Consider the following 57,076-nt stretch of genomic DNA (forward strand, 5'->3'; position numbering starts at 1 on the left):
TATCGAAGACGTCGACTTCGCGTCCCGCCGCGGCCTTGACCGGCGCAACACCCTGCAACTGGCGCAAGGCGCCTGGCTGAAAGCCCATGAGAACTTCATCATCACCGGCCTGACCGGGACTGGTAAAACCTGGCTGGCGTGCGCCTTCGGACGCCAGGCGGCCAGGCTCGATCATTCCGTCCTTTATTTGCGTATGCCGCGCCTGTTCGAAGACCTCGCCATGGCCCGTCTCGATGGTCGCTTCCCGCGCCTCATCGATAAGCTTGCACGTGTCCAGTTGCTCATCCTCGACGACTGGGGCACCCACACCCTCAATGACCAGCAGCGCCTTGATCTCCTCGAAATCTTCGAAGAGCGCTATAGGCGCAAATCGACCTTGATTACCGCCCAGCTGCCCGTTGCCCAATGGCACGACAGGATCGGCGAGCCAACCATCGCAGACGCTATCCTCGACCGGATCATCCACAACTCCCACCGCATCGCTCTCGAAGGCGACAGCATGCGAAGGAAAAAAGCCGCGCGCCCCTTGACCGACGTCGAAAACAGCGAAACGAATACCAACTGACTTCAACAACCAGGCAACCAAAAGCCAGCGCCGCCACGCTGTCCGCGATTTAGCGAAACTGCTGTCCGTCAGTTAGCGAAACCACTGTCCCGTTTTTGCGAAATACGCAGTGAACGATCCTTGGGAAGCAAAGCACTGGCTCGCTGAAGCTGTTCTCAACCCAGGTGACGATCAAGCAGCGCACGAGTTCATGATACAAACTGCAAGCCCGGCTTTGAAGGGCGAGAGTAAGCTGTTGTGTTTCACACGCGACGCGCCGGAGGCAGCAATCAATCCAGATGTGCCAAATGATTTTGATTTTGGAACGATCTGGTACCGAGGTTTCTGTAGGCCGCGAATGTGGGCTCAGTATGCAAGCACCAAGGGCGTGAACGACGGAATCTGCCTCGTGTTTGACTCCGCACTCCTGGAGACCGCGCTCGCCAAACACTTGTCGGGATCAGCACCAGCCGCGATCTTTAGAAAAGGCGACATCAGCTACCGAAACCGCGTTAGGTATCCCTCGCCCGAGTTCACCTTTGATTATCATCGCATCAAATCGCTTGGACTAAAGACCGCGATTTCGGAACATCTGGAAGTGCACTGGCGATCTCTGTTCTTCACCAAGGCAACCGATTGGCGCGACGAGCGTGAGTTCAGATTCTTCGTTGCAAACGTCTCGACCGACTACATTACTTTCCCTTTCAAGAACGCGCTTAAAGCTTTAGTGGTCGGCCCCGATTTTGCGGAGCACCAAGTCGCTCACCTCATAGAACTTTGCGAACGATCATTTGGTATTCGACCATCACAGTTGTTTTGGCAAAACGGATATCCGCAGCCCTACCCGCAAATTCTGCCGCCTGGCTTCAAGAGCCATGTGGACGTGTCACGGCTCCGAATAAATCCCCTGTCAGATGACGCGATGAAAGGCGGCTATACACATGACGTCGAATTCTGACAGAAGCGCGATGATGCGGTGGTGGGCGGACGAGTTCGACTGGCTGAGGGAGCCTGTCGTGTCACCAAAATGAGCGCCTGAGGAAAAGCGCGTTCAAGGTGGGGTTGCTCCCCTAAGTCGCACGCCCATTAGTTCGACATGTTGGAGTCAAGGAGCGCAAGGAGTGAGCGCACCGCTACTAGCCGCCGACGTCCGATCGTTGTCGTGACGACACGCCCAGCTCCTATCAACTCGTAAAGCTTCGTGCGTCCCGAGCCGGTCACTTCGCATGCATCGTCAATCGTGCAGGTAAGCCGCTGGGCGAATGGCATCGTGCTCGGTTCTGCGGCTTTCGGAGCGGATAGACTGACTTGTGACTGTTGTCCGCTGGTTTTCTCACGTCGATTGTATCTCACATAGCCCTCCTATTCGCACAAAGCTTGATACGAGAGTTGGCTGCGCGAGGAGCAACGTCAATGCGCGCGTCCGAGGGCGCTGGCGGACGATAGCGCACGTCAGCGACGGTTTGAGTATTTCTGGATAGCCAAGTGCGATGAGGAAATTTTTCGCGAATGCGCCATCCACAGTGCGAACATCGTGCCGAGGTAGTCTGCTGATGTCGCCAGCAAATTCCCCAAGCGTCCGCCGCTGTTCACCGGCGTCTTATTCAACCATTATTCAACGAATGCGGCTGACGGTTACCTAAGTGCCTGAATTTGCTGGCGCTCCCTAGGGGAATCGAACCCCTGTTTCAGCCTTGAGAGGGCCGCGTCCTAACCGCTAGACGAAGGGAGCGTTGAGAGGCAAGGCAATAGCCTTGAAATCCGGCCGCCGCAAGATGCCTTGTGCATTGCGGCGGGGATTTTGTCACGCATGCTTTACGAACGCCCCCGGGGGCATCCGGCGCCATACCGCTGGATTCCGGTTCATCGCCGCGCGATGCCCTCAGGTGCGCAATCGCGCACCGGGGACGACGTTGCCGGGTGCAATGCCGCGCGTGCCTGTGCCCGGGCGCATCGCACCTGCACGCTACAGCGGCACCGCCCTCGCGATTGCATGATGGCCACCCTGAGATGTCATGTCGTCGTCGTGCACGGCCCTGCTTTCGCCAAATGGCAATGCAAAACACTTGGCTGTGAAGTCACCCGGCGTCCGTCTCTGCTAACATCGCAGCCCTTCACCATGCTGCGCCCCGCACGGCGCCGGACAAGCGAGAGGAGTGCTTGGAACAAAGCGCAAGCGCTTGACGGCCTTGGCGCACGGCAGATTTGGCTCACGAATATCTTGGCACAACAAACATCAGCGCGGTCGCAGGCCATGGAAGACGTTCCGCACCTCGCGCCGCACAGGTCAATAGCTTAAGCAGAGCGAGGACAGACCATGATCAAACTAAAAATCAACGGCCAGGAACAGAATTGGGACGGCGACCCGGATCTTTCGCTGCTCTGGTATCTCCGTGACGAAGCAGGCCTCACGGGTACCAAGTTCGGCTGCGGCCAGGCGCTATGCGGTGCCTGCACCGTGATCGTCGACAAGGAGGCGGTCCGCGCCTGCATCACCTCGGTGTCCGACGTCGTCGGCCGCGAGGTCACCACCATCGAGGGGCTGCATCCGACCGGCGACCATCCGGTGCAGAAGGCCTGGCGCCAGGTCAACGTGCCGCAGTGCGGCTACTGCCAGGCCGGCCAGATCATGCAGGCCGCGGCGCTGCTGGACCAGAACCCGAAGCCAAGCCACGACCAGATCCGCGAAGCCATGGCGGGCAATATCTGCCGCTGCGGCTGCTACCAGCGGATCGAGAATGCCGTCCATCTCGCATCGACGGGGGTGTGACATGAATATCCGCACCAACCCCAGCAAGCTTCGCGGCTTCGAGAAGCACGTGAAGGTCGAGAACGTTTCGCGCCGCAGCATCCTCAAGGGGCTCGGCATCGCCGGCTCTTTCGTGCTCGCCGCCCCCGTGATGACGCGCCAGGCGTTCGCCTATGAGACCGGCGCCGGCAAGATGCCGCACGGCGTCGTGGTCGACCCGCGCGTGTTCGTCGCGATCGCCCCCGACGGCATCGTCACCATCCTGGCGCACCGCTCCGAGATGGGCACCGGCGTGCGCACCAGCCTGCCCTTGATCGTCGCCGAGGAAATGGAGGCCGACTGGTCGCGCGTCCATGTCCAGCAGGCACATGGCGACGAGGTCAAGTTCGGCAACCAGGACACCGACGGCTCCCGCAGCACGCGGCACTATCTGATTCCGATGCGCCAGATCGGCGCCTCGGCGCGCTCGATGCTGGAAGCCGCCGCCGCCAAGAAATGGGGCGTGCCGGTCACCGAAGTGAAGGCGCAGAACCACGAGGTGGTGCACAGCGCGAGCGGCCGCAAGGCCGGCTTCGGCGAACTCGCGGCGGATGCCGCGAAAGAGTCGGTGCCGAGCGTCGAGGGCCTCAAGCTGAAGGACCCCAAGGACTTCCGCTATCTCGGCAAAGGCCAGGTCTCGATCGTCGACCTGCACGACATCACCACCGGCAAGGCGAATTACGGCGCCGATGTCCGCCTGCCCGGCCTGAAATACGCCGTCATCGCGCGTCCGCCGGTCACCGGCGGCAAGCTCAAGTCGTTCGACGACAGCGCGGCCAAGAAGGTGCCGGGCGTCGAGAAGGTGATGGAGGTGAAGGGCTGGCCGTGGCCGTCCAAGTTCCAGCCGCTCGGCGGCGTGGCCGTGATCGCGCGCAACACGGGCGCCGCGATCAAGGGCCGCGACGCGCTGAAGATCGTCTGGGACGACGGCGCCAACGCCAAGTACGACTCCGTCACCTATCGCGCGTCCCTCGAAGAGGCCGCGCGAAAACCCGGCCTCGTGGTGCGCAAGGAAGGCGACGCCGATGCGGCCCTGAAGACCGCCGATAAGGTGATCACGGGCGAATATTATTTGCCGCATCTCGCCCATGTCAGCATGGAGCCGCCGGTCGCGGTGGCCGACGTCAAGGGCGACAAGGCCACGATCTGGGCGCCGGTGCAGAGCCCCGGCGGCACCCGAGAGGATGTCGCCAAGACGCTCGGCATTCCCGAGGACAATGTCACCGTCAACGTGACGCTGCTCGGCGGCGGCTTCGGCCGCAAGTCGAAATGCGACTTCGCGCTCGAGGCGGCATTGCTGTCGAAGGAGCTCGGCGCGCCGGTCAAGGTGCAGTGGACCCGTGAGGACGACGTCCATCACGACTTCCTGCATACCGTCTCGGTGGAACGGATCGAGGCCGGTCTCGACAAGAGCGGCAAGGTGATTGCGTGGCGGCACCGCAGCGTGGCGCCGACCATCGCCTCGACCTTCGCCGCCGGCGCCAATCACGAAGCGCCGTTCGAGCTCGGCATGGGCCTGATCGACAACCCGTTCGAGATCGCCAACCTGCAGTGCGAGAATCCGGAAGCGGCCGCGTTCACGCGGATCGGCTGGTTCCGCTCGGTCTCCAACATCCCGCGCGCCTTCGCGGTGCAATCCATGGTCGGGGAAATCGCGCATGCGACGGGCCGCGACCAGAAGGAGATGCTGCTGGAGCTGATCGGAAGCCCGCGGATCGTCAACCTGTCCTCGGTGAAGGATCCCTGGAACTACGGCGAGCCCTATGACAGCTACCCGATCGACACCGCGCGCTTGCGCAAGGTGGTCGAGCTGGTCGCCGAGAAGGGCGAGTGGGGCCGCAAGGTGCCGAAGGGCCACGGCCTCGGCATCGCGGTGCACCGCTCGTTCGTCAGCTACATCGCGACCATCGTCGAGGTGGCGGTCGACGACAAGGGCAAGTTCTCGGTGCCGCGGGTCGACACCGCGATCGATTGCGGCACTTACGTCAATCCGGAACGAATCCACTCGCAGATCGAAGGCGCTGCGATCATGGGGCTCAGTCTCGCCAAATACGGCGAGATCAGCTTCAAGGACGGCAAGGTGCAGCAGGGCAATTTCGACGACTTCCCGGTGATCCGGATGGACGAGTCGCCTGTAATCACCAATGTCTACATCGTGCCGCCCGGCGCCGACACCCCGCCGAGCGGCGTCGGCGAGCCCGGCGTGCCGCCGTTTGCGCCGGCCTTGATCAACGCGATCTTTGCCGCAACCGGAAAGCGCATCCGCGCCCTTCCGATCGGCAAGCAGCTGGAGACGTGAGAGGAACGTGAATCTATCAACTGCGTCATTGCGAGGAGCGACAGCGACGAAGCAATCCATCCTTCCATTTTGCCGAGCTATGGATTGCTTCGCTTCGCTCGCAATGACGTAGACAGAGTCGTCCTCATCTTATCCTTCAGGATGGAACGACGGACGAGATAGGCAGTTCTCATCGATCGCGCTTTAGAGGAAGCAGATCGATGAGAACCCCACCTCAAACATTCGGGACGCTCGCGGCAACCCTGTCCGCGGGCGTCTTGCTTTTTGCGACACAGACGGCGCTTGCCCAGACCGCCTCGCCGCCAGGCGCGACGGCGACGCGTCCGGCGCGGGTGTTGCCCGACCAGAGCTCGGCTCCGAGCAGCGGTCCGCCAGCGACCACCGGCCAGACCACCGGCGAGGCCAGCCGCGATCCCACGATCAAGCAGATGAACGACGACGAGAAGCGGAAGGTCGATACCAAGGGCAAATAGGGCAAGATCCGGAACAGCGTGACCCGGCTTTTCGGAAAGCGTGCTGAAAAAAAGCGGACCGGGAAGCGGCGGTCTCCCCATCCGCCGCTTCCCGATCGCATCGCCCCCTATAGGTGAGAAGCGTTTTCGAACGAAACGAACACCGTTTCGCTTGGAGAAAACGCGTCGTAACAAGCCGGAGCTTCGGTCCTGATTCAATCAGGACCCAAGCTCAGATCGCGCGATTACTTCTTGTCGAGCGCGAACACCCAGATCACGCCGCCTTGTGGGACGTTGTTCTCGAAGCCCTTGACCTTGCCGGCCAGAGCATCCTGGATGCGTTGCGCGTCGACGCCCCAGCCCGACTGGACCGCGATATATTGCGTTCCGTCGACCTCATAGGACATCGGCATCGCCATGATGCCGGAGTTGGTCTTCTGCTCCCACAACAGCTCGCCGGTCTTGGCGTTGAAGATGCGGAACATCCGGTCGTTGGTGCCGCCGGCGAGAACCAGGTCGCCTGCGGTCGCCGTCACCGAGCCGAACAGCTGCGAGGTCTTGAAGTCGTGCTGCCAGACCTTCTTGCCGGTGGCCGGATCCCACGCCTGCAACTCGCCGAAATGATCGGCGTTCGGTGCCGGCGTCAGCCCGATGTCCTCCGGCTTGGTGCCGAGCCAGAGCTGGCCGGGTACCAGCGGCTGCTTCTCGCCCGTGAAGCCGCCGCAGAAGTTCTCGTTGGCGGGAACGTAGACGAGCTTGGTGCTCTGGCTGTACGCCGCCGACGGCCAATCCTTGCCGCCCCACAGCGACGGGCAGAACTCGACCCGCTTGCCAAGCACCGGCTTGTGCTCGGGATCGACGATCGGCCGGCCGGTCTCGGCCTCGATGCCCTTCCAGACATTGGTCTTCACGAACGGCCAGCCGGACACGTAGTTGATCTTGTCGGGCTTGTTCTCGAGTATCCAGAAGATCGCGTCGCGTCCCGGGTGGATCAGGCTCTTGAACGAACGTCCGTCACGCTGCAGGTCGACCAGCATCGGCGCATCGACCTCGTCCCAGTCCCAGGAATCGTTCTGGTGATACTGGAAGTGCTTCTTGATCTTGCCGGTCTCTGGATCGAGGCCGATCACCGAGCTGGTGTAGAGGTTGTCGCCGGCGTGAGCCGAGCCCGGCCACGGCGCAGCGTTGCCGACGCCCCAGAGGATCGTCTTGTTGTCCTTGTCGTAGACGCCGGTCATCCAGGCCGATCCACCGCCCGACTTCCAGTCGTCGCCGCTCCAGGTCTCGTGCCCGGGCTCGCCTTCACCGGGGATGGTGAAGGTGCGCCAGAGCTCCTTGCCGCTCTCGGCATCGTAGGCGACGACATAGCCGCGCACGCCGAACTCGCCGCCGGAGCCGCCGACGATCACCTTGCCGTCGACCACCAACGGCATCAGCGTCAGGTATTGGCCCTTCTTGTAGTCCTGGACCTTGGTGTCCCAGACCACCTTGCCGGTCTTGGCGTCGAGCGCGACGACATGGTCGTCGGTGGTGGCGAAGTAGACCTTGTCCTGCCACAGGCCAACGCCACGGCTGGTCGGATGCAGCTGGAACAGATCGTCGGGAAGCTGCCGCTTGTAGCGCCAGTACTCTTCGCCAGTCTTGGCGTTGAGCGCGATCACCTGCCCCATCGGGGTCGCGGCGAACATCACGCCGTTGTTGACGATCGGCGGCGCCTCATGGCCCTCGATGACGCCGGTCGAGAAGGTCCAGACCGGCTTGAGGTTCTTGACGTTGGAGGTGTTGATCTGGTTGAGCGGACTATACCCCTGTCCGTCATAGGTCCGGCGATACAGCATCCAGTTGCCGGGTTCGGGATTTTCGAGACGCGCTGAGGTCACCGAACTGTAGTTTTCGATCGGCCCCGCGACGGCATAGGTCGAAATGAGGCACGTGAATGCGACACAACTCGACAGTAACCACTGCTTGCTTGTCATGAGATGCTACCTCCCTGCTCTGTTTTGATTTTTTCAGTTTAGGTCATGCAGAAATCCCGATGTGGCCTCATCCTCCCTGCTGAGCACCCACCTTTCCAACGAATGGCGCTGCGACCGTGATCGCGCCGTCGGCAACCGTCAGCGGCAATGCCGCGAGGCGACGTGGCGCCGGCCCGAACACGACCTGCGCATTCTGCCGCGGATCGTATTCGGAGTTGTGACAGAGGCATTTCAGGACGTTCTTGTCGCCCTGCTCTTCCTTCAACCAGGCGGTGATCGGACATCCGGCATGCGTGCAGACGACCGAGTAGCAGACGATGCCGTTAGGGGCGCGGGCGCGCGTGGCATCGTCGAGTTCGGCGGGATCGAGCTTGACGAGCACGACCTCGTTCAGCCGCGAGCCCTTGCGGATGACGGAGGTCTTCGGGTCCTGCGGCCAGGCGCGAATGGGCGGGCCGCCCAAGGTCAGATCTTCCGACTTGATGACCTGGCCGGCCTTGTCGCCTTCAGCGCGCACGAGCCGATCGGCCTTTTGCGGCCGGTCATTGGCGCCGGGCTGTTCGTCATCGTCGGCGGCCGCAGGCTCGATCGCTGCGAGGCAGGCGCAGCTCGCGAGCGCGGTCAACACCGCGCGCCGCGTCGGGTCGGCGCACGAGCCCGACAGATCGGACTCATCAGACTGTTCGATGGAAGCACTCGGGTTGGATCGCGACATGGCGCAAGCTGAACGTGCAACTCGGCCAAAAAGATGGCGGCACACCTTCTCGATGTGCGAACGCATGCGCAAAAAATACGCTGCAGCTTTCGGTTGATCGACTGCCCGGCTTCGCGATTGCTGCGATCAAGGTTCGTTGACGAAGCTCAGCCTGCCGACAGGTTTCAGCGTCTTTGCATCAAATGTGCGAATCTCTGTTGCACCGCCCACGTCAAGCGTGAGGACCAATCGTTCGCCGGCGACACTGGTGGCGACGATGCGCGCGCCTTTCGGCAGCGCAGCAGTGACGTCGGAAACGGAAACGGGGCTTCCCTCGCTGCGATAAAGGCGGTAGCCGATGGCAATCAACACGACGGCCACGGCCAGTGCCGAGGTCAGGCCCGCGATCAGCATCATGCGCCGCACCCGCGCGATCAGCGCGGCCTGGTCGGGGGTCGGTTCGGTCACAGCGGTGTCGGTCATCACAAGGCTCTATCTTTGCAAGTGTCTTCGCAACAAGTCTCTTCGAATGGCGGTCGGAAGCTGGAGGTCGTCGTCGCCGGCGACGAGGGCTCGGCCCGGCTTGACCGCGTGCTCGCGCAGCGCAGTCCCGAGCTGTCGCGGTCCCGGCTGAAGGCGCTGATCCTCGCCGGTTCCGTGACCGTCAAGGACGCCGTCGTCCGCGACCCCGCTTATCATGTCGCCAAGGGCGATACGATCATAATCGACGTGCCGGAGGCCGCGCCCGCCGAGCCGCAGGGCGAGGACATCGCGCTCGATATCGTGTTCGAGGACGACGACATCATCGTCATAGACAAGCCGAGGGGCCTCGTCGTGCATCCCGCGGCCGGCCACGCCAGCGGAACGCTGGTCAACGCGCTGATCGCCCATTGCGGCTCGAGCCTGTCCGGCATCGGCGGGGTCAAGCGGCCGGGCATCGTGCACCGCCTCGACAAGGACACCACGGGGCTGATGGTGGTCGCCAAGAACGACCACGCCCACCAGTCGCTGACCGCGCAGTTCGCCGACCATGGCCGCACCGGGCCGATGGAGCGCGGCTACATGGCGTTCGTCTGGGGCGTGCCGAACCGGCCCCACGGCACGATCGACGCGCCGATCGATCGCCACCCGCACGCCCGCGAGAAGATGGCGGTGCGTCAGGGCGGCCGCGAGGCGATCACTCATTTCGAGGTGCTCTCGAGCTTTTCCGGCCGCGACGGCAAGCCGGTCGCCTCGCTGCTGGCGTGCCGGCTCGAGACCGGACGCACCCATCAGATCCGCGTGCACCTCGCCCATCTCGGCCATCCGCTGCTCGGCGACAGCGTTTACGGCGCCCACTTCAAGACCAAGGCCGGGCAGCTCGGCGCGGAAGGTAAGGACACACTCACCGCCCTCGGCCGGCAGGCCCTGCACGCCTATCTGCTGGCATTGGAGCACCCCCGGACCGGAGAACTTTTGCACTGGGAGGCGCCTTTGCCGGAGGATTTGCTTCTTCTGCAACGGGCGCTGGAAGCGGCGGTATGACGCACCCCTCCCGGAAAAGCCGCGTTATGACAACAGGTTATACCTGCCACACGGGGACGTGACGTCAGCAATCCTTCCCTATCACGGACAGTTTGGTGTATGTTGCACCTGCGCTGAATATCCAGCGCGGAACATCGCAGCATGGCCGGCTTTAACCCAGCGGCCACCTGCCGGGCCCGCCGCTATCGGGGGCCTGAACCACTGGAGGGCGCTCAAATGGCCCGTACAGCTACGTTGCCGGTCCTCAATGGAGAATCCGGCCTCTCTCGATACCTCGCCGAGATCCGCAAGTTCCCGATGCTGGAACCCCAGCAGGAGTACATGCTCGCCAAGCGTTGGCGCGAGCATGACGATCGCGACGCGGCGCATAAGCTCGTCACCAGCCATCTCAGGCTCGTGGCCAAGATCGCCATGGGCTATCGCGGCTACGGCTTGCCGATTTCCGAGGTCGTCTCGGAAGGCAATGTCGGCCTGATGCAGGCGGTGAAGCGATTCGAGCCCGAGAAGGGCTTCCGTCTCGCCACTTACGCCATGTGGTGGATCAAGGCGTCAATACAAGAGTACATTCTGCGTTCCTGGTCGCTCGTGAAGATGGGCACCACCGCGAACCAGAAGAAGCTCTTCTTCAACCTGCGCAAGGCGAAGAGCAAGATCTCCGCCCTGGAAGAGGGTGATCTCCACCCCGATCAGGTCAAGCTGATTGCCAAGCGCCTCGGCGTGACCGATCAGGACGTGATCGACATGAACCGCCGCCTCGGCGGTGACGCGTCGCTCAACGCCCCGATCCGCGACGACGGCGAAGCCGGCGAATGGCAGGACTGGCTGGTCGACAACTCGCCCAACGCCGAAGCCCTGATGGCCGAGAGCGAGGAGTTCGATCATCGCCGCCAGGCCCTGAACGGTGCGATCGGCGTGCTCAACCCGCGCGAACGCCGCATCTTCGAGGCGCGGCGTCTGGCGGATGAGCCGATGACGCTGGAAGACCTCGCCGCCGAGTTCGGCGTGTCGCGCGAGCGCGTGCGGCAGATCGAGGTCCGCGCGTTCGAGAAGGTGCAGTCGGCCGTCAAGGGCACGATCGCCCGGCAGGAAGCCGCACTCGAAGCCGCGCACTGATCGCGCAGCAGCGAGCCAACAGACACGAAAGCCGGCGGCAACGCCGGCTTTTTTGTTGTTTGCAAATTGGTGCTCGGCAGGCACCTCGATCCGGGGCGTGTAGCCATCAATCCGCCTGCCGACGAATGTCCGCATCAGCCTCGGGTGCGCACCCGCGAGGCGCGCTTGGTCATGTCGGCTAAGGGGCCAGTTTCGGACCTTCCCGACAGGCTGCAGTGTCTTCGTGCAACGCTACCTGTTCCCCGGATGCGTCAGGTGACGTAGGATGTCACGGCCCTTGAAGCGGGACGTGCCGAAATCACCGTCCGGGCAAACGAGCAGCACAGGTGCTATCGGCAGGCACACGCTCTCCTAGAGGCCGTTCTTTTTTCGGTTTCGCACCACCGTTCACCACGAACTTTGCGCGCTGCATTTGCGGCCGCTCGTTCGGTAACGTCGGGAGAAAAGCGATGAGGAAGGTCGATCGAAGGTCCGCACTGGGAATCGCGTTGGCAGCGGTTTCGACTGCCATGATCAAGCCCGCCAAGGCTCAAGCCACGGGCTACAAGGATGCGGCACCTTGGCCGGGTGTCGTGGTGCGTGAATATGAAGGCGAGACACCATCCCTGATCCCAGGATTTAAGACGGTCTCAATGCGCGATGTCATTATGCAGCCGGGATCGAAGACCATGGGCCCCCCGATGATGAATGCCATGATCTGCCATATCACTGAAGGGGAGCTTCGGCTTGAACAGGAGGGAAAGACCTTTACGGGCAAGAAGAATTTTGTCTGGACCTGTAACAAGGAAACAAAAGAGCAGGCGTACAACGATGGGAATGTGGTCGCGATCATGCGGATCACGGACCTGAAGGCCTAAGGCTCTCTTTCTTCGCAAGAGATAGCAAGAGATACCACAAGATAGATTGCAGGAGCGGATGGCGCACGCGACGACGCGCCATCCGCGTACAGGACCGCTTCGGGTCAGAAGGCGATATCCCTGAACTCGGATCGGGTTTCCGCTTCGTCCCCGAAAGCAGGCGTCCCGGATTTTAATGGAGTGCGCGGCCCTACTCGCCCACTGCCGCGCTATGCCGCGACATCGCGATGAAATCCAAGCCGCGCACGCTCATTCCGCCGAAAACCACGGAGTGTCTTAGGGCTTCGCCTTCACCGACTTCGACGGCACCTTCAAGTCGCCGACGGGAATCCGAGGGCGACGATGAACCGGCATAAACTCCAAAGCGACCCATTGATACGCGGATATTTCAATCCGGGTTCTACCCGTTCCGCAGTCGGTCTCTCCGTTGGGAGATAGTCAACATGGCATCACCTGGAAAAATCCAGGAGTATGGATCGCAGGCACCGGATACGATTGCGGCGAAGTTATTCAACTTTGAAGTCGGCAAGTTCGCCATAAAGCCGGAACATTCCAATTGGCTGATCAGCGTCGTCGCTCCAAAATTGAGGAGCGGAGGAAGCCTTACAATCATAGGACTTGCAAGTCGTACCGGCAGCGACGATTTCAACATGGAATTGTCGCAGAATAGGCTGCGGGCCGTAATTGATCTGCTTCGCAACCAAGTGCCCAACAATTTCAAAGTTGCGCTCGAGGTGGCGAAAGGGGAACGCGCGGCCAAGTATGCAGGTGAAATGGATGGGGTGGAAAACGAAAGCTGGCGTGGTGTGATCATCTCGGTTTGGAACAAGCCAAATCCACCACCGCCGCCGCCGCCACCGCCGCCTCAACCGAAACCTCAATTTTATCCGGAGGAACGCAAGTTCTTCAAACGTTGGCTTGGCTTCGGCGTCAAGTCTGGCGGACAGTTGTTGATCGGCGGCATCGAGAGCACGACCGCGTACGTCGTGAACCTGGGAGATTTGGAGACCTTTGATCTCCAGATTATTAGCAGCCGGTGGGGACTGGGTCTTGGAGGCAGCGGAGGGGCGGTTGCTGTTATCGGCTTTGGTTTCAGCGTTCCATATGAGTTGCACCGTGAACCCCTGAATGACTGGGGCGTCAATGTCGCATTTACCGAAAAGCTGATCTCAAAATCGGCACTACAATCGATCCACAACAGCAAGTACTTCATCGATGGCTTGAAAAACGGCAGGTACGTGGCACCCGCGCTGAATACGCGTAACACCTTTACGGCTATCGGCTTGCTTCAGAACGTGAGAAATGCACTCCACACGCTGTACGGAGGATTCGAGGCAGCCAAGGGCTCGGGCGTCATTGTGCTCGACTTGCCGTTTTTAGGTGTGGGACTTGAATTGTCCGCTTTCTTGACGCGAGGAACCATGTACGTCTCGAATCCTTCCCATTGGATTGAACCGAGCTAAAGGCTCGGACGAGACTCGCCAAAGCCTTGCCGCTACCGAGGGACTTCCGGTTCACCTCGAACACCCGGCGTTCTCGATGGTCACGCAGGCCGTCAGCGATGGTGTCCGCGGCCCCCGCGACGGAGGGGGTTCCTTTTTGCTCGCCGCCAGTGTTTGCTCTGCACGGCGGAGAACGGGCATGCGGGGATCGCTGGGGGAAAAGATCGGTGAAGGCGCCTACTCCGAAGCCTACGCCTGGGCGCCAGGGCAAGTCGTCAAACTGTTCAAGCCCGGCTTGCCGCGGCGGATGCCCTGGTTCGAGGTGCGCATGATCCGCGCCGTCCACGCCGCCGGCGTTCCGGTGCCGGAGGTGTTCGGCGAAGTGACCCTGGACGGGCGCTTCGGCATCGTGCTGCAGCGCCTCGACGGACCGACCCTGCTGCAGCTAACCCGAACCGGCGCGGTGACGTTCGAACAGGCCGGCGCGATCATCGCGGCTCTTGCCATGTCCATTCACAAGACGCCCCTGCCGCCGGAGGTCCTCTCCATGCGCGAGTATATGGAGGCTCAGTTGGAGCACGACGACGGCAAGCTCCCGAAGCACATCGCCACTGAAATCCTCGCGCTGATCGATCGCTTGCCGCCGGGCGACGGGCTTTGCCATACCGACCTGAGCCCCGGTAACGTGATCATGACAACGGAAGGCCCAAAGCTGGTCGACTGGGTCAGCGCGATGCGCGGGCCCGCCGTCCTCGAGCTTGGGTTCTTGCACGTGATCCTGTCCGAGCTCGGGCCGGAAGTCGCCGACAATCCGGAGCGGCCGCGCGCGACCAATGCGGCGGCGCAATCCGAATATGTTCGGCTGGCCGGCATGTCTCTCGCGGAGCTGACGGCGGCAATGGAGCCGTATTTGCCCATCGTCCGCACCTTCGCCGTTCTCGGCAACGCGGTGCCTTCGCTGCGGGAGCGGCTGATCCAGCGCATCGAAGCGACTCTGCGCTCGGAAGACTGAATGGTGAGCTCTCCGCACGCTTCACAGCGCTCCGTCGCAATTCATCGAACGGCGGTTAATTGCCTGGCGTTTTCGAACCTTGCTTGGGCCTCTGAGAGGGCACTGTCGATGGCGAGTCCCAGTCAATCATTTTCAAGCAAATGAGGAGTTCGACATAGCTTTGTACTTGCCCTGACCCCGCCATGAGTTCGCAACTTTCTCGCGGTCCCGCCGGGACAGTTAGCCAGATCGAGTTTAGCTGCTGCCGCGCAACCGCCTCGTCACTCACGCATTTACTCGCGTCCTGGGGAAGTCCCGACGCTTTATCGTCAACGGACACGTCCGCGCAAAGCGACTTGATGTCGAAGTTGGGAACACTGTCTGAAACTTGTACGGGCGGCTGACCAACGAGCGATAATGCCAAGAGCGCTGCCTTCATGAGATCTCCCTCCCCGTCCGGTGCACCCAGTTGGAAGGCGGATTGAGCTGGGACTGACGCGGCTTTGGAGGCTGTAGCGGCCACCCTCCGCCCACGACGTTACATTGCGCCTTTTTCCCAATTTCTATCCACTACGAACCGCAATGCTGCGGCGCGCTACTACTTTTGCGCATGCGATTTGCCTGCCCGTCTGTTGGTTAGGACCAGTTCCGAATGGCAATTGCCGCGGGCATTTGCCGTTACGATGTGCTCAGTGAGACGTGATCCCTAACGCGAAAGGGCGGCCGTGATCTCGGTCCCTGCGTGCTGGTGCTTTTGGCCATCGGATAGTGTGGGGGTTGTAGCGCTGATCATCCGAGCCGAAGAGCGCCCCCGCCGACGACGAAGAAAACGATCGCTAGACCTATCAGGCCGTACTCGACGCCATCCATCCCGATCGACCATCGAACGAGGAACCAAGCAAGCCCCAGCTCAGGGGGTGAGCTGGGGCTGCCGGGGCTGGAAGGCTGTAGCGGCACAGCCTCTACTCACGACGCTACGACTTTCCCGAATTTGATCCACAAGAAACCGCTGTTGCTGCAGCGCGCTACTACCAATGCCCCACGCACGCGATCATACGGTCTCATACAGCGCACCGACGCCTCGCATGCCGCAGGTTACGGTGCGGCCACCCAGCCCATTTTGATCAGGGGCTGCTTCTCAAGTTGTAGATCTGGGACAGAAGAATTGAGTTACTGGGCGTCGGCCATCTTCGATCGAGAAGCCTGCGGTTGCGCGTTGACTGCCGAGGGCCGGCTCGACGGCGACGCCGGTTCCTGCGATGAGACGGCGGCGTCGGGCGGCGCGCCCGGGGATGGTCGATGGGCAGCTGGTGCCGGAAGCACGATCACTTTCGTGCCGACTTTCACCCGATCATAGAGGTCCATGACGTCGTCATTGGTCAGCCGGATGCAGCCGGATGAAACCCGCTTCCCGATCGTATCGGGCTTGTTGGTGCCGTGAATTCTGTATTCGGTATCGCCCAGATACATCGCCCGGGCACCGAGCGGATTGCCGGGACCGCCCGCCATGAACCGCGGCAGATAAGGCTGGCGCGAAATCATCTCTGCCGGCGGACGCCAATCCGGCCATTCTGTCTTGCGGGCCACGACCTGCTCACCGGACCATGTGAAACCTTCGCGGCCGACACCGATGCCGTAGCGCATCGCCTGTCCGCCGTTCAGAACCAGATAGAGGAACGTGTTGCCGGTATCGATGACGACGGTGCCCGACGGCTGGTGACTGACGTAGTCAACCACCTGCCGAGCAAATTTTCCGGGAGCGTCAGCGACTTTTGGTGTTTCGATCCGGGGCGCGGGGACCGGGATCGGAACCGGAGCTGGCGCTGGCGCCTGAACCGCCGCCGCTACGTGAATGGGAGTCGACGGCGTAGGACTGGATGGTGCCGGCACCTGGTGCGCGGCTTGCTTCCGTATCGGTTGAACGCTCGCCGGCCGCCACAGCAAGCCGTACCCCAATGCGGCAGCGGCCACGACGCCAACTACAACTCTTCCGGCCACTGGTAGCGCGAGCGTCTCGGTCTTTCCACGTTTGGCCCGCTTACCCATACCTCTCCCCTGATCGCAATGCCCGGAAGAGGTATCCGGCAAATTTTAACAAGCTTCGAAGCGATGTCGCCCAGGCTGGAAATCGCCAAGCGTCGTTAACGCCAGCCCCTGTGCTGCAACACCCATCGTCCACATTCGATCGCCGGTTCGGGCAAAGCAAGGGCCGCCCAAAGGCGGCCCTCGCGCAAAGATGCAACATCACTTCAACGTATAGGTACCAGTCTGGTGATTGCAGTCTTGAAAGGTTCCCTCTTTGATGACCGGGAAAGGCCCTAAGGGTTGTATCGTTGCGGTCATGACCATGCCGTCGTACTTCCCAGTCCCCGCGACTGTCTCTCTGGTTACCTTTCCTTCTGACGTCGAGAAGTACGAAAGTCGCTTATCACCGTCTCGGTCAATGGACTCGCAGACCGTGGTGCCAGTAATCTTCCCACCAAGAGACGCACTAACCCCTACGCACCGGAATGTATCTTTGTCGAAAAGCCCACCCGGAGGATTGCTTCGGATAGAGCCGGTATGCTCATAGCTTCGCGCGATGTGGGTCTTGGAAAATGAGATAGTGTTGCTCGTGCCCGACCAGCACGCCGTGTAATCGAAGTTGCCTTCTTTTGGGAGCTCGGCGGCGAAAGCAGACGGTGCCAACGCAAAGACGATCAACGCTAAGTGATACCTGCATGCGCTTTCCATAGTACCCTCCGTATGGATTGGCAGAACGAACGATGCCAACGCGAGCGTGAGGGGACGCATTGATCCAGATCAATGGATGAAGACGAGGAAATGTCCGCGATGGGTCAAGGCTGCCCTGGCCAGTCCGTAGGATAGGTAGAGCGCAGCGATACCCATCATCCCACCGCGCAGCACAAGCTTGATGGGTATCGCTTCGCTCCACCCATCCTACGAAGCGGACAAAACAGGCGCTTTTGGCTATTTCGGCTAGGGTCCAAAAGCAGACGAATTATTGCGCTTCGGCGCGGAGACGGGTTGGCCAACCGACACGGACCAACGTTTCATCCGGGTCAGAGACCGCAAATTCGTACATCCCCCACGGCTTGTCTTCGGGTGATTGCTGAAATTCGCGGGCCGCAGCATCAACACTCTCGAGGTAAAGATAAAGCCCAAAAGGGTTTCTGCCCGGCGTTAGCCATCCCCCGACCGCGTCCGTCAGATGTAGATATCCGCCCTTCCCGTTCGACAGCATGCGATAGGTGTCGGGCTCTCCTGGAGCAGGCCTTTCGCCGTCCGGGCGCGCAAAGCCCAGCCGATTGTAGAACCGCTCGGACGCGTCAAGGTCATTACACGGCAGGATCGCGATCAAAGCTCCAGAAGGGCTCATCTTGGTGCACTCCAACGTCACGCAACAACTTGCGTCCGCTCTTCTCAATGTCTGAAAATTTGTCACCTTTAAGGTGGGAGTTGGGGTTGGGACAGCCAGATGACCGCTTCAGAAGGCGATATCGCCGAGGTCGGGTCGGGTTGCCGCTTCGTCGCCGAACGCCGGCGTCTCGGATTTTGATGAGTAGGCCGCCCTACTCGCCCCACTGCCGCGCCATGGTGGCGAGCGCGCAGCCCTCGCAGTAGCGGGCATCCTTGAAGTCGATCCAGTTGTGGGCGTAGACGCGCTCCGGCGGGATGCCGTAACGCGCGCGCAGCAGCTTCACCAGCACCCGCCAGGCCGCGACCTGTGCGTCGGTCGGGCCCGTCGTGACGTCGGGGTAATTGCCGGCGAACTCGACGCCGATCGACGTGTCCTTGTTCACCTGGTGATAGGTCTTGCTGTTGTCGATATATTTGTTGTCGTTGCGATCGGCGCCGTCTGTGTGGGTCGGAACGAGGTTGTCGGAGACCGCCCAATAGACCGTGCCGTCGGTTTCGACCCAGACCATGACGCCGCGCCGGGTCGGGTTCTTGTGCTGCGCCTCGGCGCCGTATCGCGCCGAGCCCTGCGGCCCCTCGGTCTGGTGCACGATGATGTTGCGCCAGGGATGCGATCTGGTGACGTCGCCCCAGGGCGCCAGCCAGACCATCTTCAAGCCGGGAATCTCGGGCGTGCCTTGCGATCGCGCAATGGTCGCGAGATCGGGCGTTTCGGCCGATGCGGCAGCGGACAGGACCAGCGCAACAAGCGCGGTGAGCAGGCGAGGCGTCATTGCGGAAGTCCCGGCGTCATTCCGTCGCTCGTTAGCACGCTCAGGCGCGCTTGCGCAGGCTCGCCTCGACCATCTCGGGCAGCTTCGGCTCGTAGGTCGCATAGCCGTTCTTGCCGCCCTTCTTGGCGTCGTAGAGCGCGTGGTCGGCGGCGGCGACCAGGCGATCGGGATGCAGGCCGATCTCGCGGGTCCATTGCGCGACGCCGATCGAGACCGCGATCGGGATGTCCTTGCCGGTGCACTGCTCGGCATCGGCGCGGCAGACCTCGAGCACGCGGCGCGCGATCATCGCGCCCTCGCGCAGCGTCGAGGACGGCAGCACGATGCAGAACTCGTCGCCGCCGGTGCGGGCCAGCATGTCGCCCGGGCGGAGCCGCGTCTGCGCCATCAGCGTGAAGTGCTGCAGGCAGGCGTCGCCGGCGGCGTGGCCATGGGTATCGTTGATGCCCTTGAAGCCGTCGAGGTCGATCACCAGCAGCGCGAACGCCTCGCCGTTGCGGTCGGAGCGCGCGCATTCCTCGGTCAGCCGCTGCAGGAGATGGCGGCGGTTGCCGACGCCGGTGAGATCGTCGAGCAGCGCGAGGTCGGCGACCTCGTTGCGCAGCCGGTCGATCGCCATCAGCAGGAAGCCGAAATTGAGCGCCATCGACAGGAACACCATCAGCAGGATCACCAGCGACTGCCCCGCAGAGAAGCGGACGAAGGAGAACTCGCCGGGCTGCAGCAGCGCGCCGACGGCACGCAGCGCATAGATGCCGATCAGCACGGAGGCGACGATGCCGGCGAGCCGGGCACCGGGGCTGACGCGGCCGTTCTCGGACGACAGCAACAGCTTCAGCGTCAGCGCGAACGGCGTGACCTGGGCGATGGTGTAGACCAGGATGCGCATCGGCATGCTGTCATAGGCGAAGATGAAGGTGCCGAGGCCGGCGAAGGCCAGCGCCGCGGTCAGCAGGGTGGCGCGCCAGGTCGCGGGCTTGTCGTAGAACCGCTCGATGCCCATCGCGGCAAGGCCGGCGGCGAACACCATCAAGGTCCCGGCCGCGAGCAGCGGCAGCAGCGAGTCCGTCAGCATCACGCGAAGCATCGCGCAGCTGGCGCCGGCTGAGGCGACCAGGGCCGACGCGGTCCAGAACCGCGCCGCGCCGAAAGAAGGATAGCTGCGCGCGACATAGGCCCAGATCAGCCCGAGCGCGAGAAAATTGATAATGAATACCGTCCAAAGCGTCGGAACGCTCAACATCGCCCCTGTTCGAGAGCCGTATCGGCCTCGCCTCTCCTGAAATGACCGTCTGCCGCTAAAGCGCGATGAGATCAGGCTGAATCATCATCGCGCGTTAGATTCTTGTTTTGGCATGATCTTTTCGGAAAACCGCTTCGCACTTTTCCGGATCATGCCCCCGGGGCGTTTCCTCAAATGACAATCCCCGTTGTCTTACGGAACAGCATGCGGCCGCGCCGCTTAACGGAGCGTCACCCACAACGTGCCAATCCGCGCCGTGGTTTTGAATTGATGAAGATCTGCGCATCCGCCGTTTGCGCATCGTTAAGCATGACGGATGCGACGACGCCGCGACGCGCGAGATGCGCAACGCTTTGCGAAAAAGCTGGCGAAAACGCGTAACAGTTGTGGATAACACGATGACGGCGCCGTGACAGCACGCGGCAGCAGCCTCCGAATCTGCTGAGTTTGATATCGAGGATGTTGCGAGGCTGGCCCTCCGCCAAGCATGCCTCGGAGTCGCGTTCAATCCATGAAACCCTGAGAGGATACTATGGCTAAGAAAGCGAAGAAGGCGAAGAAGGCGAAGGCGAAAAAGGCCACCAAGAAGAAGGCCGCCAAGAAGTAACGAATTCCAGCCCGGGTAGCGGCTCTTGCCCTGCCCGGGCACCCGGACCGGGACAACCGGTCGCAGCGACGTCAACCTCGAATTCACCGGCCCTACTTCGATCGGCCCCGAACTGACACGGGGCGCAAGGCAGCAGGCGCAGCGCCTGCTTTTTTATTGCCTGCGTCCGGGCGTGACGGCCGCGACGTCAGCGCTCCGCGAAGGCGAGCCTGGCGCCGAGCAGGGCAAAGCCCGCGGCAAAGCTTCGCCGCAGCCAGGCCATCACCTTCGGCCGGGTGATGACGCGGTCACGCACCGAGGCGGCGAACAGCCCGTAGACCGCGAACACCGCAAAGGTCATCGCCATGAAGACACCGCTGAGCTCGACCATCCGCGCCAGCGGGTGCGGCTCGTCGACCGCGATGAACTGCGGCAGGAAGGCCAGGAAAAAGATCGACAGCTTCGGATTGAGGATGTTGATCAGGATCGCGGTCACGATCACTCGCCGGCGCGAGCGCGGCTTGATCTCGGTGTCGACGGCGAGCGCGCCGCGCTCGCGCAGCGCCTGCCAGGCCATGTAGAGCAGATAGACGACGCCGCCCCATTTCAGCGCCGCGAACGCCACGGCGCTGGTGTGCAGGATGGCGGCGAGCCCGAGCATCGCCGCGATCATCTGCGGCACGATCCCGAGCGTGCAGCCGAACGCCGCCGCGACGCTCGCCCGCGCTCCCCGGGTCAGCGCCACCGCCAGCGTATAGAGCACGCCGGTGCCGGGCGAGGCCACCACGATCAGCGACGTCAGCAGAAAGGACCAGGTCACTTTAAATCCGTCACTTCAAACCCTCGGCGGGCGGGACATCGTCCGCCAATATCACGGCGACGGGGACGGCGGAAGCGGCTGCCGGCCTCCGCCCGGCGCCAGCGTCGACACCCCGTTATGACGACCTGCGCCATCCGCGATGCGAAAGCTCCGACGCCTTCATCTCGGCGACCCGGATCACGTCCAGCGGCGCCCAGGGCTTGGCCCAGAACAAGGCGCCTTCGGGCAGGCGCTGCCGCAGCGGCTTGCCCGAGGTGACGATCACGTCGAGATCGGGTCTATACTTCTTCGCGGCATAAGCGAGCTCGATGCCGGTCATGTGCCCGGCCAATTCGACGTCGGTCATCATCAGCACCACGTTGTCGCCGTTGCCCTGCAGCACCAGCTCGGCGGCCTCGGCGCTCTCGCAGGCGATGACCTCGAACTCGCTTTCCTCCAGCAGCAGCCCGATCATCTCGCGCTGCATCGGGTCGTCCTCAACCACCAGGGCCTTCGCACGGTAGGGCTTTGACTGTCCCATGGGTGTGGCTCCCTTGGTTTGAATGCTTCGCTTCGAGCGCGTAACATAGATTAAATGCCCAAAATCACTGGATGGTTCAGTTCCAATTTGAGAAAAGCGTGGAAATGCCGTGTTCCTCGCTTGGCAACCACCACCCCGTTGAGATGGAGCTCACCTGACATGACCGCGATCCCTGGATCCGCCGCTGCCGTGACCGGAGCCGCCAGCGGCATCGGCCGCGCGCTCGCGCATGAACTGGCGCTGCGCGGCTGCGATCTGGCGATCGCCGACCGCGACGAGGCCGGCCTGCAGGCCGCCGCCGCGGAGATCGCGAAAGCGAGCCCGCGCAAGGTCACCGTGCATCGGCTCGATGTCAGCGAGCCGGACCAGATCACGGCGTTCGCGGAGGCCGCCGTTGCGGCGCATCCCTCGCTCAACATCGTCGTCAACAATGCCGGCGTCGCGCTGCTCGGCGAGTTCGGCGAGTTCGATCAGGCGCAGATGGAATGGCTGTTCAACATCAATTTCTGGGGCGTGGTGCACGGCACCCGCGCCTTCCTGCCGCAGCTTTCGCGGCAGCGCGAGGCGCATATCGTCAACATCTCCTCGATCTTCGGCATCATCGCCCCGCCCGGCCAGAGCGCCTATTGTGCGGCCAAGTTCGCGGTGCGCGGCTTCTCGGAAAGCCTGCGCCACGAGCTTGCGGTGGCGAACAGCCCGGTGCGTCTGTCCGTGGTGCATCCGGGCGGCGTCGCCACCAGCATCGCGCGCAACTCGCGCGCCGGCACCGGCGTCACCGACAATGCCCGCCGCGCCGAATCGATCGAGCGCTTCGACGCGCTGGCCAGGACCACGCCGACCGCGGCCGCGCAGCGCATCATCGCCGGCATCGAGAAGAACCAGCCGCGCATCCTGATCGGCAAGGACGCATACTTCATGGACCTGCTGCAACGCTTCCGCCCGGCGACCTACTGGAAAACGATGCAACGGATGATGGAGAAGACGGCGGCGCGGCGGATCGCCCGCGATGCCGCGAGGGCGAGCCAGTAGCGCGATGGCGCGGAGTAACCCGCGCACCGCCGTCGTCCCGGCGAAAGCCGGGACCCATAACCACAGGATCGGGTTGGTGAGACACGCCGGGACCACAGCGTCGTGCAACACGGACATTTGTGGTTATGGATCCCGGGTCAAGCCCGGGACGACACCGGGGATGCTGCGCGGCCTGCGGGTCATACATATGCCTGCGAGTTTACGCCTGCGCGTCATCGCGACACGAGATTACCCGCCCAGCTGCTTCTTCACCCCGAGCGCCAGCCGGAACAGCGGATCGCTCCGCTCCGAGGGATAGAGCGCGCTCCTCGCCACCTGCGGAAAATTATCATTCTTCCAGAACGACGCCGGCGCGAACGAGAATTTTGCGACCAGCCGCCGGCCGAAATCCATCTCGTAGGGAAAGTAGTTTTCCTTCTGCTCGGTGCCGGACATCTCCGGATACTCGCCGAGCAGATAGCCCTCCTGGATGTGCGGCCGCACCGCCGACGGCGGGCAGACGCTGGCGAGGCGCACGATCTGCAGGCCGGCCTCGGCGCTCGCGGTGATCGCGCCGCTCAGATTCGGCACGCCGAGCACATAGAGGAAGGCGGTGCCGGTCTCCGCCAGCGAGGCAAAGGAGGCGGCAATCCGGATCGAATGGGTGACGTCGAGCAGCGGCGTGGTGCAGACCTCGTAATGCTGCAGGATCGACCAGCGCAGGATGCGATGCCGCTTCAACCGCTCGAGCCCGAGCAGCTTTTCCCTGGCGTATTCGGCGATCAGGATCCGCTCGGCGCGTTGCAGCGCATCGAACCGCCCGACCAGCGTCGCTTGATCGGGATTGCCGCGGCCGCCGCGAAACAGCGTCGGCTTCAGCGACGAGTTGCGCTTGATGTTCCTGTAGTCGGCGCCCTGGCCGCGAAACAGCAGCACATGATCGCGGTTGAGGAATTGCAGCTCGGCGATCTTGGTGGCGAGCTCGAGATAGGAGCCGACGCGATGGCCCGGCCCCTCCCGCACCGCCGAGTTCTTCGCGACCTGGCATCCGCGGCGGTCGAAGAACGACCAGATTTTTTGGCTACCGATGGTTTCCATGGAGACACCAGAATTCTCAACCCGTCATTCCGGGGCAGCCCGCAGGTCCATTTTTCCATGCGTGATGCGGCCCGATGGAAGCAATCCATCGTTCCGCATGTGCCGAAAGATGGATTGCTTCGCTCCGCTCGCAATGACGGACAAGGCCGCCGCGCCCTCACCGCCCCACGAGCTGATCGGCAAAATACCCGATGGTCTTGCGATAGATCACCGCCCTGTTCCACTCGCGCATCGCCTCGAAATTCGCGGTGCCCTCGCCGTAGGGCGCGCCCATCTTGAAGCCGCTGGTGTGCAGGAGGTTCGCGGTCGAGGCCAGCACGTCGGCGACCGAGTGGCGCAGGTCGACATGGCCGTCGCCGTCGAAATCGACGCCATACTTGATGTAGGACGATGGCAGGAATTGCGTCTGGCCGATCTCGCCGGCATAGGCGCCGATCATGTCGTTGAGACGGAGATCGCCGCGCTGCACGATCTTGAGCGCGGCGAGCAGCTCGCCCTGGAACAGGTCGCTGCGGCGGCAATCATGCGCCAGCGTGGCGAGCACGCGGAACACCGGCAGCTTGCCCATGTCGCCCTTGCCGAAATCGGTCTCGAGCCCCCAGATCGCGACCAGGATCTGGCGCGGCACGCCATACTGCTGCTCGATCTTCGAGAGCAGCGCGGCGTGCCGCTGCAGCATCGCGCGGCCGCCATTGATGCGCCCGGGCCCGACCCGGGTTGCGACATACTGCTCGAACGTCTTGTTGAAGGTGTAGCGCTGCCGCCGGTCGAAGGCGAGCACCCCGCCATCCTGCTGCACGCCGCCGAGCGCCGCGGAGATCACATCCTGCTGGATGCCGGCGCTCGCCGCCTCCTGCGAGAACGACTGGACGAAGGTCGGAAAACTGCCGCCGCAGCGCGCGGCGTAGGAGGGGGTGGCAAGCAGCAAGGCGCCGAACACAACCGCCAAACGACACCTGAGCATGCAAAAATCCCCCTGCTTCGATTGGCCGATCATGCCATGGAGCAAACGAGGCAGTCAAAGCGTCGGCACGACACTCCATCCTCGGCGGGCAGCTACGCGCCTCAATCCATGTTCGCACGGTGAATGACCACGGCGCATCCATCAACCGATCGGCACGTAGCTGAAGCTCAACCGCTGAGCTGCCGCTCCAACCCCACAAAATCGATCTCCGCCCAGCGCTCGGAAATCCTGCCATCCTGAATCCGCCAGAACGTCATGCCGCGGAATTCGACGTGGCGGCCGGTTGGGGCAATGCCGCGCCATGGGCTGCGGTGCCGGCCGCGCCAGACGAAGCGGCCGGCGACGATGTCGCGCTCGGCGACCAGGCATTCCGCCACCGCCGACAGGTCGGCGAAGGTCTCGTGCATCGCGGCCGAATGCGCGATCACGTCCTCGGCGCTCAGCCGCTTGCCCGCCGCATGGTCGAAGAAGTCGGGCGCCAGCTGTGCGCGGATCGCCTCGGGATCGTGGCGGTTGGTCACGGCGTCGTAATGCGCGAGCACGAGCGCCTTGTTGGCGTCGATTGTGGCGTTGGACATCGGCGTCGGTTCTCGAAGGAAAGGTTGTAGAAAGAGAGGGATGCGCCTCATACGCGAATCGGACGGGATGGCGCAAGTGACGATGGTCAGAAAAAGCTCGGCTTTCGGCCGTCGTTCGTTTGCACGCCGATGCGAAAGACCGCTGCCGGAAAAGTGCGCCGGCGCGCGGCTCCGCCGCCAGCCACTCCCTCGCCTCTGCGCGAACGGCAGGCGGGCCGGCGCAACCGGCGGTAACATCATCCGATGGCTTGACTGGCGGTGACCTGCAAGCGGCGGTCGGCGGCGGCGAGCGACCCGCCGCACGGCAGCATTTGCGGACGCGATACATGAACGCCGAAGCCGCCGGCCGCGACCAAGAAGCACGGTCTGGGCAAGCCGCTTCCGCCACGCGGCCGGCCGCGCTGTCTTGTTCATGCAAAGCCACGCCGCTAAAGCCAGGCACGCCGGCTGCAACGCCGCCGTCATTTGGGGACGCCATCCGATGACGCGTTTTGGGATGAGGATGTGCTGTCGATGACGATCGCCGGGGGTTTCGCACGCGCGCGCAGGGCCGCCGCATCGCTCGGTGTCGTGATGGCGCTCGGCGCCGTCTTGACCGCGACGATCGACACCGCCGCCGCGCAGAACGCTCCCGCCAAGCGCGCGCCGGCGCAAGGCGCCGGCAGCACGCAGGCGATCGCCGCGCAGGTGAAGAACGCCGTCGCGCTGACGCGCAGCGGCAAGATCGACGCCGGCTATGCACAGCTGCTTGCAGCACTGGATGCCGCAGACAAGCTCGACGACGCCCAGTTCGTCATGGAGCAGTATTTCGACGCGACCGCGACGCTGCGCGCGGTCAAGCGCGACGATCTCGCCGAAAAGCTGTTCGTGCGTGCGTTCCAGAGCAAGGCGGCCGCGCAACGGCCGCCCGGCAGTGCCGACGTGCTGCTGATGTACGCGATCCTGCTGTCCGACCACGCCAGGATCGCCGAAGCCGTTCTGCTCTACATGAAGGCGATCGCGACGTTCAACGCCTATTGGGGCGAAGGCTCCGAGGAATCGCTGATCGCGAACGACAAGCTCGCGGTCGCGCTGTCCGCCAACGGCTCGGCGGCGTCGGCGACGAATCTGGGCCGGCACAATTTCGAGCGAGCGGAGAAGGCGCTGGGGCCCGACCACCGCACCACCTGGAAGCTCGCCAACAATTATGCCGACATGCTGCGCGAGATCGGCGCGCCCGCGAAGGCGCTCGAGCTCGATCTGTTCGCGATCGAGAAGCGCGCCGAACATTATGGCGAGAACCATCTCAACACGCTGGTGACGGTCAACAATGCCGGCCAGGATTTCCTCAATCTCGGCCGCTTCGACGACGCCCGCCGCTATTTCCGCCGCCACCGCGCGATCGCGGCCGCGATGGCGCCGAAGGATCCGAGCTTTGCCGGACAGGCCGATGCCTGGCTGTTCTACACCGACATGCGCGCCGCCGGCGACGCCGTGATCGCGCCGGCCGATCTGGGGCGGCTGGAGGCGATCGTCGCCAATGAGGCGAATTTTGCGGATTTCCTGCGCATCAAATCCGCGGTGCTGGCTGCCGGCCAACGCGAGCAGCGCAGCGAGCGGGACAAGGGGATGCGGCTGCGCGAGACCGCGCTGGCGATCTCGACCCGCGCCTTCACGGCGCAACATCCGATCAGCTTCGAGATCAAGCTCGGCATCGCGACCGCGGTGATCGCAACCGATCCGACCCGCGCGGTACAGGCCTTCGCCGCGCTCGACCGCGAGATGTTCGACTGGATGAAGCGCGAGGTCGGCACGTCGGGCGATCGCGCCGTCGCCGAAGCGATCCGCGCCCATGCCGACCATCTCTTGTTCGCGTTCGGCCGCTTCGCCACCGGCGCCGGCTCGGCCGCGGCGCAGCCGGCCTTTGCCGCCGCCGTGCTGCGCTGGAAGACGCTCGGCGGCGCCGACGCCACGGCGCTGCGCCAGCTCGAGACGGAGGTCGCCGGCAAGGACGAGGAGACCGCGACGCTGCTGCGGACGGCGCTCCGGCTTAACGGCGAGAAACAGGAGCTGTTCTCGTCGGGCAATATCGACGACTGGGCGAGGTCGGTGTGGGGGCGGCAGGACGCCGCCGAGAAGGCGCTGCAGAAGCGGCTCGATGCGATCGGCATCAAGCTGCCGCAAGACCCGATACGTCCGTCACAGCTGCTCGCGGCGCGGGAAGCCGTGGTCAACTATTTCATCACGCGGCAATGGAAGGCGGATCGCCAGGCGAAAGACCCGCTGGCGGCGACGGTGCTCTACGCCATCGTCGAGACCGCAACGAGCGAGCCGCGCGTGGTCGATCTCGGCGATCCCGGCCGCATGGTCGACACCCGCGTGCGCACCGAGATCGCGCGGCTGCGCGCGACGCGGGCCACCGTGCCTGACCCCGACACGCACGCGCCCGACGTCAAGGGCCGCTTTCAGAACCTGCGGGCGCGGCTGTTCGCGCCGCTGGAGCCGCTGCTGAAGGACAAGACCACGCTCTATGTCGTGCCCGACGGTTTCCTGTTTGCCGTGCCGTTCGCGCTGCTGCCCGGCAGTGGCGGCGGCCTGCTGGAGGACAAGTTCACGATCCGGATGCTGACCAGCCCCGATGCGCTGATCGCGATCCATGCGCGCGAGACGCTCGATCAGCGAGGGGCGATGCTGCTCGCCGGCGACATCGAATATGGCGAGCCGGGGCCGATGCCGCTGCCCGCGACCCGAACCGAGATCGAGGCGATCGCCAAACTCGCCCGCACCCGCGGCGCGCCGGTCGAGATGCTGACCGGACGCGGCGTCAGCGAAGGCACGCTGCGCGCGGCGATCGGCAAGGCGCGCATCGCGCATCTGGCGACGCACGGCTTCTATCGCGACGGCACGGCATCCGGCCTCGATACGCTGTGGCAGAGCGGCATCGTGCTGTCGGGCGCCGGCGACGGCCGATTTCCGCTGCGCGACGAGAACGACGGCTATCTCTATGCCTTCGAATTGATGGATTGGGACCTGTCCGGGCTCGACCTCCTGGTGCTGTCGGCCTGCGAGACCGGCCGCGGCGACGAGAGCTTCGTCAGCGGCCTACGCGGCCTGCCGACCGCGCTCGGCATCGCCGGCGCGCGGCGGGCACTGCTGACGTTGTGGCCGGTCGCCGACGAGGGCACCGCGAATTTCACCGTGCGGTTCTACGAGCACCTGGCCGAGGGCCTGACCTATTCCGATGCGCTGCGCCAGACGAGGCGCGATGCGCGCGACGGCAAGGTCGCGGGCGCGGGCGACGCCAGCGCGTGGGCGGCGTTCGTGCTGTTCGAGGGCTGAGCCGCATATGTCGTTGATGTGACCGGACGGGCGCCGCGAGCGCAGGCAGGGCCGAACTGCGCCCGGCGTTGCGCAAGGGCCGCACGCAACCCCATCGCGCAGGGCAGACCGGCGCGCGGGCGCAGGCGATTTGCTTTGACAGCGGCGCCCCGATCGAGGACAAGCCGCGCATGCCGAAAAAACCCGGGACCAATCCCAAAGGCGAATTCGCCTTCTTCAACGTCTTCTATGAAGACGGCTCGCAGCGCTCCAATCGCCGCGTACCGTCGGAGCTCATTGGCGGGCTCGACGGCGACGAGCCGGTGCGTGCCTTCCTGCGCGAGCAGGACCGCGAGATCGCCGAAAAGGGCGGCCGCCCGCCGCTCGAGATCAAGTCCATCGAGCGCGTCGGCGCAAAGAAGAAGTAGCGGCGTCCAGTTAGTTCTATCCACGTCATTGCGAGCGCAGCGAAGCAATCCATCGTGCTGCAGGCGCAGTATGGATTGCTTCGTCGCTTCAGCGCAAAATTGCTTCGCAATTTTGTCGCCGAGCTCCTCGCAATGACGTCGGAGACGGATCAAAATGAAAACGGCGGGCCTTGGCCCGCCGTTGTTGTCTCGATGGATTGCCGGGTCGAGCCCGGCAATGACAATCGGAAATATTAGTTATCCAGGAAGCTCCGCAGCTTCCGCGACCGCGACGGGTGCTTCAGCTTGCGCAGCGCCTTGGCCTCGATCTGGCGGATGCGCTCGCGGGTGACCGAGAACTGCTGGCCGACTTCTTCCAGCGTGTGGTCGGTGTTCATGCCGATGCCGAAGCGCATGCGCAGCACGCGCTCCTCGCGCGGGGTGAGCGAGGCCAGCACGCGCGTCGTGGTCTCGCGCAGGTTGGACTGGATAGCAGCATCGATCGGCAGGATCGCGTTCTTGTCCTCGATGAAATCGCCGAGATGCGAATCCTCTTCATCGCCCACAGGCGTTTCGAGCGACAGCGGCTCCTTGGCGATCTTGAGAACCTTGCGCACCTTCTCGAGCGGCATGCCGAGCTTCTCGGCGAGCTCTTCCGGGGTCGGCTCGCGGCCGATCTCGTTCAGCATCTGGCGCGAGGTGCGGACGATCTTGTTGATCGTCTCGATCATGTGCACGGGGATGCGGATGGTGCGGGCCTGGTCGGCGATCGAACGGGTGATCGCCTGCCGGATCCACCAGGTGGCGTAGGTCGAGAACTTGTAGCCGCGGCGATATTCGAACTTATCGACCGCCTTCATCAGGCCGATATTGCCTTCCTGGATCAGGTCGAGGAACTGCAGGCCGCGGTTGGTGTACTTCTTGGCGATCGAGATCACGAGCCGGAGGTTGGCTTCCACCATCTCCTTCTTGGCCTGACGGGCCTCGCGCTCGCCCTTCTGCACGCCGTGCACGATCTTGCGGAATTCGCCGATCTCGAGCCCGGTGAGCGCCGCCAGCGACTGGATCTCGTGGCGCAGGTCCTTGATGCGGTCCTTCTCGTGATGGACGAAGTTCTTCCAGCCCTTGGCCGACAGCTTGGAGACGCGGTTGAGCCAGCGCGGATCGAGCTCGGAGCCCTGGTAGTTGCGCAGGAAGTCCTCGCGCGCGACGCCGTGGCTGTCGCCGAGGCGCAGCAGGCGGCCCTCGAACGAGACCAGCTTCTTGTTGATGTCGTAGAGCTGCTCGACCAGCGAATCGATGCGGGCCTGGTTGAGGCGCAGCGACTTCACCTCGACGATGATCTCGTCCTTCAGCTTCTTGTACTTGCGCTCCTGCGAGGGCGACAGCGACTCGCTCTGCAGCTGGTTGGCGATGTCCTGCTCCTGCAGGCGGCGCAGCTTCTTGTACTCGGACGCGATCTTGTCGAACGTCTCGACCACCTTCGGCTTCAGCTCGGCCTCGATCGCGGCGAGCGACATCTGGTTCTCGAACTCGTCGTCGTCCATGTCGCCTTCGGCGGCGGCCTCGGCGGGATCCTTCTCCTCGGTGGCGGCTTCGCCACCGGCGGGCGCGGCGCGGAACGGGGTCGGCGACGGCGGCGCTGCCGGCGGCGCGACATGGGCCGGCGCACCGGCCTGCGCGTCGCCGCCATTGCCCTCAGCGGCGGCACCCTCGGCGCCGTTGTTGCCGATCAGGTTCGGATTGATGCCGCCCTTGGACTCGGGGCCGGCATAGGTGGCTTCGAGATCGATGATGTCGCGGAGGAAGATCTTTCCTTCGTTGAGCTCATCGCGCCAGATGATGATGGCCTGGAAGGTCAGCGGGCTTTCGCAGAGGCCCGCGATCATCGCCTCGCGGCCGGCCTCGATGCGTTTTGCAATCGCGATTTCGCCTTCGCGCGACAGCAGCTCGACGGTGCCCATCTCGCGCAGATACATGCGCACGGGATCGTCGGTGCGCTCGCCGGGCTCCGACTTCTTGACCTCGGTGACGGCCTTCTGCGTGACCTCGACGAGCTCGTTATCGGTCTCGTCGTCGCCGTCGTCCTTCTCGTCCTCGCCTTCGCTATCGTCGGCCTCGGTGACGTTGATGCCCATGTCGGACAGCATCGACATGATGTCTTCGATCTGTTCGGGCGACGTCGTATCGGAGGGCAGCACTTCGTTGAGCTGATCGAAGGTCACGAAGCCGCGCTTCTTGGCCTGCTTGATCATCTTCTTCACCGCGGCATCCGACAGGTCGAGCAACGGCGACGGCGCGTCAGCGGCATCCTTCTCAGGAGCATCCGCTGCCTTGTCGTCTTTTTCCTTGTCCTTAACCTGCAGCGTCTTTGCCTTGGTGGCCATTCACTAAGCTCCCGAAACGCGGTCATGCAAAATGGCGCCACGCACGCGCATCCGCATGAAATCTAGATTTACTCTCTCGACGCACAAAGGGCGGCGCAATATCTCGCCACCCCTGTCATCCGTCTCGACGGTTTCCATCTTGAAATAGCCGCGAGGCTATTAAGTTTCGCTTAACCCTGTTTTTGCAGCCAAACCATGGATTTGGCGAGTCTTTTTGCGGGTGCGGCCAGCGCCGTCCGCAGCATTTTTGTTATCAGACATTACGCTGGAACCGGCCCGATAATTCGCCGAACCCTTCAATCAGGGCTTCGGTCCCGTCGGCTTCTGCCATCCGGGCCTGGATATCCTGCAACCATGCCAGATTGGCCTCGCTGGAGTCTTCAGCCAAGGCCGCTTCCGCATCTTTTCTTTCCCTAAGTAAGGCGTGGGTTTTCTGATGCAAGGCAACGAGTTGACGCCAGGTTGATAAAACATCCTCGCGCGCCGCGCCGACCTGCGCGCCCCACACCGCCTGGGTTGTGATCGCCCGCTCAACCCTTTGAAGAATCGGGGATAATCCGCCCGCTTCGAGGTCGGCCCGCATCTTCTCGGCCTGCTCCTCGGCGTCGGGGGAATGGTGATGGTCGTGGGCAAAGGCGGCGATGATGGCGGCCCTGAGCTTGTGGGCCTCGGGATGGCCGAGCTCCAGCGCCGCCACCTCCTCGAGATGGTCGTGCAGCAGCCAGGGGTGGTTGATCAGGGATTGCAGGATCAGGGCCTCGCGGCGCGAGATCGCGCTGCGCTGGCCGCGCATGATCGGGCTGTTGGCCAACTGGGGGCTGGCGGCCTGATAGGGACCCCGTGAAATCCCGGGGGTGGCACCGAACCGGCCGCCCTGCGGGCCCCCTTGTCGGCCGTTTTGGGCAGGTCCCCGGGGGGCAAACTGGCGGGGTGATTCGCCGCCGCGGCCGCCGCCGAAATTGCCCCTTCCGTAGCCGCCGCGGCCATAACCGCCGCGGCCGCCCTCGGGCGCAAAATTGCGCTGCAGCCGCTCCTGCAGGTCCTGCCGGTAATAGCGGCGCACCACCTCGTCGCGGATGCCATTGGTGAGCTCGCCGATCCGCGCCTCCAGCGCGGCGCGGCGCTCGGGCGTATCGAAACTGCCGCCCTCGATCTCGCGCGACCAGATCATTTCGGCGAGCGGACGCGCGGCCGAGATCACGTCCTCGATCGCGCCGCGGCCGCCGGAGCGGGCGAGATCGTCGGGGTCCTGCCCTTCCGGCAGCAGCGCAATCCGCAGGCTCTTGCCCGGCTTGAGCTGCGGCAAGGCAAGGTCGGCAGCACGATAAGCCGCCTTCTGGCCGGCGCGGTCGCCGTCGAAGCAGAGGATCGGCTCGTCGACCATCTTCCAGAGCAGGCCGAGCTGGTTCTCGGTCAGCGCGGTGCCGAGCGGCGCGACGGCGCCGGGAAAGCCCGACGTGACCATCGCGATGACGTCGACATAGCCCTCGACGACGATCAGCTGCGCGCCGTCATGCGCGGCCTGCCGCGCGGTGAACAGATTGTAGAGATTGTCGCCCTTGTGAAACAGCGTGGTTTCCGGCGAGTTCAGGTACTTTGCCGGAACGTCCTTTTCGAGCGCACGCCCGCCGAACGCGATGACGCGGCCGCGGGCATCCGTGATCGGGAACATGACGCGGTCGCGGAAGCGATCGAACGGCACCGGCTTGTCCTCGCCGGACACCAGCAGCCCCGCCTCCACCATGTCCTCGGTGGAGATGCCTGACGCGCCCAGATGCTCCTTCAGCGCGAAGCGGTCCGGCGGCGCATAGCCCATCCGGAACTGAAGCTGGGTCGCCGGCGAGATGGCGCGGTCGGCGAGATAGCCGCGCGCCTTGGCGCCGCCGCGCGAGGCCAGCGTGTCGGCGAAGAACTTGGTCGCCAGTTCCATCACGTCGTGCAGGGTGCGGCGGTGCTGCTCGTGCCGCGCAGCGTCGGGCGTCACCGCCGGCAGCGGGACACCCGCCATCGCGGCGAGACGTTCCACCGCCTCGGGGAAAGTCACCCCCTCGGTCTTCATCAGGAAGTCGAAGATGTTGCCGTTCAGCCCGGACGAGAAGTCGAACCAGGCCTGCTTCTGGTCGTTGACGAAGAATGACGGCGTCTTCTCCTGCTGGAACGGCGACAGCCCCTTCCACTCCCGGCCGGCCTTCTTGAGCTTGACGCGCCTGCCCACGACTTCCGAGACCGGAAGCCGGGCGCGCAGCTCATCGAGGAATTCGGGCGTGAAACGCATCAGTCAGGATTTTGGGCTCGGGCGGCGAATCGCGGACAACCGGTTAGCCATATAGCGGCACGGCCCGCCATGCCGAACAATGTGGGGCTTTTCCGGGCTATTCACAGGTCTGGCCCGTCACGGCTCCGTCGAGCGGGCTACCCCCAAATCCACGGTGGAGAGCCTGTGCGGCAAGCTTGCCCCCTCCCCGCTTCCGGGATTGGATAGGCCATGTTCACGACATTCAGAGGCGGACAGAGCGGCGGCTGGCAGGTCACGTCCATCACGCGGGTGAAGGGCGAGACGCTGCCGAAGGTCGCGGCGCTGTCGATCGTTGCGAGCGAATCGATCGCGCTACCGCTGCTGCCGGCGCAGACCTCCTGGCGGCTCGCCGGCGTCGCCAGCCACCTGCGCTACACCGAGAAGGAGGAGCGCGAGAAGCTCTTGGCCGTGCAGGCCGGGCTCGGCCGCAGCGAGGCAACCCACGCAGCGCTGATCCCAATCAGGAAATCCGCGGCGTGGTGGGAGCTGACGCAGGAGGAGCGCCGCAAGATCTTCGAGGACAAGTCGCACCACATCGAAGGCACCCTGAAATTCCTCCCCGCGATCGCCCGCCAGCTGTTTCATTCGCGCGACCTCGGCATGCCCTTCGACTTCCTGACCTGGTTCGAGTTCGCCCCCGACCACGTCACCCTGTTCGACGAACTGGTCGGCATGCTGCGCGCGACCGAGGAATGGAGCTATGTCGAGCGCGAGGTCGATATCCGCGTGGTGCGGGAGGATTGACTTCTCTTTCGTCGTGGCCGGCACAGCCGTCAGAATGACGGCGTCGCTTCCGCTCGCCTATGACCCGGCAATCCATCAAAAGAATGACTATTGCGAAGTGAGATGGATGCCCGGGTCAAGCCCGGGCATGACGAAACATGCGGTACGTCCGAGCGCTAATGCTCGAGGAATTTTCCTGACGCGATCCGCGGCAGCTCGGTGACCGGCCAGTTGTAGAGATAGGTCCACGCCTCGCTCACGCTGCCGTCGGCGAGCGTGACCTTGAGCATCTCGCGGACATATTCGGTCGGCGGCGGAAAGCCTTCGCCGCAGGCTTCGTACATGTCGAATTCACGCAGCATGGCCTCGCGCTCCCGCAAGCGGAACAGCTCACCATGCACGATGTCGGCCGGATCGTCCGACACCACGAGGCCCGGATAATGCTTCACCAGATAGAGCCGGCCGCGGCACTGCGCCGGCCCGAGGAATTCGGCATTGCCCGCGAGCAGCTTCGCCATCGGATGGTCGAAGCCGCGCATCAGCGTGCCGTAGACGAAGAGAAGATCGGAGGTCATGGGTTCAGTTGTCATTCCGGGATGGTCCGAAGGACCAGACCTGGAATCTCGAGATTCCGGGTCTGGTGCTAACGCACCATCCCGGAATGACAGAAAATCCTGGGGGACGCTAGGCCACCGCCACCTCATCGGTCACGACGACGAACTTCGTCAGCGTCATGCGGCCGAAGCTCGTGGTGAGGGCGACGTCGGCGGCGTCGCGGCCGGTTGCCATCAGGATGCGGCCGATCCGCGGGGTGTTGTGGCGGGCATCGAAGGTGTACCACTGGCCCGACAGATAGACCTCGAACCAGCCGGAGAAATCCATCGGCGCGGGGTCCGGCGGCACGCCGATGTCGCCGAGATAGCCGGTGCAGTAGCGCGCCGGAATGCCCATGCAGCGGCAGAAGGTGAGCGCCAGATGCGCGAAGTCGCGGCAGACGCCGGCGCGGCTTTCATAGACGTCGTGCGCCGACTTCATGTGATGGGCGTGCTGATAGCCGAACGTCACGTGGTTGTGCACGAAATCGGTGATCGCCTGCACCCGCGCCCAGCCCTGCGGTGTGTTGCCGAACAGCGACCAGGCGACATCGGTCAGCTTGTCGGTCTCGCAATATCGGCTCGGCATCAAATAGAGCAGCATATCGTCGGGCAATTGATCGACCGGCAGCTGCTGCGCCGCCGGATTGACGATGTCAGGCAGTCCGGAATCGCGCACCAGCGCGCTGCCGCGGAAGGTGACGCCACCGCCGGGGGCAACGAGCCGCCCGCAGACATTGCCAAAGCCGTCGCGATAGAGGCCGATCGGCACGTCCGGCTCGGTCGAAAGGCGCTCGGTGCCGACGATGTCGGCGTAGCGCGACGGATGGATCGACAGCATGATCACCATCGGGGTCGGCTGCGCCGCCGTGTAGGTGATCTCGAAGCCGACCTTGATCTGCATCGTCAGGCCGTCTCCTGCTCCGCGTTCTCGCCGACCGAGACCACCTTGATGTCGATATCCATGCCGAGAAAGGCATCCGCCGCGCCGAGATAGACGCCATGCAGCGGGATCGCCTGGCGCGGATCGCGCGCCACCGCGACGCGGATCAGATCGCGCGTTCCGACGATGCCGTTGGTCGGATCGAATTCGATCCAGCCCGCGCTCGGCAGATAGACCTGCACCCAGGCATGGGTCGAGCCGCCGCCGACATAGCCGTGCGCGCTGCCGGGCGGCATCGCGAGATAGCCGGAGACGAAGCGCGCGGCGACGCCGAGCCGGCGCAGCGCCTCGATCATGAACAGCGCATAGTCGCGGCAGGTGCCGGACTGCGTGCGCAGCGTGTCGAGCGGATGCTGGGTGCCCTGCTCGTAGCGCTTGCGATAGCTGAACGCCTCGCGGATGCCGTGGGTCATGCCGCTGAGGATCTTGAAAGTCGGCGTCGGCGCCTCGACATCGAGGAAGCGCCGCGCCCAGGCCGACAGCTCGCCGTTCGGGTCGCCATATTGCGGCGTGATGAATTGCTGCAGGTCGGGGAATTCCTCATCGTCGTAGAGGAACGGATAGAAATAGGCGGGATCGTCCGGCGTCAGCGCGAACGTATCGGCCGGATTGTGCTCCACCGTCGCGGTCGAGACGAATGACAGCATGTCGGCGCGCTCGTCGAAGGCGGCGATCGCCATGCTGTTGCCGAACACGTCGTGGATCCAGCGCAGCGACATCGGCTGTGGATCGATCACGAGTGCGCTGTCGAGCACGCGCAGATCATGGCCGTCACGGGGGCGCAGCATGATGCGGTGCTCGCCGAACGCCACCGGGCGCGCGTAGCGATAAACGGTCTTGTGATGAATAGTCAGCAGCGGCATCTTCAAACAATCATCGTGATTTCGGGCTGCATAATCTATAGAGAAAGCTGCCCGATTCCAGATCAGCATGCCGCCTGAATAGGCAAAGTCGAGGAAAAAAGCCCTTGAATTACGGAGGCGGTCCATCGTTCCTGCTCGCGAGCACCGACGCTTCACCGGTTCTTGAACACAATGCCGACGGCCGCTCGCCGTTCCTGTTCACCTGCGATCACTACGGCAGGCTGATTCCCTCTCCGCTCGGCGACCTCGGTCTGCCCGAAGATGAGCTGGTGCGGCACATCGCCTGGGACATTGGCATCGCCGGCGTCGCAACCCGCCTCTCGGACCGGCTCGGCGCGCATTTGATCGCGCAGCGCTATTCGCGGCTCGTGATCGACTGCAACCGTCCGCCGCATGTCGCAAGCTCGATCCCGCTGATCAGCGAGGCCACCACGGTGCCGGGCAATGAAGGCCTGTCGCGCGAGGCCGCCGAGATGCGCCACGCGCAGATCTTCGATCCCTATCACAAACGCATCGACGAGATCATCGACGCGCGTGCGCAGCAGGGCCTGCCGACGATGCTGGTGTCGCTGCACAGCTTCACGCCGATCTACGCCGGCATCGCGCGACCCTGGCACATCGGCACGCTCTACCACCGCGACACGGTACTGCCGCCGCTGCTGTTGAAGCATCTGCGCGCCGAGGGCGATCTCGTGGTCGGCGACAACGAGCCCTATGCGGTCAGCGACGAGACCGACTACACGATCCCCGTGCATGGCGAGGCACGCGGCCTGATGAACTCGGGCATCGAGATCCGCCAGGACCTGATCTCCGACCAAGCCGGCGAGACGGCGTGGGCCGAACGGCTGGCGCGCATCCTCGGCGAGATCGAGGCAGCGCTGCGCACGGAAGCGCTGATCTAGCGACTAATGGTCAGCCAGGCCGTGGCCTCTAGCCCGAAGCCAGCTCGACGTGCTTTAATTGGCTGGGTTGAACTTCCAAGTTAGGGTAGTCCGTGGCGCCCGAGCGAGTGGAAAGGCGACTGGCAGCAGTGCTGGCGGCAGATGTCGCCGGCTACAGCCGCCTGATGGGAACGGACGAGGAAGGCACGCTCGCGCGGCTCAAGGCGGCCAGAAAGAATCTCATTGATCCAACGATCGCCGCTCATCGCGGCCGCATCGTCAAAACGACCGGCGACGGTATGCTGGTCGAATTCGGCAGCGCCGTCGACGCAGTGCGCAGCTCTGTAGAGGTCCAGAGCAGGATGGCGGAGCTTAACGCATCCGCATCGCAACAGCAGCGGATCGAATTTCGCATCGGCATTCACGTCGGCGACATTATCATCGACAATGACGACATCTTCGGCGACGGCGTCAACATCGCCGCGCGGCTGGAGAACATCGCGGACCCGGGCGGCATATGCCTGTCGGACGACGCCTACCGGCAGATCCGGAGCAAGGTCGATGCAGCCTTCGAAGACATGGGCCAACAGAATCTGAAAAACATCACTGAACCGATCCGCGCCTGGCGAATGAAGATCGGCGCCAGACCTTCGCCTGAGCGCCATCCAACTCCCGCCGAATCGCATCACATGCGCCCGTTTTCGGGAAAGCCCTCCATCGCGGTGCTGCCGTTTCAGAACATGGGCGGCGACAGCGAGCAGGAGTATTTCGCGGACGGGATCGCGGAAGACGTCCTTACGACCCTGTCAAAGATTCAGGAATTGATGGTGATAGCTCGCAACTCGAGCTTCGCGTTCAAGGGACAGAACCGGGACATTCGCGAAATCGGTCAGATCCTGGGTGCTCGTTATCTGCTGGAGGGGAGCGTTCGAAAGATCGGCAATCGCATCAGGTTGACGGCGCAGTTGATTGATGGTCGAGACGGCGGTCATCTCTGGGCGGATCGCTTTGACGGAAACCTGGACGACGTGTTCGATCTCCAGGACCGAATTACGCAAGAGATCGTCGAAGCGCTTGAGGTCCAGTTGACGGTCGGCGAACGCGCAAGGGTGTGGAGAAAACGCTCGGGCAGTCCGCTGGCTTATGAGTATGTTTTAAAGGGACGCGCCCTGTACGTTAATTTCGCGAGACAAACTCACGCACAGGCCCGGAAGCTTTTTGAACAGGCGCTGGAGATCAATGCCTCGTTTATGCCGGCGCTCTACTTGTTGGGTCTTACCCTGACTGACCAGGCGCGCTTCGGTTGGATCAAGGATGAAAATGAAGCGTATCAAGCCGCACTGGGCTGCGCTGATCGGGCTCTCGCCGCCGACCCCAGCTTCGGGGAAGCATACCTGGTGATCGGCTATGTTCGTACCTATCAACGCCGTCATGATGAGGCTGTGGCAGCGGGAGAAACGGCGATCAGCCTTGCTCCCAGCAGCTCTGACGCCCATCACATGGCGGGCATGTACCACGGCTACGCCGGCAATTTCCGAAAAGCCGTCCTCTACGAGGAACACGCCCAACGGCTCAGTCCGATTGAGCGCAACGAATCGATGGTGGACGAAGCGCGCGCAAGATTTCATCTCGGAGATTTCGCGGCGGCGCACGATATGGCCTCCCGCGTCCTGAGGCAGCGGCCGCTCTGGCTGACCGCGCAGTCGACACTCATAGCGGCGCTTTGGAATCTCGGCCGGCAAGATGAAGCGCGCATGATCTCGAGCGACTTGCTGGCGGGCCACCCCAATTTCAGCCTGGCCCGCTGGGCCAGGCTGCTGCCGTATCGCCGACAAGGCGACCTGGATGCATTGGTCAACCCGCTACGCATGGCGGGGCTCCCGGAGTGAAAACCCGTCCTCTTACAATGCCGGCGCGACGCCACACGCCAGACACCTGCGCGGCCGCGACTGCTTATTCGATTGCTGGTTCGGCTTCTTGCGCATCTCCGTAGATGAGGCACCGCAGGGATCGGCATATTCCGATTGGACCAGCTTTGCTGATTGCACGACCGGTTCGAGGCGCGATCAGGTCAACCCGATCAATTCGGCTGGCGCCGCCAGATGAACACCAGATAGAGCAGCACCGGCAGGCCGAGCCCAGCCCATGAGACTGCATCCCACCAGCCGTCGCCGACCAGCGCGCTGATCAATCCGACCGTGCTCACGATCGCGATGACGAGCGGAGCGCCGAAGATCTGGGTCAATGAACGATGCGAGACCATGCTGACGTCACGACGATAATGCGGGTTTGTCGATGGAGGCGGCGTCGGCGATCGCGCGTTCCTGGCTCACGCCCGCCTTGCGGCGGCGCATCCACAGGTACACGCCGGTCACCAGGATGAAGATGGTCAGGATGTCGAGCAGTGCCCAGACGATCTTGAGCGGCATGCCGCCATAGTCGCCGAAATGCAGCGGCTGCGAGACGAACAGGGTCGTCACATACCAAGGCATATCCCTTGTATCGGTCAGCTTGCCGGTTTCCGCGTCGATCAGCGCCGGCTTCAGCAGCCGCGAAGTCAGCGGCGTATCGCCATGCAGGAACACGGCGTAGTGGCTCTTGCTGCTGAACAGGGTTCCCGGGAAGGCGACGAAGCTCGGCGTCATGCCGGGCACCGCATGGGTGGCCACTTCGACCGCCGCATTCAGCGAGGTCAGCTTCGACGGCACCGGCCGGTCCTTGTACTGCGCCGTCATTTCGGCGAGCTGGCCGAACTGCCACATCTTGAGCACGAGGTCGGCCCAGGTGTTGATGACCCCGGTGAAGCCAACGACCAGCGTCCAGGCGACCAGCAGGATGCCCGCGAGATTATGGACGTCGAGCCAGCGCACGACGCGGGTCCGCTGCGCGCGATAGGCGCCGAAACGCAGTTTCCGCATCGACGGCGCGTAGACCACGATGCCGGAGATGATCGCGACGCAGAACAGGATCCCCATCAATCCGAGGAACAGCTTGCCGGGCAGCCCGGCGAACATGTCGGTGTGCAGCTTCAGCATGATGTAGGTGAAGCGGCCGGTCACATCGGGCGCATCGAGATAGGCGCCGCTATGGGTGTCCATCCGGATCAGCAAATTGTTGGTCGGATCGGCATCGATGGTCGGGCCGACGCTGACGAACATCGCGCTCGGATCGTCGCGATCCCAGATCAGGAAGTGAGGCACCTTTCCCGGCGCCTGCGCCAGCGCGTTGCCGAGCAGACGGTCCAGATTGGCCTGCGGCGTGCCTGGCGGCACGTCGGCCGGCTTGACCTGGCTGTGCAGGAGATCGTCGATCTGCTCGTGGAAGATCAGCGGCAGGCCGGTGATGCAGAGCAGCAGCATGAACAACGTGCAGATGAGGCTGGTCCATTTATGGACAGCGCCCCATCGCCGCAAGGATCTGGTCGTCGCAGTCAATTTCGTTACCTAAAGCGCGATGAGATCAGGTTGGATCGTCATCGAGCTTTAGCCTCTTGTTGAAGCATGATCTTTTCGGAAAACCGCTTCGCACTTTTCGGGATCATGCTTTTGTTTGAGCATGATCCTTTCCGAAAACCGCTTCGCACTTTTCGGGATCATGCTTTAGTTCCAGGTGTACTTCATCGTGCCCAGCACCGTGCGGCCATTGCCGAGGCCGCAATAGGGAAGTCCGGTGAGGCAGGATGCAACGTAGAAGTGGTCGGTCAGATTGGTGACGTTGATCTGTGCCTTCCAGCCCTTCAGGTCCGGCCGCAGATAAGCGAAGTCGTAGCTGACCGATGCATCGAGCAAGGCATAGGAGGGAATGACAAAGGTATTGAAGTTGTCGCCGTAGGTCTCGCCGACATAGCGCACGCCGAGGCCGAGCCCAAGGCCCGCGAGCGCGCCGTCATACCAGGTATACTTGCCCCAGACCGCGCCCTGGTCCTGCGCCGTGTTCATCATGTACTTGCCGGCATAGCCGACGATGCTCGTCGTCACCCGCGGGTCGAGATGGGTGTATCCCGCCGTGATTTCGAACTCGCGCGTCAGATTGCCCTTCAGCTCGAGCTCGAAGCCGCGGACGCGCACGGCATCGGTCTGCACGTTGAAGAGCGGATTGATGGGATCGGCGGTCAGCACGTCCTGCTGACGGATATCGAACGCCGCCGCCGTCGCCATGAAGTTCGAGCCGTTCGGCTTGAACTTGACGCCGACCTCCGCGCCCTCGCCTGTCGTCGGCCTGAACGATCGGCCGGCGCTGTCGGCGCCGAGGTTGGGCGTGAACGAGGTCCCGTAGCTGACATAGGGCGCGAGGCCGATATCGAACAGGTAGCTCAGGCCGATGCGCCCGGTTTGCGCCGAGTCATCGCGCGAATAATGGCCGGCCGGCGGATAGAACGCCATGCTGGTGAAGCCGGAGCTGACCCAGTCCTGGCGGCCGCTCATGGTCAGCGTCCAGCGATCGAGCTTGATCTGATCCTGCAGATAGGCGCCGAGCTGCGACTGCCTGTCGTCGCGCAGAATGAACGGCGCCAGCGAGCTGGCTGACGGAACGGCGGTGCCGTAGACCGGACTATAGGCATCGATCGGCGCAATCGGCGTCGTGCGATAGTCCGTGTTCGCCCACAGATCGAAGTAGTCGACGCCGGCCAGCACCTTGTGGACCAGCGGCCCGGTGGCGAAATCCGCCTGCAGCTGATTGTCGAGCGCGACATTGGCGGCGTCGGCCTTGACGTAGTTGTAGCTGCGCGCGACCAGACGATCCGTCACCATGCCCTCGGTCCGCACCGAGGCGAGGTCGTTGCTGACCTGGGTGTAGCGCAGGTTTTGCCGAAACTGGAAGATGTTGTCGAAGCGATGCTCGAACGCGTAGCCGACCGCGAACTGCTCGAGATGATAGCCATCCAGCCCGGGCTCGCCGAGGTAACGACTGTAGGGAATATGTCCGTTGGGGTTGGGCAGGAAGGACACCTGTCCCGGGACGTATTGCTGGTAACCCTTGTTGTCGACCTTCTGGTACTGCGAGAGCACGGTGAAGCTGGTGTCGTAGGTCGGGCGCCAGGTGAAGCTCGGCGCGATGAACAGCTTGTTGTCCTGAACGAAGTCGGTCTGGCTGTTGCTGTCGCGGCCAAGGCCGACGATGCGGTAAAGGAACCGGCCGTCCTTGTCGGCCGGACCGCCGATATCGAAGGCGCCCTGGAAGCGATCGAACAAGCCGAACGATCCCTCGATCTCGTAATGCGGCGTCTCGGTGGGCCGCTTGCTGACCAGGTTCAACAGGCCGCCCGGATCGGATTGTCCATACAGGCCGGATGACGGCCCCTTCAGGACCTCGATGCGCTCGAGACCATAGGTCTCGATGCGCGGGACCGCGAAGGTCGTGGTGTCGGTCGGCAGCCGCAACCCGTCGAGATAGCGCGGCGCGGTGAAGCCCCGCAGCTTGAACTCGTCGAAGAACGCGTTGGCGCCAAAACTCTCGATCGTCACGCCGGGCGTGTAACGCAGCGCTTCGGTGATGTTCTGCGCACCCTGCGCCTGGATCTGATCCTGGGTGACGATCGAGATCGACTGCGGCGTCGTCAGGACCGGGCTGTCGGTCTTGGTTGCGGTGACGCTCTGGCTGGCGAGATAACCGGTGACCGGGCCGTTGCCGCGCTCTCCGCCGCCACCTGCCCCCGGTGCTGGAACGTTCTGCGCGGGCGCCCGGTTCGCGATCGATCGCGGCGTCGTACGTGCAGGACGCGCCGCGCGTCGCGCCGGCAGCGTCCGCCGCGCCTGCTGCTGTTGTTTCGGCGCCTCGACCGTCACCGGCGGCAGCGCCGATTGCGCAACGCTTTCACGCGGCGTCACCACACTCAGCGCGAACAAACCGCTGCCGGCCATGTACCCGGCCGCCAGCGCAGTGCGACGAAACATCCGACCCCCGTCAACTCACATCGCCTTCATCCTCGCCGTCACTAACACGATGAAAGACGTACGCAGCTGATCGGTGATTAGAACACGTCCAGTGTTGGGCTTATCGCCGATGGTGTTGCGAGCTCGCAACGTGAACGCAGCGAAACTGCGTCAATGCGCCTCAGATTTTTCGAGCGCTTCTAAGGACGATTCTAAACTGCGTTTCGCTCCGCGATACTTCGAGTCAGTTCCGCGCACAGCGATCGAACGACGCCGTGCGCGGAAGCGATGATCAGACCGATCGCGCGCAGCGCGCGATCGCAGTTGCGGTGCTTTCGCCGAGCTCAGCGTCAGACTTCGGTGACGTGCTCCGGATCGGCGGATGCGAGCGCAGCGGCACGCTCGGCGCGCGGCGGATAGATCCAGACGGTGTTGATCTCCCGCTTGGTCTTCTTGGCCACATCGCCGACCATCTCGACATTGCGCTCCCAGCCGCGGGTGAACAGCGCACCGGCCTCGCCGAGGTCGAGGCAGGTGACATAGGCCTTCTGGTGATACGGCCTGGTCGGGACGCCAAGCAGCTCGGCCGCGGCGTTGTTGCCGGCAAAGGCGCCCATCCGCGTCGCGTGCTGGCACGACATCAGCGCGTAATTGCCGACATCGTCGCATGCGGCACGCGCCGCATCACCGGTGGCGAACACGCCCGCGATCGACGGTACGCGCAGATCGCGGTCGACCAGCAGCCGGCCGAAATTGTCGCGCTCCGCCGGGATCTGCGTGGTCAGCGGCGCGGCGCGAATGCCCGCCGCCCAGACCACGGTCGCGGCCTCGATATGCTCGCCGCTGGAGAGCGTGACGCCGGACTTGCTGACCTCGGCGACGCCGGCGCCGAAGCGGCCTTCGACGCCGAGCTTGCGCATCGCGTCCTCGATGATCGGGCGCGGGCCCTCGCCCATGTCGGGCGCGATCGCCACGTTGCGATCGACGATCACGACGCGCGGCTTGGCGTCGCTGCCGAGAATGTCCCGGAGCCGCGCCGGCATCTCGGTCGCCGCTTCGATGCCGGTGAAGCCGCCGCCGGCAACAACGACAGTGTCGCGCGCCACTGATGCCGGCTGCCTGGCGAGGTCGTGCAGATGGCGGTCGAGCGCGATCGCGTCCGCAAGATTGTCGACGCTGAAGCCATGCTCGGCGAGGCCGGGCACGTTCGGACGGAACAGCCGGCTGCCGGTCGCCACCACAAGGCGATCGTAAGGCAGCGTCTTGCGCGCGTCCTTGGCGGTGACGATCTGTACGGTGCGGGCCTTGGTGTCGACGGCTTCGGCGCTGCCCTGCACATAGACGACGTCGATCGCGTTGAAGACGTCGAGCAGCGGCGCGGTCAGCGTCTCCGGCTTCGGCTCGTAGAGCCGCGGGCGGACCACCAGGGTCGGCTCCGGCGCGACCAGGGCGATCTCGAGCTCCTCGGGCGAAACGCCCTTGATGTCGCGCAGGCGGGCTGCGGAGAGCGCGGCATACATGCCGGCAAAGCCGGCGCCAATGATGACAATTCGCATGGGTATCTCCTCTGGGTTGACAGTCTCTGATGTCCGCGCGTTGCCGTCGCCGCCTGCCGCTTGCGGCGAAGCCTGTCGCGATCGGCGACGCGAAGAGGTGGAAAGGCGAGCGCCTATTGCCGGGCGCAGCTCGACAGGAACGGCGTGCGCGCCCCGGGCATGCAGGCTGCGCGGCAGCCTCTCGCGCCCAACAACGATCCATGCTGAAGGCCGATCGGCAGCGCGGCCGCCGGGAGCCAGTCCCGGTAGAGTGCCTGGGCGGCGTCGCTGATCATCACCGACGTCATGGCATCGGCGCCCTGAAGCGCCTGTGCCGGCGCATCGGCGTCCTCGCCGGTTGCCGACGTGAAGCGGACGGTGAGCGTAAGTCCGTACGTCAGTGCAGTCGCGAGGACCCGGCGTCGCCGTGTGACTGCAAGGGAGCTACCGAAATCCTTCCAGGCCATCGCTTGTCTCCGTTGTTGGCATGGGCGCCACGGTGATCTAGCGAATTGGCTGGATGAGTGCCCCAGAGCGATTGCCCGACCTGAAGAGCGATTGCGGCTACCGCAGGCGGCGCCGCCAATCGCTCGGGGTTTCGCCGGTCAGCTTCCTGAACGCGGCCGCGAACGCGGTCTGCGAACTGTAGCCGAGCGCCGCCGCGATCGAGACCACGGATGCGTCGGTGTCGCGCAGCATGTTCATGGCCTGCTCGAGCCGGTGCTGGCGCAGCCAGGCATGCGGCGAGAGCCCGGTGCTTTCCTTGAAGGCGCGGCAGAAGTGAAAGCGCGACAGGCCGGCGTCCGCCGCCAGCGCCGCGAGCGAGACGTCCGCATCGCTGTCCGAGCGCAATCGCTCGATGGCGCGGCGCAGCGCCGTCGGCGCAAGACCGCCTACGGTCACCTGCACGGTCGCAGGCACGCCGGCGTGCGCCGACAGCAGGCGCGTGGCCAAAAGATCCGTCAATTGCTGCCGGAACAGCGCATCCAGCGCCGCGCTGCCATCGAGCGCATCAGCGGCGCTCAGCAGCAACCGCGATGTAATCGGATCGGGATGCCCGGTGCGCTCCAGCAGATCGCCGGGAGCGGCGGTGTCGGCCTCGCCGGCGACGCGCGCCAGCGTCGCATGCGGAAGATAGAGCTGAACGACGTGCACCGACTGGTGGATATCCCAGCGCGAGCTCGAGCCGGCCGGGATGATCGTCACGACCCCGGACCGGGCCGTTCCGATCGAAGCCACCCTGCCGGTGCGCCGCTCCAGCCGCTGCGAGCCTGCGGGATAGCTCATGACGACGTGGTCGACCATCGGCCTGACCACGTCGTGCAGGGCGTCATGCTTCCAATAGGCGATCGCGCCGCTCGACGGGTCGGCCGCCATGCGAAGCGGCTGCGTCTTGAGCACGCGGGCCATCTCCTGGCCGGCGGGCAGCGCGGACCGGCCGGTGCCTCGGCCGGCCGCGCTTCGGATGCGGCGGGCGAATCCCGCAAAGGATCGTGCAGGATCGGCTTACTCATCACCTGTGCTCGCGTTTGAAGGCTCATGCGCTCCCTCCTTGCGGGCCGGTCTGTCGGCCCCATGAGGCGCGGAACTGCCCGCCGGACGTAAGCGCCGCGCAGTTCGAATGTCTTTCCTGAAACGGCCATGCTTTGCCCAATTCTGCGCCAAGCGCGCGGCTGCGACATTTCTGCGTCCGGCACGGTCGATTGGACCAAAGCAGTTGAATTCATTCCGGAATCGCATTGCGCTGAACGACCGGCAGCATCGTTCATGATCGCGTGAGACAACTGGACTGCGCCGCAGCAATCCCGGATAATGAGTGACGGCTTCGCAGGCTGACCGACAGGTCCCTGCCCGGCTGCACATCAATGATGGACTCAACACGCATGGCACAGGCGGGCGCCTACGGGCAGCGGCTCGGGCAATTCCTACGCCTGAGGGATACGCCGCCGGCGCTGATCACGCGCACGCTGCGCAGCGCCGAGCTCGCGGTCACCGAAACCCGGGACGACAACCCGGTGCCCGGGCTGTCCGGATCGCTCACCGCCGAGGATGCCTTTCTGGTCAGCCTGAAGCTGCACGATTATCCGGACTGCGAATTGTGGGAGGGCGGCAAGTGCCTCATGAAGCGGGACATCCCGGCGGGCGCGACCTATCTCTACGATCTCAAACGCGATCCGCGCTACGTGATCGACAAGCCGTTCCACTCGCTGTTCTTCTATCTGCCGCGCTCGGCGCTCACTGACTTCGCCGAACAGACCGGCTCGCCGCGCATCGGCGAACTGGCCTGCGAAATCGGCACCGGTCACGACGACGGCGTCATTCGTCATGTCGGGGCGCTGCTGCGCGAGGGATTGCGTCGGCCGGACGAGACCAACCAGCTGTTCATCGACCACATGATGCTGGCGCTTACCGCGCACGTCACCCGCACCTATGGCGGAATACAACACCCGACCGGACCGGCCCGCGGCGGCCTCGCCGCCTGGCAGATCAACCGCGCCTGCGAAAAGCTCGAATCCGACCTCAGCGGGAAGATTTCGCTGAAGCAGATCGCGGCCGAGCTCGATCTGTCGGTCGGCCATTTTTCGCGCGCCTTCCGCATCTCCACCGGCCTGCCGCCGCACCAATGGCTGCTTCAGCAGCGCCTGAAGGTGGCCAAGCAGCTGATGGCGGCGCGCGACCTGTCGCTGTCCGAGATCGCGATTTCGGCCGGCTTTGCCAATCAAAGCCACTTCACGCGGGTGTTTTCCGCCGTGGTCGGCGTCAGCCCGGCGGCGTGGCGGCGCGAGATGTACCGCCCGGCGAGAAGCGAGAGCTGAACAGCGCCGCGTTCAACCGGCCGGCGCGGCTCGAACGGCATGCTTCGCGTGCCATTTGGGACCCGGTCCGCGCATGTAGTGCAGCTCGGGCCGGTAGGGATCGCGAATTCGCGCGATCAGATTCTGCAAGCTCGTCGTGATCGCGTTCCAGCCGTCGCGCAGAGAGAGCAATGATGCGTGCGGTGACAGCATGGCGCCCTCTCAGTGCGGCTTGCCGAGCACGGATGCGAAGGACAGGATCACGATCTCCTCGCCGGCCTCGTCGCTGACATGCACGACCCAGTCGCGCCAGTCTTCCAGGCTGACGGTTGCGACCAGCGATCGCATCATGCACGTCGCCGCCTCGCAGGCCTCCGAGAGGCTGGTCACCGAGGTGCCGCGGCGATCCATCAGCACCCCGTGCGTGGTCGAGCAATGGAAAAAGACCTGGGTCATGTGCGTATCCTCGCAAGCTCCGGACCAGAAGGTCATCTTTGGAGCTCCACGTTTCTTCGACGCGACCATTCGCAAGGCGGTTCACACGGGCGCGGGCCGCGCGGCGGCCTCGCGGAATGGTGATCAAGCCCCAGCACCGCCTCCTCACCAAATCGCGATTTGACAGTTCTTCTATATTTGTCAAAATCGTCAAATGGGACCGAAAACCCGCATTCTTGATGCCACCATGCTGGTGTTCCGCCGGCACGGCTTTCGCCGCTCCTCAATCGAGCAGGTCGCCGAGGCCGCCGGCCTGACGCGGCAGGCGCTCTATCACCACTTCGAATCCAAGGAAGCGCTGTTCCGCGCCGTGATCGAGCGCGTGCATGAATCCGCGATCGCGGCCGAGGAGACCGCCGTTGCCGCGGCGGAGACCGCGGGCGGCGATCTCGGCGACATCCTCGCCGCGGGCATGACCGCGCGGATGTCGACCATGATCGGCTCGCTGGACGGCTCGCCGCATCTCGAGGAACTGTATTCCGAGCACCTCGTGCACGCGCGCGACCTCTACCAGACCTACGCCGCGCGCTATGCGGAGCGCATGGTCGCGACGATCTCGCGGATCGTGCGCAAGCAGCAGCTGGCGCTGCCGCAGGACCTCTCGCCGGCCGAATTCGCGCGGCTGGTCGAGATGGCGATGTACGCAGCGAAGTCGCAATATCCGGCGATGCAGCCGTCGGATGCGTTCCTGAAGGACATTGCGATCATGGTGCGGACGCTCTGCGCCGGCGCGCTACCGAAATCACAGAAGCCGCCCGTCAAGAAGGCGGCAATCCCCAAGAGGCCGACACGCAGGACAAGCGGAGGACATCCATGAGCACGACGACCGTCAATGGCCGCGTCGAATCCCTGCCCGATGATCCCGATGCGCTCTTGATCGACATCGTGCGCGACCAGCTCAAGCTCACCGGCACCAAGCTCGTGTGCGGCGCCGGCGTCTGCGGCGCCTGCACCGTGCTGGTCGACGGCGCGCCGGTCGCAAGCTGCCTGATGCCGGCGCACGCCGCCGCCGGCAAATCGGTGACGACGGTGGAAGCCATCGGCGCGTCCGGGCTGCATCCGGTGCAGAAGGCGTTCATGGCGCATGACGCCCTGCAATGCGGCTTCTGCACGCCCGGCTTCATCGTGGAAGCGACCGCGTTCTGCGACCGCTGGCGCGCCATCAGGGGAACGGCGGTGCCGTCGCGCGACGAGATCGGCGCGGCGCTGTCCGGCCATCTCTGCCGCTGCGGCGCCTATGACGGGATTTTCCGCGCGATGGCGGATGCCTGCGCCGGCCGCTTCGACGGCGATCATGTCACGGCGCCCCGCATCGAGGCCCGCGACAAGGTGACGGGCGCGGCGAAATACACCGTCGATATCCATCATGACGGCCAGCTCGAAGGCCTGATCCTGCGCTCGCGCGAGGCGCATGCGCGCATCACCACGCTGGATCTGGCGCCGGCGCGCGCGCTCCCCGGCGTTACCGCGGTGTCGCTGCTCGGCGACGACCGGATCGTGCGCTATGTCGGCGAGCCGATTGCGGCGGTCGCAGCTCCGGACCGCAAGACGGCGTTGGCCGCGCTGGCCGCGATCAAGCTGACCAGCGAGCGGCTGCCCGCGGTGGTCGGGCTCGACGCCGGACGCAAGGATGATGCGCCCGTGGTGTTCGACAAGGCGAGCCGCAAGCGGGCCGGCAACGTCTCGGAAGCGGCCGGCGGGCCGGCGCCGTGGAAGCAGAATATCCGCGGTCCGACCGCGGTGTTCTCGACCCGCGCCAAGAAGGCCCGCAACTGGTTCGACGAGGCGCGCCAGGCCAACAACAAGCTGCTCATCGAAGCCACTTTCCGCACCGCCACGCAGCAGCATGCGTGTCTCGAGCCCCACGCCGCGGTGGCGCGCTTCGACGGCGACCGGCTGACCCTGCACGCCTCGACCCAGCAGGTGTTTCACCTGAAGGAGCAGATCGCAAAACGCTACAAGCTCGATCATGACAAGGTCCGCGTGATCGCCGAGCATGTCGGTGGCGGCTTCGGCTCGAAGGCGAGCCTCGGCACCGAGACGATTGCCGCCATCGAGCTGGCGCGCGCGGCGAAAGCGCCGGTGCGAGTCGCCTATGATCGCCAGGAAGAACTCTCGGTTGCCGGCTATCGGCCGGCCGCGGAGTTGAAGGTCGCGCTGCTGCCTTCCGAGCAAGGCGGCCTGAAAGCGCTCTCCGTCACCGCGCACGCCGATACCGGGGCCGCGACCAACTCGACGATCGCGGGACTGGCGCGGCTGATCTATCCGGCCGAGGCGAAGGACCTTTCGGACTTCGACGTCATCAGCAATTTGCCGCCCGGCGCCGCCTTTCGCGGCCCCGGCGGTCCGCCGATGGCGTTCGCGGTGGAGCAGTCGATCGACGAGGCCGCGCTGCGGCTCAACGTCGATCCGATCGCCTTGCGCAAGCGCTGGGATCCCGATCCCAACCGTCAGCGGCTCTACGACTGGGCATCCGGGCTCGAGATCTGGCGCAACCGCAAACCGGCGCAGAACGGGCGCTACCGCCGCGGCATCGGGATCGCGACGGGCTACTGGCTCTATCTGTGGCAGCCCAAAGTGAAGGTCGAGGTCGCGGTCAAGGCCGGCCGCATCGTCGCCAGCACCGCGACGCAGGACATCGGCACCGGCACCCGCAGCGTGCTTGCCGACGCGATCGCGCGCGAGTTCGATCTCGAACCCGGTGAGATCGATGTGCGGATCGGCGATTCCTCGCTGCCCGAAGGCCCCGGCTCCGGCGGCAGCCGCGTCACCGCCTCGGTGATGCCGCCGACGCTGCAGGCAGTGCGGAAGCTGAAGGCCGCGATGCTCGAACAGGCCACGCGAAAGCCGGCGCCCGGCTCGAACGCGCCCTGGCGCGAGCTGATCGCGCGCTCGCCCGACATCGCGGTGGTGGAGACGCGCGGCGAGGACGGCAAGAACACCGCGCCCGGCATCCGCTCGCCGCTGCGCGAAGTCGGCCTGATGGGCATGGTGTTCGGCTGGATGATGCGCCGCTTCTCGAACATCGCGGTCGGCGCCGGCGTGCCGAGCTCGGTGCAGATGATCGAGGTGGAGGTCGACACCTGGCTCGGCCATGTCCGCGTGCTCAACGTGCATACCGGCATCGCGGTCGGCAAGATCGCAGCGCCCGCGTTGGCGCGCAGCCAGGCTTGCGGTGCGGTGATCCAGGGCCTCGGCTACGCGCTCTACGAGGCGCGCGAGCTTGATCCGAAGACCGGCGACGTCCTGACCGCGGGAATGGAGGATTATCGCATCCCTGGGATCGCCGACACGCCGGAGATCGAGGTCCATTTCGACGAAGCCGGCTTCGACCACGTGCTCGGCAACAGCGTCGGCATCGGCGAGGCTTCGACGGTGCCGACCTCGGCCGCCGTCGCCAACGCGATCCACAACGCGATCGGCGTCCGCCTCACCGAGATTCCGATCCGGCCCGACCGCATCGTCGCCGCGCTGAAGGGGAGGGACGCCGCATGAGTGTCGCGACTGCAGACGTCATCTCCGCGCCCGAATTCCGCGCCGCCGGCACCGATCTGTCGGAGCGCCGCCGCAGCGGCCTGTCGTGCGGCTCGATCATCGATCTCGCCGCCAGTCCCGATACGATCGGCGTTGCGTGGAATGCGGACGGCTCGGCCCGCATCGGCGCCCTGACCACGATCGCTGCGATCGCATCCGATCCGCGGCTCGCCGAGGCTTACCCCGGCATCGCCGCAGCCGCGCAGGGCCTCGCCACGCCGCAGATCCGGCACATGGCGACGCTCGGCGGCAACCTCGCCCAGCGCTCGCGCTGCTGGTATTTCCGCAATCCGCAGATCGCCTGTCTCAAGAAGGGCGGCCCCGACTGCCCGGCGCGATCCGGCAATCACCTCTATCACGTCGCGTTCGATCTCGGCCCATGCGTCGCGCCGCATCCATCGACGATGGCGATGGCGCTGCTCGCCTATGATGCGAAGATCACCACCGACCGGCGCAGCGGCTTGTCGATCTCCGAGCTGCTCGGCGACGGCAGCAACGGCACGGCCGACAATCTGCTTGCACCGGGCGAACGGATCGAGCGGATCGAGCTCCCTGCTCCGCTCGCCGGCGAGCGCGCGCTGTACAAGCGCGCCATCAGCCGGACGCATGCGGAATGGCCGCTGGTCGAGATCTGCGTGCGGGCGGTGATCTCCGGCGGCGCATTTCAGCAAGTGCACATTACCGCCGGCGGCATCGCTCCGGTCCCGCTGCGTCTGACCGCATCCGCGGCGGCGCTGCAGGGTAAGCAGATTAACGCGGCGACCATCGCGCAAGCCACCGAGCTGGCGATCTCGGGAGCCAGGCCGCTGCCGATGACCGGATACAAGCTCGAGCTGCTGACGGGCCTGGTGCGCGACGTGGTCGAGCGGATCGTGGCGTAGGATCAAGCGCCCATTCGCCGCCTCGAGACAGCGTCGCGTCTGGAATGCATAGATCCAGGAATTCCTACGCCGGTATGCCGGCCTCACACAGCACGGCGACCATGCGGTCGCCCCATTCGGCGGATCTGGTCGGAAAATTCTGCCGCGCGTAGGACGCGCGGAAATCGGGCCGCAGCTTGAGCAGCCGGCCGGCGATGACGCGCGCCTCGTCGAGGCGCCCCGAGCCAACCTCGTTCATGATCAACGCGCTGAGCGTGTGTGCGTCTTCGCCGATCACCAGCGCCTTGGCGGCGGCCGCGCGGCCCTGCTCATACTGACCGAGCATGAAATGCGCGAAACTGATTCCGTTCCACATCGACGCCCGCCCGGGATCGATCGGGCTGAGCCGGAGTCTGTGCTCAAAACTTTCGATCGCGCGTGCCGGCTGCGCGCACATGAGCGAAATCCAGCCGCGATATCCCCACGCCGCAGCATCGTTCGAATTGAGCGAGATCGCCTCTTCGATCATGGTTTCAGCGCGATCGTAGTCGTGGCCGAGATAGGCAAACATGTGAGCCGCGCGCGCCAGCACGAACGGATCGTCGCTCGCCAGCACGCAGGCGAATTCGGCGATCCGCAGCGCCTCCGCCAACTCCTGCGCGCCGGGGGGCGTGCCGCGCGTGGTCTGTTTCAGCAGTGACGAATAGGCCAGCATGACCTGAGCGGCCGCATAGTTGGGATCAAGCGCGCATGCCTTGTTGAACCACTCGCCGAGTTCAGCGTCGCCCCACTTGGAGCGGTCTGCATAGGCCGCAATGCCTCTCAGAAAGAGATCGTAGCTATCGAGACGGTCGGTCGGCTTGGTTCGGGTTCGTTCGATTTCGCTCTGCTGGATCTTCGGAGCTATGATGCTGACGACATTCGCGGTGACCTGGTCCTGCAGATCGAACACGTCCCTCAGTTCGCCATCGAACCTGTCCGCCCAGAGATGCGTACCGCTGCCGGCCTCGATCAGCTGCGCGGTGATCCGAACGCGGCCGCTCGACTTGCGCACTGATCCCTCCAGCACGTATCGCACACCGAGCTCGTGCCCGACCTGCTTGATGTCGACGGACTTTCCCTTGTAGGTGAAGCTTGAATTGCGCGCGATCACAAACAGCGATCTGAAGCGCGACAGCGCGGTAATGATGTCCTCGACGACGCCGTCGGCAAAGTATTCCTGCTCCGGATCGCCGCTCATATTCTGGAACGGCAGCACCGCGATGGAGGCTTTCTCGGCAATCGCGGCTGGGGAAGCCGGGGCAGCGTGCTTCGCGACCGCGGCCGCTGCGGAGGCGCCGCCGACGCGAACTCTCCATGTCCGAACAGGCTCGGCAATATTCTTCAGGGCCTGCGGCCCCATGTCCTCGAAGGTCGCATCGACCTTGCCGCGAATGTGCCGTTGCACGTCATCGGAAATGCAGACGCCACCCGGCTCGGCAATCCCCTCCAGGCGCGCTGCGATGTTGACGCCGTCGCCAAAGATATCGTTGTCATCAACGATGATGTCGCCGACGTGGATTCCGATTCGGAATTCGAGCCGCTGTTCCGTCGGCACGGCAGCATTCTGATCGGCCATGCGGCGCTGCACTTCGACGGCACCGCGCACCGCGTCGACGGCGCTGGCGAATTCAACGAGTATTCCGTCGCCGGTCGTCTTGACGACACGGCCGCGATGCGCCGCCAGCGCTGGATCCAGCAACGCCCGCCTGACCGACTTCAGCTTGGCCAGAGTGCCTTCCTCGTCGATTCCCATCAGCCGGCTGTAGCCGGCGATATCGGCCGCCAGAATCGCTGCCAGACGCCGATCCATGCTATCGGTGGTCAAAGACATGCCCCCGGACGAGGGGTTAATTTTCGTCGCCGATCAAAGCACGGCTGACGGCCTCCGGGCTAGAGCAAACGTCCGCGCTGCTTGCCCAGGCTGGAAATCGGCGGCTTGGTCAACGACGATCTTGAGGCTATCGCCCAGCGGGTCTATCGCGCCCGGGTCAGCGCCAGCCAGATGCCGCCGCCGATCATGAAGCCGCCTGATATGCGCGACATCAGCCGGGTCCGCTCCCTGGAGAAGAACTTGCGGGCGCGGCCGGCCGCCAAGGCGTAGGCGGCGTCGGTCAGCACGGCGGTCGCCATGAAGGTGAGGCCGAGCAGCGCCACCTGCGGAACGTGCGGCTTGTCCATATCCATGAACTGCGGGATGAAGGCGCCGAAGAACACCAGCACCTTCGGGTTCGAGAGCAGCACCAGAAAGCCCTGCAGGAAGAAGCCGCCGCGCGGCGGTGGCGGCGTGTCGTCGGTGCTGACGCCCTCGACCGGCGAGCGGATCAGCTTGAAGCCGAGCCAGACCAGATAGGCGGCCCCGGCAAAGCGCACCCAGTCGAACCAGTAGCCCATCGTCGCCATCAGCGAGGTCAGCCCGACCGCGACGGTGCCGATCACGATCGCAAGCCCCACCTGCGCGCCCAGCACGTTGGTGAGCGCGGCGCGCGTGCCGTAGCGCAGCCCGTTGGCGATCACCATCGTGACGATCGGACCGGGCAGCAGCGCCAGCGCGATGCAGGCGGCGACGAAGGCGAAATAGGCTTGCAGGGACATGGGAGAGCTCGTTTGTTTCTTATCGTCATTATGCACGAGAGTGGCAGACATGGAAGCGCGTCCGCTCCCTCGCCCCGCTCTTCACGGGGTCGAGACGAGCGAAGCTCGCTCTTAGAGGGTTGGGGTGAGGGGCTCTCTCCGCCAGGCGGTGCGGGCCGTTAGACCTGTACCCCCCTCACCCGGATCGCATCTGGCGATGCGATCCGACCTCTCCCCGCAAGCGGGGCGAGGTGAAGAGAGATCACGCTCAACGGCCTTCCATTGCCGCGATCATCCATGACCTGATCTCTTGCCCCTCCAGAAATGTCAACGTCGCGCTTTGCACGCGCCCAACATCGCCGCTCCCCTGCGCCACGACCGCCATCAGGTCGCAGCGATGCGACACCGCGATGCCGATCGCAGTGCGCTTCCCGTTGGGCATCTCGAGATCATAGACCCTGATCCGCCCCGGCATATCGGCGACAGCAACGACATCGCCCGCCTTCAGCGGCACAAAGCGCGGGCTGATCATGTCGACATCGGCGACGCGATCGACCTCGTCGTCATCGGCGACGCCGCCGTCGCAATTGCAGAAGCCGAGCTTTGGCCTGAGATAAACCTCGACGTCGTCACCGCACTCCGCCGCGCCGCAACGGAAAGCCCGGCCGGCAGGCCAGCCGTCGCGCGGAAACGGCCAGGCGATCTCGCGCCACGCGGCCGCGCGCGGCGGCGCCATCTCGTAGCCCGCAACTGCGGAGAGCCCGCCGAGCACGAGGATCATCGCCGCGATGACCCGCCATGAGTGCATCATCGCGTGCTCACGGCAGACCGGCGATGGCGCGCGCAGCGCCGGTCAGTTCGAGGATGTGCAGTCCGGTGTTGGCGCGGTCGACCGCATAGATGTAGCCGCGCTCGTCGGTCTCGACATTGTTGGTCTGGATCGCGGCCTTGCAGCGGTCCTTGCCGTCGATGGTGACGCAGCGCTTGTCGGTCGCCGCCGTGATGGAGGGAATGAAGTACCCCACTTCCTTCGGGTGATAGGGATCGCGGATGTCGAGCGCGCGGACGCCGGCGTTGAAGAAGGCGATGAAGGCCAGCTTCTTGTAGTAGACCGGCGCCATGCTCTCGTTCGACGAATGCGAGCCGAACCGGCCGCCGCGCTCGCAGAACGCGCCGGAGGCCTCGGGTACCGTGTAGCTCGAGATCAGCATCGGCCGCGCCTCGGTGGTGACGTCGGCAAACCACACCATCTGCCGGGCCTCGCCGCATTCGTTCTGGATCGCCTCGTCGA

General features: G+C 64.3%; 51 protein-coding genes and 1 tRNA gene (1 of these 52 cut by a window edge). 21 read left to right on the top strand and 31 right to left on the bottom strand.

Features of this window, described 5'->3' with window-relative positions; all coding sequences use genetic code 11:
• Positions 1-565, top strand: a 565-nt coding sequence (gene istB, locus J6525_RS34390) for an IS21-like element helper ATPase IstB (RefSeq protein ID WP_225647993.1), incomplete at its 5' end; no start/stop codon positions are given.
• 109 nt (positions 566-674) lie between these two features.
• The gene (locus J6525_RS34395; RefSeq protein WP_225647994.1) at positions 675-1,502 is read left to right on the top strand and encodes a DUF2971 domain-containing protein; all 828 of its coding nucleotides are present in this window, start codon (positions 675-677) and stop codon (positions 1,500-1,502) included.
• 128 nt (positions 1,503-1,630) lie between these two features.
• Here J6525_RS34395 and J6525_RS47575 read toward each other — a convergent pair whose 3' ends face one another.
• Both J6525_RS47575 and J6525_RS34400 read right to left on the bottom strand, forming a co-directional pair.
• A complete protein-coding gene (locus tag J6525_RS47575) occupies positions 1,631-1,813 on the bottom strand; it encodes a helix-turn-helix domain-containing protein (protein ID WP_376708597.1) in 183 nt (60 codons plus the stop codon).
• A gap of 388 nt (positions 1,814-2,201) precedes the next feature.
• A tRNA-Glu gene (locus tag J6525_RS34400) sits at positions 2,202-2,276 on the bottom strand.
• Positions 2,277-2,861: 585 nt separating this feature from the next.
• Between J6525_RS34400 and J6525_RS34405 the strand changes: the two genes are divergently transcribed.
• The 3 genes from J6525_RS34405 to J6525_RS34415 all read left to right on the top strand — a co-directional run bounded on the left by J6525_RS34405 (position 2,862) and on the right by J6525_RS34415 (position 6,104).
• Entirely contained in the window at positions 2,862-3,314 is a 453-nt protein-coding gene (locus tag J6525_RS34405) for a (2Fe-2S)-binding protein (RefSeq protein WP_028333166.1), read from the top strand.
• Between the two features lies 1 nt (position 3,315).
• On the top strand, positions 3,316-5,631 hold the full coding sequence (locus tag J6525_RS34410; RefSeq protein ID WP_225647995.1) for a xanthine dehydrogenase family protein molybdopterin-binding subunit: 2,316 nt from the start codon (positions 3,316-3,318) through the stop codon (positions 5,629-5,631).
• A 200-nt stretch (positions 5,632-5,831) separates the two neighbouring features.
• Positions 5,832-6,104, top strand: a complete 273-nt coding sequence (locus J6525_RS34415; protein ID WP_092087489.1) for a hypothetical protein — start codon at positions 5,832-5,834, stop codon at positions 6,102-6,104.
• Positions 6,105-6,328: 224 nt separating this feature from the next.
• Here the strand turns inward: J6525_RS34415 and J6525_RS34420 are convergent, their stop codons facing one another.
• The 3 genes from J6525_RS34420 to J6525_RS34430 all read right to left on the bottom strand — a co-directional run bounded on the left by J6525_RS34420 (position 6,329) and on the right by J6525_RS34430 (position 9,236).
• Positions 6,329-8,059 carry a methanol/ethanol family PQQ-dependent dehydrogenase gene (locus tag J6525_RS34420; RefSeq protein ID WP_092087487.1) on the bottom strand — a complete coding sequence of 577 codons (1,731 nt, stop codon included), beginning with the start codon at positions 8,057-8,059 and terminating at the stop codon, positions 6,329-6,331.
• Between the two features lie 67 nt (positions 8,060-8,126).
• Positions 8,127-8,774 carry a QcrA and Rieske domain-containing protein gene (locus J6525_RS34425; RefSeq protein WP_225647996.1) on the bottom strand — a complete coding sequence of 216 codons (648 nt, stop codon included), beginning with the start codon at positions 8,772-8,774 and terminating at the stop codon, positions 8,127-8,129.
• 126 nt (positions 8,775-8,900) lie between these two features.
• Positions 8,901-9,236 carry a hypothetical protein gene (locus tag J6525_RS34430; protein WP_225647997.1) on the bottom strand — a complete coding sequence of 112 codons (336 nt, stop codon included), beginning with the start codon at positions 9,234-9,236 and terminating at the stop codon, positions 8,901-8,903.
• Between the two features lie 21 nt (positions 9,237-9,257).
• On the opposite strand from J6525_RS34430, the gene J6525_RS34435 reads away from it, so the two are divergent.
• From J6525_RS34435 to J6525_RS34455, 5 genes are all read left to right on the top strand, one after another.
• The gene (locus J6525_RS34435) at positions 9,258-10,277 is read left to right on the top strand and encodes an RluA family pseudouridine synthase (RefSeq protein WP_225647998.1); all 1,020 of its coding nucleotides are present in this window, start codon (positions 9,258-9,260) and stop codon (positions 10,275-10,277) included.
• 216 nt (positions 10,278-10,493) lie between these two features.
• Positions 10,494-11,390 carry an RNA polymerase sigma factor RpoH gene (gene rpoH / locus J6525_RS34440; protein ID WP_024581019.1) on the top strand — a complete coding sequence of 299 codons (897 nt, stop codon included), beginning with the start codon at positions 10,494-10,496 and terminating at the stop codon, positions 11,388-11,390.
• A 449-nt stretch (positions 11,391-11,839) separates the two neighbouring features.
• On the top strand, positions 11,840-12,247 hold the full coding sequence (locus tag J6525_RS34445; RefSeq protein ID WP_225647999.1) for a hypothetical protein: 408 nt from the start codon (positions 11,840-11,842) through the stop codon (positions 12,245-12,247).
• A gap of 443 nt (positions 12,248-12,690) precedes the next feature.
• Positions 12,691-13,710, top strand: a complete 1,020-nt coding sequence (locus tag J6525_RS34450) for an OmpA family protein (protein ID WP_225648000.1) — start codon at positions 12,691-12,693, stop codon at positions 13,708-13,710.
• Between the two features lie 178 nt (positions 13,711-13,888).
• Complete coding sequence (locus J6525_RS34455; RefSeq protein WP_225648001.1) at positions 13,889-14,701, top strand: aminoglycoside phosphotransferase family protein; 813 nt, start codon at positions 13,889-13,891, stop codon at positions 14,699-14,701.
• A 1,149-nt stretch (positions 14,702-15,850) separates the two neighbouring features.
• Here the strand turns inward: J6525_RS34455 and J6525_RS34460 are convergent.
• The 6 genes from J6525_RS34460 to J6525_RS34485 form a co-directional block, all read right to left on the bottom strand.
• Positions 15,851-16,726, bottom strand: a complete 876-nt coding sequence (locus tag J6525_RS34460) for a L,D-transpeptidase (RefSeq protein ID WP_225648002.1) — start codon at positions 16,724-16,726, stop codon at positions 15,851-15,853.
• 955 nt (positions 16,727-17,681) lie between these two features.
• Positions 17,682-18,059, bottom strand: a complete 378-nt coding sequence (locus tag J6525_RS34465; RefSeq protein WP_225648003.1) for a VOC family protein — start codon at positions 18,057-18,059, stop codon at positions 17,682-17,684.
• A 193-nt stretch (positions 18,060-18,252) separates the two neighbouring features.
• Positions 18,253-18,873, bottom strand: coding sequence for a peptidoglycan recognition protein family protein (locus J6525_RS34470; RefSeq protein ID WP_092087475.1), 621 nt, complete (start codon positions 18,871-18,873; stop codon positions 18,253-18,255).
• A 40-nt stretch (positions 18,874-18,913) separates the two neighbouring features.
• On the bottom strand, positions 18,914-20,116 hold the full coding sequence (locus tag J6525_RS34475) for a GGDEF domain-containing protein (RefSeq protein WP_225648004.1): 1,203 nt from the start codon (positions 20,114-20,116) through the stop codon (positions 18,914-18,916).
• Positions 20,117-20,910: 794 nt separating this feature from the next.
• Positions 20,911-21,522, bottom strand: coding sequence for a LysE family translocator (locus tag J6525_RS34480; RefSeq protein ID WP_225648005.1), 612 nt, complete (start codon positions 21,520-21,522; stop codon positions 20,911-20,913).
• 115 nt (positions 21,523-21,637) lie between these two features.
• On the bottom strand, positions 21,638-22,042 hold the full coding sequence (locus J6525_RS34485; protein ID WP_092087471.1) for a response regulator: 405 nt from the start codon (positions 22,040-22,042) through the stop codon (positions 21,638-21,640).
• A gap of 159 nt (positions 22,043-22,201) precedes the next feature.
• Between J6525_RS34485 and J6525_RS34490 the strand changes: the two genes are divergently transcribed.
• Positions 22,202-23,071 carry an SDR family NAD(P)-dependent oxidoreductase gene (locus tag J6525_RS34490; RefSeq protein WP_092087469.1) on the top strand — a complete coding sequence of 290 codons (870 nt, stop codon included), beginning with the start codon at positions 22,202-22,204 and terminating at the stop codon, positions 23,069-23,071.
• A 228-nt stretch (positions 23,072-23,299) separates the two neighbouring features.
• Here J6525_RS34490 and J6525_RS34495 read toward each other — a convergent pair whose 3' ends face one another.
• From J6525_RS34495 to J6525_RS34505, 3 genes are all read right to left on the bottom strand, one after another.
• Entirely contained in the window at positions 23,300-24,148 is an 849-nt protein-coding gene (locus J6525_RS34495; RefSeq protein WP_076827937.1) for an FRG domain-containing protein, read from the bottom strand.
• A 157-nt stretch (positions 24,149-24,305) separates the two neighbouring features.
• Positions 24,306-25,112 (bottom strand): lytic murein transglycosylase, encoded by an 807-nt coding sequence (locus tag J6525_RS34500; protein ID WP_225648006.1) that lies wholly within the window; start codon positions 25,110-25,112, stop codon positions 24,306-24,308.
• Positions 25,113-25,279: 167 nt separating this feature from the next.
• Positions 25,280-25,690, bottom strand: a complete 411-nt coding sequence (locus J6525_RS34505; RefSeq protein WP_092087464.1) for an ester cyclase — start codon at positions 25,688-25,690, stop codon at positions 25,280-25,282.
• A gap of 513 nt (positions 25,691-26,203) precedes the next feature.
• Here J6525_RS34505 and J6525_RS34510 point away from each other — a divergent pair.
• The 3 genes from J6525_RS34510 (at position 26,204) to J6525_RS34520 (ending at position 29,652) form a co-directional block, all read left to right on the top strand.
• Positions 26,204-29,008, top strand: coding sequence for a CHAT domain-containing protein (locus tag J6525_RS34510; protein ID WP_225648007.1), 2,805 nt, complete (start codon positions 26,204-26,206; stop codon positions 29,006-29,008).
• 170 nt (positions 29,009-29,178) lie between these two features.
• Positions 29,179-29,415: a hypothetical protein gene (locus J6525_RS34515; protein WP_026192271.1), complete on the top strand. Its 237-nt coding sequence runs from the start codon at positions 29,179-29,181 to the stop codon at positions 29,413-29,415.
• 54 nt (positions 29,416-29,469) lie between these two features.
• Positions 29,470-29,652 (top strand): hypothetical protein, encoded by a 183-nt coding sequence (locus tag J6525_RS34520; RefSeq protein WP_225648008.1) that lies wholly within the window; start codon positions 29,470-29,472, stop codon positions 29,650-29,652.
• On the opposite strand, the gene rpoD is transcribed toward J6525_RS34520, so the two are convergent.
• Entirely contained in the window at positions 29,649-31,781 is a 2,133-nt protein-coding gene (rpoD, locus tag J6525_RS34525) for an RNA polymerase sigma factor RpoD (RefSeq protein ID WP_057018061.1), read from the bottom strand. The genes J6525_RS34520 and rpoD overlap by 4 nt on opposite strands.
• 253 nt (positions 31,782-32,034) lie before the next feature.
• Positions 32,035-34,056 (bottom strand): DNA primase, encoded by a 2,022-nt coding sequence (gene dnaG, locus J6525_RS34530; RefSeq protein ID WP_225648009.1) that lies wholly within the window; start codon positions 34,054-34,056, stop codon positions 32,035-32,037.
• A gap of 210 nt (positions 34,057-34,266) precedes the next feature.
• On the opposite strand from dnaG, the gene J6525_RS34535 reads away from it, so the two are divergent.
• Complete coding sequence (locus J6525_RS34535; protein WP_076827947.1) at positions 34,267-34,821, top strand: chlorite dismutase family protein; 555 nt, start codon at positions 34,267-34,269, stop codon at positions 34,819-34,821.
• Positions 34,822-34,976: 155 nt separating this feature from the next.
• On the opposite strand, the gene J6525_RS34540 is transcribed toward J6525_RS34535, so the two are convergent.
• From J6525_RS34540 to J6525_RS34550, 3 genes are all read right to left on the bottom strand, one after another.
• Positions 34,977-35,375: a gamma-glutamylcyclotransferase family protein gene (locus tag J6525_RS34540; protein ID WP_225648028.1), complete on the bottom strand. Its 399-nt coding sequence runs from the start codon at positions 35,373-35,375 to the stop codon at positions 34,977-34,979.
• A gap of 109 nt (positions 35,376-35,484) precedes the next feature.
• A complete protein-coding gene (locus J6525_RS34545) occupies positions 35,485-36,297 on the bottom strand; it encodes a transglutaminase-like domain-containing protein (protein ID WP_225648010.1) in 813 nt (270 codons plus the stop codon).
• Positions 36,298-36,299: 2 nt separating this feature from the next.
• The gene (locus J6525_RS34550; protein WP_225648011.1) at positions 36,300-37,199 is read right to left on the bottom strand and encodes a transglutaminase family protein; all 900 of its coding nucleotides are present in this window, start codon (positions 37,197-37,199) and stop codon (positions 36,300-36,302) included.
• A 104-nt stretch (positions 37,200-37,303) separates the two neighbouring features.
• Between J6525_RS34550 and J6525_RS34555 the strand changes: the two genes are divergently transcribed.
• Together J6525_RS34555 and J6525_RS34560 are read left to right on the top strand one after the other, a co-directional pair.
• On the top strand, positions 37,304-38,101 hold the full coding sequence (locus tag J6525_RS34555; protein WP_225648012.1) for an N-formylglutamate amidohydrolase: 798 nt from the start codon (positions 37,304-37,306) through the stop codon (positions 38,099-38,101).
• Positions 38,102-38,229: 128 nt separating this feature from the next.
• On the top strand, positions 38,230-39,969 hold the full coding sequence (locus tag J6525_RS34560) for an adenylate/guanylate cyclase domain-containing protein (protein ID WP_225648013.1): 1,740 nt from the start codon (positions 38,230-38,232) through the stop codon (positions 39,967-39,969).
• A 191-nt stretch (positions 39,970-40,160) separates the two neighbouring features.
• On the opposite strand, the gene J6525_RS34565 is transcribed toward J6525_RS34560, so the two are convergent.
• From J6525_RS34565 to J6525_RS34590, 6 genes are all read right to left on the bottom strand, one after another.
• Entirely contained in the window at positions 40,161-40,343 is a 183-nt protein-coding gene (locus J6525_RS34565; RefSeq protein ID WP_092087447.1) for a hypothetical protein, read from the bottom strand.
• A gap of 7 nt (positions 40,344-40,350) precedes the next feature.
• Complete coding sequence (locus tag J6525_RS34570) at positions 40,351-41,493, bottom strand: PepSY-associated TM helix domain-containing protein (protein ID WP_283848659.1); 1,143 nt, start codon at positions 41,491-41,493, stop codon at positions 40,351-40,353.
• A 186-nt stretch (positions 41,494-41,679) separates the two neighbouring features.
• Positions 41,680-43,974, bottom strand: coding sequence for a TonB-dependent siderophore receptor (locus tag J6525_RS34575; protein WP_225648015.1), 2,295 nt, complete (start codon positions 43,972-43,974; stop codon positions 41,680-41,682).
• Positions 43,975-44,303: 329 nt separating this feature from the next.
• Positions 44,304-45,509 (bottom strand): NAD(P)/FAD-dependent oxidoreductase, encoded by a 1,206-nt coding sequence (locus J6525_RS34580; protein ID WP_225648016.1) that lies wholly within the window; start codon positions 45,507-45,509, stop codon positions 44,304-44,306.
• 113 nt (positions 45,510-45,622) lie between these two features.
• Positions 45,623-45,955 carry a hypothetical protein gene (locus J6525_RS34585; protein ID WP_225648017.1) on the bottom strand — a complete coding sequence of 111 codons (333 nt, stop codon included), beginning with the start codon at positions 45,953-45,955 and terminating at the stop codon, positions 45,623-45,625.
• A gap of 97 nt (positions 45,956-46,052) precedes the next feature.
• Positions 46,053-46,889 (bottom strand): helix-turn-helix transcriptional regulator, encoded by an 837-nt coding sequence (locus J6525_RS34590; RefSeq protein ID WP_376708596.1) that lies wholly within the window; start codon positions 46,887-46,889, stop codon positions 46,053-46,055.
• A 482-nt stretch (positions 46,890-47,371) separates the two neighbouring features.
• Between J6525_RS34590 and J6525_RS34595 the strand changes: the two genes are divergently transcribed.
• A complete protein-coding gene (locus tag J6525_RS34595; RefSeq protein ID WP_092087438.1) occupies positions 47,372-48,304 on the top strand; it encodes a helix-turn-helix transcriptional regulator in 933 nt (310 codons plus the stop codon).
• Between the two features lie 12 nt (positions 48,305-48,316).
• Here the strand turns inward: J6525_RS34595 and J6525_RS34600 are convergent, their stop codons facing one another.
• Both J6525_RS34600 and J6525_RS34605 read right to left on the bottom strand, forming a co-directional pair.
• Positions 48,317-48,496: a hypothetical protein gene (locus tag J6525_RS34600; RefSeq protein WP_225648018.1), complete on the bottom strand. Its 180-nt coding sequence runs from the start codon at positions 48,494-48,496 to the stop codon at positions 48,317-48,319.
• A 9-nt stretch (positions 48,497-48,505) separates the two neighbouring features.
• The gene (locus J6525_RS34605) at positions 48,506-48,739 is read right to left on the bottom strand and encodes a DUF6894 family protein (protein ID WP_092087436.1); all 234 of its coding nucleotides are present in this window, start codon (positions 48,737-48,739) and stop codon (positions 48,506-48,508) included.
• A 193-nt stretch (positions 48,740-48,932) separates the two neighbouring features.
• On the opposite strand from J6525_RS34605, the gene J6525_RS34610 reads away from it, so the two are divergent.
• Genes J6525_RS34610 through J6525_RS34620 form a run of 3 tightly spaced genes read left to right on the top strand, consistent with a single transcriptional unit; the run spans position 48,933 to position 53,193 of the window.
• Entirely contained in the window at positions 48,933-49,595 is a 663-nt protein-coding gene (locus J6525_RS34610) for a TetR/AcrR family transcriptional regulator (RefSeq protein ID WP_225648019.1), read from the top strand.
• On the top strand, positions 49,592-52,273 hold the full coding sequence (locus J6525_RS34615) for a molybdopterin-dependent oxidoreductase (protein ID WP_225648020.1): 2,682 nt from the start codon (positions 49,592-49,594) through the stop codon (positions 52,271-52,273). The genes J6525_RS34610 and J6525_RS34615 overlap by 4 nt, the downstream gene beginning before the upstream one ends.
• Positions 52,270-53,193 carry an FAD binding domain-containing protein gene (locus tag J6525_RS34620; RefSeq protein ID WP_225648021.1) on the top strand — a complete coding sequence of 308 codons (924 nt, stop codon included), beginning with the start codon at positions 52,270-52,272 and terminating at the stop codon, positions 53,191-53,193. The genes J6525_RS34615 and J6525_RS34620 overlap by 4 nt, the downstream gene beginning before the upstream one ends.
• 64 nt (positions 53,194-53,257) lie before the next feature.
• Here J6525_RS34620 and J6525_RS34625 read toward each other — a convergent pair whose 3' ends face one another.
• From J6525_RS34625 to J6525_RS34640, 4 genes are all read right to left on the bottom strand, one after another.
• Positions 53,258-55,024: an adenylate/guanylate cyclase domain-containing protein gene (locus tag J6525_RS34625; RefSeq protein ID WP_225648022.1), complete on the bottom strand. Its 1,767-nt coding sequence runs from the start codon at positions 55,022-55,024 to the stop codon at positions 53,258-53,260.
• A gap of 164 nt (positions 55,025-55,188) precedes the next feature.
• Positions 55,189-55,806 carry a LysE family translocator gene (locus tag J6525_RS34630; RefSeq protein WP_018269825.1) on the bottom strand — a complete coding sequence of 206 codons (618 nt, stop codon included), beginning with the start codon at positions 55,804-55,806 and terminating at the stop codon, positions 55,189-55,191.
• Between the two features lie 247 nt (positions 55,807-56,053).
• Positions 56,054-56,596: a hypothetical protein gene (locus J6525_RS34635; protein ID WP_225648023.1), complete on the bottom strand. Its 543-nt coding sequence runs from the start codon at positions 56,594-56,596 to the stop codon at positions 56,054-56,056.
• Between the two features lie 7 nt (positions 56,597-56,603).
• A protein-coding gene (locus J6525_RS34640; protein WP_312010019.1) for an LVIVD repeat-containing protein crosses the window boundary here: on the bottom strand, positions 56,604-57,076 show its 3' end. Its footprint extends 970 nt past the window's final position; 473 of the gene's 1,443 nt are visible here — the last part of the coding sequence; its start codon lies off the right edge, out of view — the gene reads right to left on this strand; the stop codon is at positions 56,604-56,606.

It is taken from the genome of Bradyrhizobium australafricanum (genome assembly GCF_020329495.1).
In the GTDB taxonomy this organism is placed as follows: domain Bacteria; phylum Pseudomonadota; class Alphaproteobacteria; order Rhizobiales; family Xanthobacteraceae; genus Bradyrhizobium; species Bradyrhizobium australafricanum.

What these genes read in the sequence shown, in the direction of transcription:
- J6525_RS34495 (WP_076827937.1), bottom strand. Translation starts at nt 24,148, where the DNA reads ATGGAAACCATCGGTAGCCAAAAAATCTGGTCGTTCTTCGACCGCCGC.
- J6525_RS34455 (WP_225648001.1), top strand. Translation starts at nt 13,889, where the DNA reads ATGCGGGGATCGCTGGGGGAAAAGATCGGTGAAGGCGCCTACTCCGAA.
- J6525_RS34465 (WP_225648003.1), bottom strand. Translation starts at nt 18,059, where the DNA reads ATGAGCCCTTCTGGAGCTTTGATCGCGATCCTGCCGTGTAATGACCTT.
- J6525_RS34490 (WP_092087469.1), top strand. Translation starts at nt 22,202, where the DNA reads ATGACCGCGATCCCTGGATCCGCCGCTGCCGTGACCGGAGCCGCCAGC.
- dnaG (WP_225648009.1), bottom strand. Translation starts at nt 34,056, where the DNA reads ATGCGTTTCACGCCCGAATTCCTCGATGAGCTGCGCGCCCGGCTTCCG.
- J6525_RS34510 (WP_225648007.1), top strand. Translation starts at nt 26,204, where the DNA reads ATGACGATCGCCGGGGGTTTCGCACGCGCGCGCAGGGCCGCCGCATCG.
- J6525_RS34445 (WP_225647999.1), top strand. Translation starts at nt 11,840, where the DNA reads ATGAGGAAGGTCGATCGAAGGTCCGCACTGGGAATCGCGTTGGCAGCG.
- J6525_RS34540 (WP_225648028.1), bottom strand. Translation starts at nt 35,375, where the DNA reads ATGACCTCCGATCTTCTCTTCGTCTACGGCACGCTGATGCGCGGCTTC.
- J6525_RS34625 (WP_225648022.1), bottom strand. Translation starts at nt 55,024, where the DNA reads ATGGATCGGCGTCTGGCAGCGATTCTGGCGGCCGATATCGCCGGCTAC.
- J6525_RS34575 (WP_225648015.1), bottom strand. Translation starts at nt 43,974, where the DNA reads ATGTTTCGTCGCACTGCGCTGGCGGCCGGGTACATGGCCGGCAGCGGT.
- J6525_RS34545 (WP_225648010.1), bottom strand. Translation starts at nt 36,297, where the DNA reads ATGCAGATCAAGGTCGGCTTCGAGATCACCTACACGGCGGCGCAGCCG.
- J6525_RS34535 (WP_076827947.1), top strand. Translation starts at nt 34,267, where the DNA reads ATGTTCACGACATTCAGAGGCGGACAGAGCGGCGGCTGGCAGGTCACG.
- J6525_RS34460 (WP_225648002.1), bottom strand. Translation starts at nt 16,726, where the DNA reads ATGGGTAAGCGGGCCAAACGTGGAAAGACCGAGACGCTCGCGCTACCA.
- J6525_RS34430 (WP_225647997.1), bottom strand. Translation starts at nt 9,236, where the DNA reads ATGACCGACACCGCTGTGACCGAACCGACCCCCGACCAGGCCGCGCTG.
- J6525_RS34505 (WP_092087464.1), bottom strand. Translation starts at nt 25,690, where the DNA reads ATGTCCAACGCCACAATCGACGCCAACAAGGCGCTCGTGCTCGCGCAT.
- J6525_RS34565 (WP_092087447.1), bottom strand. Translation starts at nt 40,343, where the DNA reads ATGGTCTCGCATCGTTCATTGACCCAGATCTTCGGCGCTCCGCTCGTC.
- J6525_RS34550 (WP_225648011.1), bottom strand. Translation starts at nt 37,199, where the DNA reads ATGCCGCTGCTGACTATTCATCACAAGACCGTTTATCGCTACGCGCGC.
- J6525_RS34620 (WP_225648021.1), top strand. Translation starts at nt 52,270, where the DNA reads ATGAGTGTCGCGACTGCAGACGTCATCTCCGCGCCCGAATTCCGCGCC.
- J6525_RS34635 (WP_225648023.1), bottom strand. Translation starts at nt 56,596, where the DNA reads ATGATGCACTCATGGCGGGTCATCGCGGCGATGATCCTCGTGCTCGGC.
- J6525_RS34470 (WP_092087475.1), bottom strand. Translation starts at nt 18,873, where the DNA reads ATGACGCCTCGCCTGCTCACCGCGCTTGTTGCGCTGGTCCTGTCCGCT.
- J6525_RS34485 (WP_092087471.1), bottom strand. Translation starts at nt 22,042, where the DNA reads ATGGGACAGTCAAAGCCCTACCGTGCGAAGGCCCTGGTGGTTGAGGAC.
- J6525_RS34475 (WP_225648004.1), bottom strand. Translation starts at nt 20,116, where the DNA reads ATGTTGAGCGTTCCGACGCTTTGGACGGTATTCATTATCAATTTTCTC.
- J6525_RS34585 (WP_225648017.1), bottom strand. Translation starts at nt 45,955, where the DNA reads ATGGCCTGGAAGGATTTCGGTAGCTCCCTTGCAGTCACACGGCGACGC.
- J6525_RS34610 (WP_225648019.1), top strand. Translation starts at nt 48,933, where the DNA reads ATGGGACCGAAAACCCGCATTCTTGATGCCACCATGCTGGTGTTCCGC.
- J6525_RS34605 (WP_092087436.1), bottom strand. Translation starts at nt 48,739, where the DNA reads ATGACCCAGGTCTTTTTCCATTGCTCGACCACGCACGGGGTGCTGATG.
- J6525_RS34420 (WP_092087487.1), bottom strand. Translation starts at nt 8,059, where the DNA reads ATGACAAGCAAGCAGTGGTTACTGTCGAGTTGTGTCGCATTCACGTGC.
- J6525_RS34415 (WP_092087489.1), top strand. Translation starts at nt 5,832, where the DNA reads ATGAGAACCCCACCTCAAACATTCGGGACGCTCGCGGCAACCCTGTCC.
- J6525_RS34410 (WP_225647995.1), top strand. Translation starts at nt 3,316, where the DNA reads ATGAATATCCGCACCAACCCCAGCAAGCTTCGCGGCTTCGAGAAGCAC.
- J6525_RS34425 (WP_225647996.1), bottom strand. Translation starts at nt 8,774, where the DNA reads ATGTCGCGATCCAACCCGAGTGCTTCCATCGAACAGTCTGATGAGTCC.
- J6525_RS34515 (WP_026192271.1), top strand. Translation starts at nt 29,179, where the DNA reads ATGCCGAAAAAACCCGGGACCAATCCCAAAGGCGAATTCGCCTTCTTC.
- J6525_RS34500 (WP_225648006.1), bottom strand. Translation starts at nt 25,112, where the DNA reads ATGCTCAGGTGTCGTTTGGCGGTTGTGTTCGGCGCCTTGCTGCTTGCC.
- J6525_RS34615 (WP_225648020.1), top strand. Translation starts at nt 49,592, where the DNA reads ATGAGCACGACGACCGTCAATGGCCGCGTCGAATCCCTGCCCGATGAT.
- J6525_RS34595 (WP_092087438.1), top strand. Translation starts at nt 47,372, where the DNA reads ATGGCACAGGCGGGCGCCTACGGGCAGCGGCTCGGGCAATTCCTACGC.
- rpoH (WP_024581019.1), top strand. Translation starts at nt 10,494, where the DNA reads ATGGCCCGTACAGCTACGTTGCCGGTCCTCAATGGAGAATCCGGCCTC.
- rpoD (WP_057018061.1), bottom strand. Translation starts at nt 31,781, where the DNA reads ATGGCCACCAAGGCAAAGACGCTGCAGGTTAAGGACAAGGAAAAAGAC.
- J6525_RS34630 (WP_018269825.1), bottom strand. Translation starts at nt 55,806, where the DNA reads ATGTCCCTGCAAGCCTATTTCGCCTTCGTCGCCGCCTGCATCGCGCTG.
- J6525_RS34580 (WP_225648016.1), bottom strand. Translation starts at nt 45,509, where the DNA reads ATGCGAATTGTCATCATTGGCGCCGGCTTTGCCGGCATGTATGCCGCG.
- J6525_RS34405 (WP_028333166.1), top strand. Translation starts at nt 2,862, where the DNA reads ATGATCAAACTAAAAATCAACGGCCAGGAACAGAATTGGGACGGCGAC.
- J6525_RS34450 (WP_225648000.1), top strand. Translation starts at nt 12,691, where the DNA reads ATGGCATCACCTGGAAAAATCCAGGAGTATGGATCGCAGGCACCGGAT.
- J6525_RS47575 (WP_376708597.1), bottom strand. Translation starts at nt 1,813, where the DNA reads ATGCCATTCGCCCAGCGGCTTACCTGCACGATTGACGATGCATGCGAA.
- J6525_RS34600 (WP_225648018.1), bottom strand. Translation starts at nt 48,496, where the DNA reads ATGCTGTCACCGCACGCATCATTGCTCTCTCTGCGCGACGGCTGGAAC.